General features: G+C 70.2%; 50 protein-coding genes and 1 pseudogene. 17 read left to right on the top strand and 34 right to left on the bottom strand.

Features of this window, described 5'->3' with window-relative positions:
• Window positions 1–154: 154 nt before the first annotated feature.
• The 6 genes from ITI46_RS07725 to ITI46_RS07700 form a co-directional block, all read right to left on the bottom strand.
• On the bottom strand, window positions 155–631 hold the full coding sequence (locus tag ITI46_RS07725; protein ID WP_209238680.1) for a substrate-binding domain-containing protein: 477 nt from the start codon (window positions 629–631) through the stop codon (window positions 155–157).
• 4 nt (window positions 632–635) lie between these two features.
• Window positions 636–1,451: a nucleotidyltransferase domain-containing protein gene (locus ITI46_RS07720; protein ID WP_209238678.1), complete on the bottom strand. Its 816-nt coding sequence runs from the start codon at window positions 1,449–1,451 to the stop codon at window positions 636–638.
• Between the two features lie 139 nt (window positions 1,452–1,590).
• The gene (locus tag ITI46_RS07715) at window positions 1,591–2,898 is read right to left on the bottom strand and encodes a lanthionine synthetase C family protein (protein WP_209238677.1); all 1,308 of its coding nucleotides are present in this window, start codon (window positions 2,896–2,898) and stop codon (window positions 1,591–1,593) included.
• Window positions 2,895–5,987 carry a lantibiotic dehydratase gene (locus ITI46_RS07710; protein ID WP_209238676.1) on the bottom strand — a complete coding sequence of 1,031 codons (3,093 nt, stop codon included), beginning with the start codon at window positions 5,985–5,987 and terminating at the stop codon, window positions 2,895–2,897. The genes ITI46_RS07715 and ITI46_RS07710 overlap by 4 nt, the downstream gene beginning before the upstream one ends.
• 85 nt (window positions 5,988–6,072) lie before the next feature.
• The gene (locus tag ITI46_RS07705) at window positions 6,073–6,231 is read right to left on the bottom strand and encodes a hypothetical protein (RefSeq protein WP_209238675.1); all 159 of its coding nucleotides are present in this window, start codon (window positions 6,229–6,231) and stop codon (window positions 6,073–6,075) included.
• Window positions 6,232–6,531: 300 nt separating this feature from the next.
• On the bottom strand, window positions 6,532–7,506 hold the full coding sequence (locus ITI46_RS07700) for a DMT family transporter (RefSeq protein ID WP_209238674.1): 975 nt from the start codon (window positions 7,504–7,506) through the stop codon (window positions 6,532–6,534).
• Between the two features lie 66 nt (window positions 7,507–7,572).
• Between ITI46_RS07700 and ITI46_RS07695 the strand changes: the two genes are divergently transcribed.
• A complete protein-coding gene (locus tag ITI46_RS07695) occupies window positions 7,573–8,406 on the top strand; it encodes an AraC family transcriptional regulator (RefSeq protein ID WP_209238673.1) in 834 nt (277 codons plus the stop codon).
• Between the two features lie 42 nt (window positions 8,407–8,448).
• Here ITI46_RS07695 and ITI46_RS07690 read toward each other — a convergent pair whose 3' ends face one another.
• Both ITI46_RS07690 and ITI46_RS07685 read right to left on the bottom strand, forming a co-directional pair.
• The gene (locus tag ITI46_RS07690) at window positions 8,449–9,663 is read right to left on the bottom strand and encodes a glycosyltransferase (protein WP_209238672.1); all 1,215 of its coding nucleotides are present in this window, start codon (window positions 9,661–9,663) and stop codon (window positions 8,449–8,451) included.
• Window positions 9,660–10,460: a MerR family transcriptional regulator gene (locus ITI46_RS07685; protein ID WP_209238671.1), complete on the bottom strand. Its 801-nt coding sequence runs from the start codon at window positions 10,458–10,460 to the stop codon at window positions 9,660–9,662. Before ITI46_RS07685 ends, ITI46_RS07690 begins: the two co-directional genes overlap by 4 nt.
• 311 nt (window positions 10,461–10,771) lie before the next feature.
• Between ITI46_RS07685 and ITI46_RS07680 the strand changes: the two genes are divergently transcribed.
• The 4 genes from ITI46_RS07680 (at window position 10,772) to ITI46_RS07665 (ending at window position 14,391) form a co-directional block, all read left to right on the top strand.
• On the top strand, window positions 10,772–11,461 hold the full coding sequence (locus tag ITI46_RS07680) for a DUF4232 domain-containing protein (protein ID WP_209238670.1): 690 nt from the start codon (window positions 10,772–10,774) through the stop codon (window positions 11,459–11,461).
• 103 nt (window positions 11,462–11,564) lie between these two features.
• Window positions 11,565–12,818, top strand: a complete 1,254-nt coding sequence (locus ITI46_RS07675) for a glycosyltransferase family 4 protein (protein ID WP_209238669.1) — start codon at window positions 11,565–11,567, stop codon at window positions 12,816–12,818.
• Window positions 12,815–13,801 carry a hypothetical protein gene (locus ITI46_RS07670; protein WP_209238668.1) on the top strand — a complete coding sequence of 329 codons (987 nt, stop codon included), beginning with the start codon at window positions 12,815–12,817 and terminating at the stop codon, window positions 13,799–13,801. Before ITI46_RS07675 ends, ITI46_RS07670 begins: the two co-directional genes overlap by 4 nt.
• 65 nt (window positions 13,802–13,866) lie before the next feature.
• Window positions 13,867–14,391: a GNAT family N-acetyltransferase gene (locus ITI46_RS07665; protein ID WP_209238667.1), complete on the top strand. Its 525-nt coding sequence runs from the start codon at window positions 13,867–13,869 to the stop codon at window positions 14,389–14,391.
• Window positions 14,392–14,455: 64 nt separating this feature from the next.
• On the opposite strand, the gene ITI46_RS07660 is transcribed toward ITI46_RS07665, so the two are convergent.
• Entirely contained in the window at window positions 14,456–14,839 is a 384-nt protein-coding gene (locus ITI46_RS07660) for a winged helix-turn-helix transcriptional regulator (protein ID WP_209238666.1), read from the bottom strand.
• Between the two features lie 102 nt (window positions 14,840–14,941).
• Between ITI46_RS07660 and ITI46_RS07655 the strand changes: the two genes are divergently transcribed.
• Window positions 14,942–15,343: a RidA family protein gene (locus tag ITI46_RS07655; protein WP_209238665.1), complete on the top strand. Its 402-nt coding sequence runs from the start codon at window positions 14,942–14,944 to the stop codon at window positions 15,341–15,343.
• A 53-nt stretch (window positions 15,344–15,396) separates the two neighbouring features.
• On the opposite strand, the gene ITI46_RS07650 is transcribed toward ITI46_RS07655, so the two are convergent.
• Window positions 15,397–15,711 (bottom strand): hypothetical protein, encoded by a 315-nt coding sequence (locus ITI46_RS07650; protein WP_209238664.1) that lies wholly within the window; start codon window positions 15,709–15,711, stop codon window positions 15,397–15,399.
• A gap of 321 nt (window positions 15,712–16,032) precedes the next feature.
• Here ITI46_RS07650 and ITI46_RS07645 point away from each other — a divergent pair, with 321 nt between their 5' ends.
• The gene (locus ITI46_RS07645; protein WP_247745626.1) at window positions 16,033–16,986 is read left to right on the top strand and encodes a sugar-binding transcriptional regulator; all 954 of its coding nucleotides are present in this window, start codon (window positions 16,033–16,035) and stop codon (window positions 16,984–16,986) included.
• 119 nt (window positions 16,987–17,105) lie between these two features.
• Here the strand turns inward: ITI46_RS07645 and ITI46_RS07640 are convergent, their stop codons facing one another.
• The 10 genes from ITI46_RS07640 to srlA form a co-directional block, all read right to left on the bottom strand.
• On the bottom strand, window positions 17,106–17,255 hold the full coding sequence (locus ITI46_RS07640) for a hypothetical protein (protein ID WP_209238663.1): 150 nt from the start codon (window positions 17,253–17,255) through the stop codon (window positions 17,106–17,108).
• Window positions 17,246–18,439 (bottom strand): 2-oxo acid dehydrogenase subunit E2, encoded by a 1,194-nt coding sequence (locus ITI46_RS07635; RefSeq protein ID WP_209238662.1) that lies wholly within the window; start codon window positions 18,437–18,439, stop codon window positions 17,246–17,248. Before ITI46_RS07635 ends, ITI46_RS07640 begins: the two co-directional genes overlap by 10 nt.
• Window positions 18,439–19,488 carry an alpha-ketoacid dehydrogenase subunit beta gene (locus tag ITI46_RS07630; RefSeq protein ID WP_209238661.1) on the bottom strand — a complete coding sequence of 350 codons (1,050 nt, stop codon included), beginning with the start codon at window positions 19,486–19,488 and terminating at the stop codon, window positions 18,439–18,441. Before ITI46_RS07630 ends, ITI46_RS07635 begins: the two co-directional genes overlap by 1 nt.
• A 155-nt stretch (window positions 19,489–19,643) precedes the next feature.
• Complete coding sequence (locus ITI46_RS07625) at window positions 19,644–20,612, bottom strand: thiamine pyrophosphate-dependent dehydrogenase E1 component subunit alpha (RefSeq protein ID WP_209238660.1); 969 nt, start codon at window positions 20,610–20,612, stop codon at window positions 19,644–19,646.
• Window positions 20,613–20,625: 13 nt separating this feature from the next.
• Window positions 20,626–21,957 carry an NAD(P)H-dependent oxidoreductase gene (locus ITI46_RS07620; RefSeq protein ID WP_209238659.1) on the bottom strand — a complete coding sequence of 444 codons (1,332 nt, stop codon included), beginning with the start codon at window positions 21,955–21,957 and terminating at the stop codon, window positions 20,626–20,628.
• A gap of 302 nt (window positions 21,958–22,259) precedes the next feature.
• Complete coding sequence (locus tag ITI46_RS07615; RefSeq protein ID WP_209238658.1) at window positions 22,260–22,682, bottom strand: transcriptional regulator GutM; 423 nt, start codon at window positions 22,680–22,682, stop codon at window positions 22,260–22,262.
• A gap of 42 nt (window positions 22,683–22,724) precedes the next feature.
• Entirely contained in the window at window positions 22,725–23,045 is a 321-nt protein-coding gene (locus ITI46_RS07610; RefSeq protein WP_209238657.1) for a hypothetical protein, read from the bottom strand.
• A 46-nt stretch (window positions 23,046–23,091) separates the two neighbouring features.
• Window positions 23,092–23,463 (bottom strand): PTS glucitol/sorbitol transporter subunit IIA, encoded by a 372-nt coding sequence (locus ITI46_RS07605; RefSeq protein WP_209238656.1) that lies wholly within the window; start codon window positions 23,461–23,463, stop codon window positions 23,092–23,094.
• Window positions 23,463–24,524 (bottom strand): PTS glucitol/sorbitol transporter subunit IIB, encoded by a 1,062-nt coding sequence (gene srlE / locus ITI46_RS07600; RefSeq protein WP_209238655.1) that lies wholly within the window; start codon window positions 24,522–24,524, stop codon window positions 23,463–23,465. Before srlE ends, ITI46_RS07605 begins: the two co-directional genes overlap by 1 nt.
• Entirely contained in the window at window positions 24,521–25,189 is a 669-nt protein-coding gene (srlA, locus tag ITI46_RS07595) for a PTS glucitol/sorbitol transporter subunit IIC (protein ID WP_209238654.1), read from the bottom strand. Before srlA ends, srlE begins: the two co-directional genes overlap by 4 nt.
• Window positions 25,190–25,559: 370 nt before the next feature.
• On the opposite strand from srlA, the gene ITI46_RS07590 reads away from it, so the two are divergent.
• The 3 genes from ITI46_RS07590 (at window position 25,560) to ITI46_RS07580 (ending at window position 27,856) form a co-directional block, all read left to right on the top strand.
• A complete protein-coding gene (locus tag ITI46_RS07590; protein ID WP_209238653.1) occupies window positions 25,560–26,030 on the top strand; it encodes an NUDIX domain-containing protein in 471 nt (156 codons plus the stop codon).
• A gap of 132 nt (window positions 26,031–26,162) precedes the next feature.
• Window positions 26,163–26,912: a GntR family transcriptional regulator gene (locus ITI46_RS07585; protein ID WP_209238652.1), complete on the top strand. Its 750-nt coding sequence runs from the start codon at window positions 26,163–26,165 to the stop codon at window positions 26,910–26,912.
• 77 nt (window positions 26,913–26,989) lie between these two features.
• Window positions 26,990–27,856: an SCO6745 family protein gene (locus ITI46_RS07580; RefSeq protein ID WP_209238651.1), complete on the top strand. Its 867-nt coding sequence runs from the start codon at window positions 26,990–26,992 to the stop codon at window positions 27,854–27,856.
• Between the two features lie 98 nt (window positions 27,857–27,954).
• On the opposite strand, the gene ITI46_RS07575 is transcribed toward ITI46_RS07580, so the two are convergent.
• From ITI46_RS07575 to ITI46_RS07565, 3 genes are all read right to left on the bottom strand, one after another.
• Complete coding sequence (locus tag ITI46_RS07575; RefSeq protein ID WP_209238650.1) at window positions 27,955–28,311, bottom strand: hypothetical protein; 357 nt, start codon at window positions 28,309–28,311, stop codon at window positions 27,955–27,957.
• Between the two features lie 77 nt (window positions 28,312–28,388).
• Window positions 28,389–28,790: a hypothetical protein gene (locus ITI46_RS07570; RefSeq protein WP_209238649.1), complete on the bottom strand. Its 402-nt coding sequence runs from the start codon at window positions 28,788–28,790 to the stop codon at window positions 28,389–28,391.
• 116 nt (window positions 28,791–28,906) lie between these two features.
• Window positions 28,907–29,719: an ArsR/SmtB family transcription factor gene (locus ITI46_RS07565; protein ID WP_209238648.1), complete on the bottom strand. Its 813-nt coding sequence runs from the start codon at window positions 29,717–29,719 to the stop codon at window positions 28,907–28,909.
• A gap of 221 nt (window positions 29,720–29,940) precedes the next feature.
• Here ITI46_RS07565 and ITI46_RS07560 point away from each other — a divergent pair, with 221 nt between their 5' ends.
• A complete protein-coding gene (locus ITI46_RS07560; RefSeq protein ID WP_209238647.1) occupies window positions 29,941–30,558 on the top strand; it encodes a hypothetical protein in 618 nt (205 codons plus the stop codon).
• 600 nt (window positions 30,559–31,158) lie between these two features.
• Window positions 31,159–32,850, top strand: coding sequence for an APC family permease (locus tag ITI46_RS07555; RefSeq protein WP_209238646.1), 1,692 nt, complete (start codon window positions 31,159–31,161; stop codon window positions 32,848–32,850).
• A gap of 133 nt (window positions 32,851–32,983) precedes the next feature.
• On the opposite strand, the gene ITI46_RS07550 is transcribed toward ITI46_RS07555, so the two are convergent.
• From ITI46_RS07550 to ITI46_RS07530, 5 genes are all read right to left on the bottom strand, one after another.
• On the bottom strand, window positions 32,984–33,493 hold the full coding sequence (locus ITI46_RS07550) for a DinB family protein (protein ID WP_209238645.1): 510 nt from the start codon (window positions 33,491–33,493) through the stop codon (window positions 32,984–32,986).
• A gap of 79 nt (window positions 33,494–33,572) precedes the next feature.
• On the bottom strand, window positions 33,573–34,391 hold the full coding sequence (locus ITI46_RS07545; RefSeq protein WP_209238644.1) for a maleate cis-trans isomerase family protein: 819 nt from the start codon (window positions 34,389–34,391) through the stop codon (window positions 33,573–33,575).
• 162 nt (window positions 34,392–34,553) lie between these two features.
• The gene (locus ITI46_RS07540; RefSeq protein ID WP_209238643.1) at window positions 34,554–35,378 is read right to left on the bottom strand and encodes an isocitrate lyase/PEP mutase family protein; all 825 of its coding nucleotides are present in this window, start codon (window positions 35,376–35,378) and stop codon (window positions 34,554–34,556) included.
• Between the two features lie 582 nt (window positions 35,379–35,960).
• On the bottom strand, window positions 35,961–38,378 hold the full coding sequence (locus ITI46_RS07535; RefSeq protein WP_209238642.1) for a SpoIIE family protein phosphatase: 2,418 nt from the start codon (window positions 38,376–38,378) through the stop codon (window positions 35,961–35,963).
• A 291-nt stretch (window positions 38,379–38,669) separates the two neighbouring features.
• Window positions 38,670–39,152: a MarR family winged helix-turn-helix transcriptional regulator gene (locus ITI46_RS07530; RefSeq protein ID WP_209238641.1), complete on the bottom strand. Its 483-nt coding sequence runs from the start codon at window positions 39,150–39,152 to the stop codon at window positions 38,670–38,672.
• A 108-nt stretch (window positions 39,153–39,260) separates the two neighbouring features.
• On the opposite strand from ITI46_RS07530, the gene ITI46_RS07525 reads away from it, so the two are divergent.
• Window positions 39,261–40,010, top strand: coding sequence for a dienelactone hydrolase family protein (locus ITI46_RS07525; protein ID WP_209238640.1), 750 nt, complete (start codon window positions 39,261–39,263; stop codon window positions 40,008–40,010).
• 49 nt (window positions 40,011–40,059) lie between these two features.
• On the opposite strand, the gene ITI46_RS07520 is transcribed toward ITI46_RS07525, so the two are convergent.
• Entirely contained in the window at window positions 40,060–41,778 is a 1,719-nt protein-coding gene (locus tag ITI46_RS07520; RefSeq protein ID WP_209238639.1) for a hypothetical protein, read from the bottom strand.
• A 140-nt stretch (window positions 41,779–41,918) separates the two neighbouring features.
• Entirely contained in the window at window positions 41,919–42,953 is a 1,035-nt protein-coding gene (locus tag ITI46_RS07515) for a zinc-dependent alcohol dehydrogenase (RefSeq protein ID WP_209238638.1), read from the bottom strand.
• A 231-nt stretch (window positions 42,954–43,184) separates the two neighbouring features.
• Here ITI46_RS07515 and ITI46_RS07510 point away from each other — a divergent pair, with 231 nt between their 5' ends.
• Together ITI46_RS07510 and ITI46_RS07505 are read left to right on the top strand one after the other, a co-directional pair.
• The gene (locus ITI46_RS07510) at window positions 43,185–43,631 is read left to right on the top strand and encodes a TIGR03618 family F420-dependent PPOX class oxidoreductase (protein ID WP_209238637.1); all 447 of its coding nucleotides are present in this window, start codon (window positions 43,185–43,187) and stop codon (window positions 43,629–43,631) included.
• Window positions 43,632–43,761: 130 nt separating this feature from the next.
• Window positions 43,762–45,315: a phytoene desaturase family protein gene (locus ITI46_RS07505; protein ID WP_209238636.1), complete on the top strand. Its 1,554-nt coding sequence runs from the start codon at window positions 43,762–43,764 to the stop codon at window positions 45,313–45,315.
• Between the two features lie 36 nt (window positions 45,316–45,351).
• Here the strand turns inward: ITI46_RS07505 and ITI46_RS07500 are convergent, their stop codons facing one another.
• A complete protein-coding gene (locus tag ITI46_RS07500) occupies window positions 45,352–46,089 on the bottom strand; it encodes an SDR family oxidoreductase (RefSeq protein ID WP_247745624.1) in 738 nt (245 codons plus the stop codon).
• Between the two features lie 113 nt (window positions 46,090–46,202).
• Here ITI46_RS07500 and ITI46_RS07495 point away from each other — a divergent pair, with 113 nt between their 5' ends.
• The gene (locus tag ITI46_RS07495) at window positions 46,203–46,844 is read left to right on the top strand and encodes a TetR/AcrR family transcriptional regulator (protein WP_209238634.1); all 642 of its coding nucleotides are present in this window, start codon (window positions 46,203–46,205) and stop codon (window positions 46,842–46,844) included.
• Between the two features lie 48 nt (window positions 46,845–46,892).
• Here ITI46_RS07495 and ITI46_RS07490 read toward each other — a convergent pair whose 3' ends face one another.
• On the bottom strand, window positions 46,893–47,141 hold the full coding sequence (locus tag ITI46_RS07490; RefSeq protein WP_209238633.1) for a hypothetical protein: 249 nt from the start codon (window positions 47,139–47,141) through the stop codon (window positions 46,893–46,895).
• A gap of 71 nt (window positions 47,142–47,212) precedes the next feature.
• Here ITI46_RS07490 and ITI46_RS07485 point away from each other — a divergent pair, with 71 nt between their 5' ends.
• The gene (locus ITI46_RS07485) at window positions 47,213–50,329 is read left to right on the top strand and encodes an ATP-binding protein (RefSeq protein WP_209238632.1); all 3,117 of its coding nucleotides are present in this window, start codon (window positions 47,213–47,215) and stop codon (window positions 50,327–50,329) included.
• On the opposite strand, the gene ITI46_RS07480 is transcribed toward ITI46_RS07485, so the two are convergent.
• Window positions 50,310–51,101 (bottom strand): ABC transporter permease, encoded by a 792-nt coding sequence (locus tag ITI46_RS07480; RefSeq protein WP_209238631.1) that lies wholly within the window; start codon window positions 51,099–51,101, stop codon window positions 50,310–50,312. The genes ITI46_RS07485 and ITI46_RS07480 overlap by 20 nt on opposite strands.
• A pseudogene (locus tag ITI46_RS34640) lies at window positions 51,098–51,217 on the bottom strand (ABC transporter); the annotation flags it as partial. The pseudogene ITI46_RS34640 and the gene ITI46_RS07480, both read right to left, overlap by 4 nt.

Below are 51,217 nucleotides of genomic sequence, written 5' to 3'. Positions count from 1 at the left end.
CCCCGGCCCCCTGCGCCAGGGTGTTCCTTCCCCCATGCATACCAGAACGCCCGCCCGCAGGTGCCCGATGAAGCAGTGCTGGAACCGGACTACCGCTCAGCCGGCGAGGGCTTCCAGGTGGCAGCTGAGATGCCGACGTGGGCCTGTTCCCGGCTCACTGATGACGCGTCGCGCCTGCGGGGCCGGGGACTGTCGCCCGGCCAGTGGTGGTGCGGGCGACGAGGTGCGGGGGGAGGACGATCTCGCGGGGTTCCGTCCGCCCTTGGCCGAGGCGTTCGACCGCGGCGGCGATCGCGCGCCTGGCCTGTTCCTCGGCGCCCTGACTGACCGTGGTGAGATCGAAGCAACTCAGCCGGGACAGGGTGTCGTCGTCGTAACCGGCCACGGACACGTCGTCCGGAACGGCGACGCCGGCGCGGGCCAGGGCGGCGAGGACGCCGATCGCGCACCGGTCGTTGAAGGCGACGACGGCGGTGGGCAGCTCGCCGCTGTCGAGGAAGTGGTGAGCGGCACGTTCGCCGGCGGTCTCGGTCCGGTCTCCGCGCAGAATCCGAGTGTGTGCGTCCAGGCCGTTCCGACACAAACTACTGCTTGACCCGTGCCGAGCGGGCGCGGCGGCGGGCTTCGGCAGTCATTCACCGGACGAGTTCACGGCATACCTCGGTGACCAGCCTGTCGGCGTCATCAAGCGTGGCAGTGAGCGTGTCGGGAGTGGTGCCGAGGGCGGAGAACAATGCGTGTGCGCGTTCGGCGAAGTCCGCCGAGGAGTTGGGGAGTTCTCCCGCGGACGCCACCGCGCCCTTTTCGTTGAGCACCCAGCACCTGGCGTGAGCGTGGAGTGCGTGCACGAGAAGTCCGACGGCGCGGAAGAGGCAGCCCCCGACATAGAAGGCGTCACCGCGGGCCGCGCCCTTGCGTGCCGCCGTCAGGATGAACGGTGCCTCCCACTGCGCGTTGCCGACGAGGGCTTCGCGCAACGGCTCCGGATAGAGACGCGTCTGCTCCTGCAGGGTTCGCAGCTCACCGCCGGGGTCGGCGAGGATGCGTCCCACGGCCACCTCACCGGCATAGGCGTGGGAGTACACGCCCAGGGGGTGGCCGGGTTGGGCGCCGATCTCGAACTGCCCAGCCCGGCACTGCTGCCAGACGCGGTGCACCCGATCCATATCGCGGTAGATCCAGTCGACGCGATGGCCGTCGATGGTCAGCCAGCCGCCACCGTCCACCCATGGCCCCCAGCCGCCCGGCTCGGTGACCTCCACCGGCCCACCGGTCAGCTCGGCTGCCAGCACACGCAGAGCAGCGGTATCCAGCGGTGGCCGGTAGTAAAGGCCCAGGTCGTAGTCGGAATCGGGGCTGTGCGTACCCCTCGCCCTGCTGCCTCCCAGACACACACCGACGACGCCGCCGACCTCGGCCAGCCGATTCGCGATCTCCGTCAAGCGCTCCATGGGCACAGTGTGCAGAGGCAGTACACCGGCCGCGAATAATTTGTCCGGCACCCGCGCCAGAGCGTTCAGCCCTGGCCGGTGAAGTGCGGAGCGCCCGGAAGGCCGCGTGCTCTTCACATGCCGGACATCCGTGGTGCCTTCAGGCCACCAGCAAGGCCATGTCCCAGTCGGTCGTGGTGCGGCCGTGGGCGTAGGCGTCGAGGGCGAGGGCCGTGCCGGCGGCGCCCTCGAGGAAGGCGGGGATGTCGCCCTGCGGGGCGTTGGTGAGGGTGGCGCGGAATCCGAAGCGGTAGTGGGGATGGAACTGGGCGAGCGTGCGGGCCGCCATGTCGTCGGCGAGGTCGGTCAGCCGCTTGTCTGCGATGGACTCGTTGAGGACGGCGAGCAGATGCATCATGCCGCTCCACCCGTGGCACAAGTTGGAGTTGTCGATGCTCCAGCTGTCCGGATCGGTGGTCAGGAACGGCAGCAGGGACCGGTGGGCCAGGTCGAGCCACTCGGCGTTGCCGAGCGCGAACCCCGCGAGCTGCACGGCGCGGGAGATGCCGGGAGCGCCGTAGCACCAGGACGGGCGCTGGCGCGGCGGCGCGGACTCCGGCCCGCCCTGCCAGTCCTCGAGGGTCAGGTGCTGAGGCCACAGGGGTCCGGCCGGGCTGTCGTACGCCCACTGCTCAAGGAGGCCGACCAGTTGCTCGATGGCCTCGCGCTGTCCGTCGACGACCGCGCCCTGCTGCCAGGCCAGCGAGAGCAGGGCGAGCGGCCCCGCCACGCCGTGCGAGAGTCCGAGGTTCAAGTGCCCGTCGGGCATCTCGGCTTCCTGCCCCAGCTTGGGCGCCGCCCACGTCCACCAGCGGGGCACCCGGTGGCCGCGGTGGGTGATGTCGCCGTGCGCCATCTGCGTCAGATAGGTGAGGACGAGCCGCAGTTCCTCCTCGCACTGCTCCCGGCGTGCCAGCAGGTAGCGGCCGATGCCGCTCATGCCGCGGACGACTTCGAACTCGCCGTTGGTCGTCGCCGGAGTGTCCCGGACTTCGGGGAGGGCACGGCGGACCAGACGGCGCTGGTGGTCGTCGAGCCGGCCGAGAGCGGAGCGGTAACCGCCGGTGGCGCGGTGGGCGAGCAGGACGGCGAAGGCGACGGCGCCCGGGCCGGTGTAGATGCCTCCCGGGGCGTGTGCGGTGGCGGCGGTGGCCCGCATCGCCCGGACGAGGTAGGCGTGTGCTCGGGCGGCGTCGTCAGGGCCCGGGGTGGTGCGGCCGGTGAAGGCCAGGGACACTCCCGGACAGCCGCTGGAGAGGGACAGGTCCTCCCAGAGGGGGTCGCGCAGGCTGATGTGCGGGGCGGCCGGTATGCCGGTGTCGGCGGCGGTGGCTTCCGGGTCGGCGAGCCGGTCGAAGACCTGCGCGGCGATGTCCCGGGCCTCGTCCGCGTGGCGCGGCGCTGTCATCCGGTCTCCTTCCCGTTGCGGGAGTGGGCCAGGCGGCCCTGGTGGTCACGGGCGACGCCGCGGAGCACGGCGTAGCCGGTGTCCTCGCCGGTTCTGTCGATGCCGAGGAGGCGGTTGTGCTGCATGTGCAGCAGCGACATGACGGCTTCGGCGTGCTGCGCGGTGCCGGGCGTCCGTCCTGCGTCGGACAGCAGCAGCGCTCCGTACTTCCCGGTCTCCGGCGTGGTGCTCCACAGGGCCGCGAGGGGGGCGCCCAGTACGGGGGCCGCGCTCTGTGCGGTGCGTCCGGGCACGATCAGTGATGCCGCCTGCTTCTGGTATTTCCGGTAGGCCGCGTGGGCGGGCCCCTTGGGCAGCGCGCGGCTGATCCAGGCCGACCAGTCCCAGTCGCCGAGCGATTCCAGCAGCAGTGCGTGGTTGACGGCGGCGAGCACGGGGGCGGGCAGCGTCAGGGCGCCTCGCGCCCGCATCCCGAGCTGGGCCAGTGCCGACTGGCTGTCCACGCAGAACATCCGCTCCGCGTGCGGGAGCGCGACGGGCCCGCCGTAGCGGTCGGTTTCGGGCCGGTAGGTGTCGAGGACCATGCCCTTGATCAGCCCGGTCTCCTGCCAGTTGCGGCTCACCGCGGCGAGCCGGGGCAATGCCGTGGTCCGCAGGTCTTCGGGCTCGCCGTGCAGGCGGAGGCGGATGTGGGGCTCGGGGTCGCGGTACCGGATGTAGTGCCAGCTGTGCAGGGTGTCTCCCACCGCGCGCACGAGTGCGGGCAGTGCGGCGTGCAGCAACTCGTCGTGGGTGTCCTCGGCCGCGTAGAACTTGGCGTAGAGCCAGTCCTCACCCGGCAGGTGCGCGACGGAGTGGTCCGTGGGCCGGTACGCGGGCACCGTGCGGCGCGGCCGACGGGGGGTCTGAGGGTGCTGCTCCGGCACGGTGGGCCGGGTGAGGGCGAGCGGAATGACGACTTCGGCACCATGTCCGCCGGACCAGCCCAGCGCGCGTCCGCCGTCCGTGAGGTCCTCCGTGATCGCCAGGGAACCGCCGGTGCGGACTTCCTGGCGGAACACCTCCCGCAGCCAGGGGTCGGTCAGGTCCACCCGGTACGTGCGGTCCCATCTGGCGAGGTTCACCTCGTCGGGTACGCGGTAGCGCTCCCGCCATGCCGCAACCGACTCCTCCCACCCGGTTGCGGCGTCCGCCGCCTCGCGCAGGTGCCGGTCGGGCACCCAGCGCCGGGGGAAGACCGTGACGCGGCCGTAGGTGACGCGGGGCAGGCAGGGCAGTGGCTCCAGCCCGCACCAGTTCCAGCCCGTCCACGTCCTGGCCGTACCTGAGACGAGCTCCACCAGCAGCCGGGCCACTGGCGGCGCCTCCCGGTCGAGAGCCAGCATGTGCGGGACGACGGGCAGGACCTCCCGCCCGTCGTCCGGCAGTATCAGCCGCAGCCCGTAAGGCCCCGGTGTGACGAGGAGTTGCCGCCAGTCGAGGGTGCCGGGGGCGGTCCGGTCGGCGTACACACCCACCGGTATCCGGTGCGGGAGCAGGCGCGGGACCTGCGCCATGTTGAGCCCCCGCACCGTGTGCGGCCGGTACACCACCTGCGCCGGGACCGTCCCGGCGTCGCCGAGGCCGTCCAGCAGCGCTGCCAGTTCGCCCTCCATCCCGACGAGTTCGGCGAACCGTCCGACGGTCGCCCCGGCGAGCCAGGAGCCCGGGTACGCCGGGGAGAGCAGCCGGAAGTCGCCGCGGTCGATGGCCTGTTCGTTCTCGGCCAGCAGGTGGAAGCACAGCTCCAGCGATCGCGGCGGCGGGGGCGGTTCGGCCGTCCGGCCGGCGGCCAGCCGGTCGACCAGGCCGGGGGTCAGCCGCACCTCGTCGTCCCCGCTCAGCAGTGCTTCCTGTACCAGGTCGTGGGTCAGCAGACGGCGTTCCTTGGGAAGCTCATCCGGTTCCTGGCGCGCTGTGGAGGGACCGCCGTCGCGCTCGCCGTAGCCCGGCGGAAAGCCGATGCCCCGGTGCCGGTCGACGAGTTCGCCGAGGGGAACCACGCCGCCGGTGCCGTACGCCTCCAGGAACCGGTCCCGGTAGGTGCGCATATGGGCGTGGGTCTGCCAGTCGGCGGACAGCTCCCACATGGCGGAGGCGTAGCGGGCCGCTTCGTCGGTCACCGCCCGCGAGATGCGCAGGTCCGCGTCCATGCGCAGGTCGACGTGGACGGGCGGCCTCGGGGCGCTGCCCTGGGGGTCGGTCAGCCGCATCAGTCTGCGCCACGCGGCGCGGCCCTCGCCGGGCGGCGTCGCGGCGTAGGCGTTGAGCGCCGCGCGTACGGAGTCGAGTTCCGCCGCCGCCTCCGGTACGGGCGCGAGCGCCGCCGCGATGCGCTGGTACAGCTCCTCGTCCAGGTCCTGCGGAGTGATGGAGGTCAGCAGGAAGCCGTGGCACACGAGTTGGAGGAGCGTGGTGTCCACCTGGGCGGGGGTGAGGCGGGGGAAGGATGCGGCTGCCTGGTCCAGGAGCGCGGAGTAGCCGACGGGCTGGGTCGTCCGCCGGCACACCCAGGCCACCAGGGCGGTGTTTCGGACGGAGGTCTCGTTGCCGTTGCCGGGGACGACGAGCCGCTCGCCGCGTGTGCGGCACAGGTCGTTCAGTACGACGTCGACGCCGTGCCGTACCTCGGGCAGTTCGAGCCATTGGGTGACGCGCTGCGTCAGCCAGGCGGCGTCCAGCCGTACCGTCTTTCTGCCCGGGCCCGACAGTCTCACCTGCGTGGTGTCCGCCGCCCGCGCGGGCGCGACACCGGCGAAGAGCCCGAAGGGCGTCGGCCTGGTCCGAGCCCGCAGCGCGTAGCGGGAGAGGGCGAGCGCGGTACGGCGCAGCCGCTTGGCCCCGAGGTCGGCTCCCGCGTCGAGCCGGTCGAGGGAGTCGGCGAGGCTGCCGCTGGCGATGTGCACCGCTTCTCGGAAGAGCGGGTCGGCAGCGGCCTCGCGCACCTGCTCGGCCGAGTCGCCGAGCGGACGGCCTCCCGGTCCGGTACGGGGAAACGCCGCGATACGTACGAACAGGCAGTCCTGCGGAGTGTAGTGGTCGTCCCGCACGTGTTCCGGCTCTCCCCTCGTCCCGGGACCTGGTACGGCCCGGGTGGGGCGGTGTCGGTCCCGCCCCGCCCGGGCACTGGGACGCTTACGCGCAGCAGAGGTTGCAGGGCGACCCGTACGTGCTCGGCGAGGTGAAGCCCCCGGATGCGAACGCGGGGCCCTCGCCCTCGGTCTCCGAGATCTGGATGTCGAGGTCCAGTTCGGTGAGGTCGGTGGTGTCTTCCAGCAGCAGGTTGGTGCTCATGGTGGTCCTCCCGTTCGTCAGCTCACCGTCGTCGGCCGGACGCCGGTGAAACACGTGGTCGTGCTCGAACCGGACGGGAGCATATGCCCAGCAAATGCCCAACTCTACTGGCCGGGGCGGAAGTTGACCGGAACTGATGTTCCCTCCCAGTGAGACGAGGACACTTCGTGCGACGCCACTCCCTGTGTGATGACTGGGCGCTCCGGCGTGAAGCACGTGCTTCGTGAGCCGTTGTCAGACGGTGATTTCACGCCATGATCGCAGGACACGCGGAGGCGCCGTATCGCTCTCGGTACGGGCTCAACGGGACGCGGTTCCCAGCGGTGCGCTGCGGGCCCCGTCGTCCCGCCCGGGCAACCCGCGCCTGGGCAGCCGCCCCTGTGTGACGGCCAGTACGGCACCCGCGACCAGCACGAGCGCGCCCGCCCCCTGCACCACGCCGAAGGACTCACCCAGGAAAAGGGTGGAGCACAACGTGTTGATGACCGGGACGGTGAACATCATGAGGGAGGCCCGCGCGGGACCCACTGCCCCGATCCCCCGGTAGTAGAAGAGGTTCGCAACCGCAGCAGCCCCCAGGGCCAAGTACGCCACGTTCAGCCAGACGCCGGCCGGCAGATCGCTCCAGCGCACCTCCGGCACGTCCGGTGCGGCGATCACACCGAGCAGAACGGCCCCCGCACAGGTTGCATAGGTGGTGGCCCGTAGCGGTTCGATACCGGACAGCACCCGCGGGCCGACCAGCGTATAGGCGGCCCAGCACACCGCACTGAGCAGGAACAGCGCATCGCCCGCGAGTCGCGTCGAGCCTCCCTGCGAACTGCCGCCCGCCCCGAGGAAGAAGACCACGGCACCGGCAAGGCCGAGGCCCAGACCGGCTATTCGCGCCCAAGAGGCGCGCTCCCGGCGCGTCACGAGCAGAAAGGCGCTGGTGAGCACCGGGCTCATGACGGGAATGAGGATCCCGGCGTCCAGGGAGGGTGCCAGCGACAGCCCCCAGAAGAACGCACCGTTGTAGGCGAAGACGCCCAGCACTCCAGCCGTCGCCGCGCGCCACCCGTCGCGCGCCGTCACGGTCGTCTCCCGGCTCCCGGACAGCCACACGGCTGCCAGCAGCGCAACGGCGCCACCCCCGAAGCGCAGCAGCGCGGCAACGGTGTGCGGTACCTCCCCCACCACCGACTTGGAGCTGGAGAAGGCGCTTCCCCACAGCACCATAGTGATCATCAATAGCAGATACGGACTGCTCGAGCCCCTCTTCGTTCGCGTGCGCATATGCCGACAGTGGCGTCCCGGCCCCCGGTCCGTCTTGAACGCTGGTGCGCACGCCACAATGAGGTCATGGGAACGGGGCAGAGCTGGGTGCGGTACTGGCGGGACGGAACGCGCCCGCTGGAGGCCATGCACGCGCACTTCCTCGATCATGTGTATCCGCCACACAGCCACGACACCTACTCCTTCGGCATCACCGACGCCGGCGCCCAGCGCTTCCGCTGCCGAGGCGCGGCCCACACCAGCGGCAGCGGGATGGTGATGGCGTTCAACCCGGACGAGGTGCACGACGGGCGGGCCGCGGCAGAACTGGGCTATCAGTACCGCATCGTGCACATCGGGCCCGCGGTGGTACGCGAGGTCCTCGCCGACGCAGCCGACGGGCGCCCGGCGGCCATGCCACTCTTCGTCGAGCCCGTGATGACCGACCCGGTGCTCGCCCGTGCTCTGGCACGCCTGCATGGTGCTCTGGTCACCAACGAGAGCCCGCTCCGACGGGACGAATGGCTGACCGCGGCCGTCACCGCGATGGCACACCGCGGCGCCACACGGACCCCCCACATGCGGACGCTCGCCCAGAGTGCGCAGCGGCAGGCCGCGCGACGGGCCCGCGCGCTGCTCAACGATGCCTGCCTCGAACCGATCAGGGCCGACCTGCTGGCCCGGGCCGTCGGATGCAGCCGATTCGCCCTCTACCGCGCGTTCCGTACCGAGTACGGCATGGCTCCCAGCGACTACCAGCGCCAACTCCGCCTACGCCGCGCCCGCCACCTGCTGGCCACCGGCACCACATCCGCCGACGCGGCAGCCGCCACCGGCTTCGCGGACCAGGCCCACTTCAGCCGCTGGTTCCACCGCACCTACGGCATCACACCGAGCACCTTCCAACGGGCGCACACGTGACGTTTCACGGGCGGTCCCAGGCGCCGGCCAGCCGCGCAGGGCTCATCGGCCGGTCAGCTGCTGGATGACCTTGCGGGCCTGGCCTGCTCCGTCCTCGGTCGACATGTGTCGTGCCGCTTCCTCGGCGGCACGTGCGTATGACTGCTGCTGCACTATCCGGCCGAGTGAGTCGCCGAGCCGTTCAGCCGTGAGGGACCGGAAGGGGATCGGGTCGGTCGCGGCGCCGAGGGCGGCGAGTCGTGCTGCCCAGAACGGCTGGTCGGCGCTCACCGGCACGGTGACAGCGGGCACTCCGGCGCGCAACGCGGCAGCTGAGGTGCCGGCCCCTGCGTGGTGGACCACCGCGGCCAGCCGTGGGAACAGCAGCGCGTGCGGTACATCCCCGATGGTGAGGATGTCGTCGCCGTCGGCGGCGAGCCCGGCGCTGCCGGATTGGAGGATGCCGCGCAGCCCGGCGCGGCGCAGGGCTCGTACAGCGATCTCGCTCAGCCGCTCCCCCTCACCGGCCGCCATGCTCCCGAAGCCGATGAGGACGGGCCGGGGCCCGGCGTGCAGGAAGTCCTCCACATCTGTGGGCAGCCGCTCGCCCACAGCGTGGTACGGCCACCAATTGCCCACCACTTGCAGACCGGAGCGCCAGTCGGCTGGGCGGGGCACCAGCGCCGTGCTGAAGCCATGCAGGATGGGCCAGTTGGCCTGTTCCTGCCGTCGGCGCACCGCGGAAGCGGAGGCCGGGGGCAGCTGGAGGCGGTGGCGCAGCTTTGCGACCGCCTGCTCGTAGACGCGATCCGTCATACGAAGAGCGAAGCGTCCCGCCGTGCGGTTGGCGAGGCGGCCCAGGGAGCGGGAGCCTGTCACGACGGGTGGGAAGTCACCGGTCGGTGCGGTGGGTTGGAGGTATACGCCGACGCTCGGTGTGCCCGTGGCCTCGGCGAGGTGCCAGCCGAGCGGGGCCGTGGTGGCCGACAGCAACAGCAGATCCGTGTCGTCGTCCAGCACCTCGGCGCATCCCTGGCCCAGTTCGGTGATGAACGCGGCAGCCGTACGCATCAGTTGCCGCTTGCCCGTGACACCCCCGGGCGCCCGCGGGTCGGCGGGGAGAGCGCGGAATTCCAGCCCGGCTGCGTGCACGAGGGGCGCGAACGTCTCCGTGGTGGCGAGGGCGACGCCGAAACCGGCCCGGCGCAACTCGGCGCCCAGGCCCGTGTAGGGCGCGACGTCGCCGCGCGACCCGGCCACAGCGATCAGAATCCTCATTGGCACTCCTCGGAATCGGTACGGCCGCCCTCGTGGCGTGCCGCGTTGGCGTGGACCGCCTTGCAGGTGTAGGCGGCCAGTCCAGGGCGTTGCTGCGACGGCGGTACGACCAGGGCGAAGGCCCGCGGGTCGGTGACGAAGTCGTCGGCGATGCGCCGGTGCCTGTCCGGCGGGCACGAGGTGAACCAGCGCGAGATGTGCAAGCGGTGCTCCTCGGCGAGGTCCATGGCCCGCTCGCCGGCACTCGGCTCCCCCTCGTCGAAGGCCGCCAGCAGCTCCGCGCGCCAAGCGGCGGCCTCGCCCATGAGCTGCCGCCAGTCCTCCTTGGTATGGGCAGCCGCACGCGCCATCGCCTCGCGCTGTCCCTCCGAGTGCGCCCACTTCAGCTCTGCCTCGGTGGCATAGCTCAGGTCGAAGGTGATCTCACCGAACACCTCGAAGCGTTCCTGCGGGGTCAGCGTCACTCCGGTCTGCTGGACCTCTATCGCCCGTTCCGCCGCCTCGGCCAGCCGCTGCAGCCTGGCGATCTCCTCCTGCAACCGACGCTGCCGGGAGCGCAGTTGCTCCAGGGCGTTCGCCTGCGGATCCTTGAAGATCTCGGCTATCTCGTCGAGAGGGAAGCCGAGCTCGCGGTAGAAGAGGATCTGCTGGAGACGGATCAGGTCGGCGTCGCTGTAGAGCCGGTAGCCGGCGCGGCTGCGGCCGCTGGGCGAGAGCAGGCCCGCCTTGTCGTAGTGATGCAGCGTACGCACCGTCACCCCGGCGAAGGCCGAAACCTGCCCCACTGAATAGCTCATCCACCTGCCCCTTCGTCGGCGTACACCCTGAAGCCTGACGTAAGGGGAGGGTCAAACACTGCTCTGCGGCATGGCTTCCCCACTGCGCCTGTGCCGGTGAAGAACCGCTCCTCGGGCTGACACCCGGGCGCCTGACGCTGATCCGAGCTGCGCAGCGCCCGCTGCGAATGGTGATGTGGATCACAAGGAGTTCCGTGAACAACCCGCGGTCCGACGCCATCACAGTGACCGTAACCACCAACGGCCCCTGCCGGGGGAACCGCGCGGAAGCGGGCGGCGGGGCTGTACCGGATATCCACTGGGGGGATCTCATGAAGACCGCTGGCCGCACCATCCGCACCACCGGCCTTGCCGCTGTCGCTGCCGCCGCGGCGTTCTCGCTGACGGCCTGCCAGGGCGACGGCGGCAAGGACGACGACGCCGGCTCCGCGTCCTCCGCCGAGGTGTCGAAGGGCACCGGGGCGAAGGACTCCGCCTCGGCCGGTTCCGATTCCGGCTCCACCACGAGCGACGGCGGTACGCAGAACAACAAGGCGAGCAGCGGCGGTTCGGGCAAGCCGGCAGAGGGTGGAGCTTCGGGCGCGAAGGGTTCCGTGTGCACCGTCGGCACGGTCTCCGTCAGCCTCCAGGAGACCGGGGGCTCCGCGCCGGTCATCCTGCTCAAGGCGACCAACAACGGCAGCACCCGCTGCGACCTGTACGGGCACCCGTTCGTGGGCTACCCGGACGCCCAGTCCTCCATCCCGGCCGGCGGCGGCAAGCCGCAGTCTGTGGTCTCCCTGGAGCCGGGCACATCGGCCTACGCCGCGCTCGGCCTGGAGAAGGGCGACGGCGGCAACATGCACCGCGAGAAGCAGCTCACCGTCCAGCTGGCCGACCGCAGCCTGCACGGCACCGGCGCCACCGCCGAGGTCACCGCCCCCGGCGAAGCCGGCCTCGCCCTCAGCGACAACTCCACCGTCACCTACTGGAACGACACCACCGAACAGGTACTCCAGTAGACCCGCACCACCTCACAAGGCGGGTGCCTGCCGGAACGGCGATCAACTGCTGCCGCGACTCGTGAGAAAGCGCGGCCCTAAAAATCAGCATATAGGGGGAACAATGCACATCTCGTTTCTGATCTTCAGCGCGTATGGGATGGGTGGCACGGTCCGTACCACCTTCAATCTGGCGCAGGCGCTCGCCGAGCAGCACGAGGTGGAGGTCGTATCCGTCTTCCGGTACCGGGACAAGCCGTTCTTCGAGCCGGGCCCGGGTGTGCGGCTCAGGTCGCTGGTGGACATGCGCCGGAACAGTCCGACCTATGACGGGGCGAACCCCGAACGCGCCCGCCCCGCCCGGGTCTTCCCCGCTGCCGATGGCCAGTTCTCCCGGCACAGCGCGCTGACGGACCGCCGGATCGGTGAGCATCTGGCCGGCACCGAGGCCGACGTGGTCATCGGCACCCGCCCCGGCCTCAATGTGCACGTGGCCAGGCAGACGCGCCGTGGCCCGGTGCGCCTGGGGCAGGAGCATCTGACTCTGGCCACGCATTCGGCGCGGATGAAGCTTCTGCTCAGCCGTGTCTATCCGCGGCTGGACGCGGTCACCACGGTGACCGAGGCGGACGCCCGGGACTACCGCAGGACGCTCTGGCTGCCGGGTGTACGTGTCGAGGGGCTGCCCAACAGCGTGCCCGAGCCGCAGGTCACGCCCTCCGACGGCAGCCGCAAGTGGGTCGTGGCCGCGGGCCGGCTCGCCCCGGCCAAGCGCTACGACGTGCTCATCCGCGCCTTCGCCCAGGTCGTTCGCGAGCGCCCGGACTGGGGGCTGCGCATCTACGGGCACGGCCGCGAGCGGGACAAGCTGAGAAATCTCATCGATGAACTCGGCCTCTACAACCACGTCTTCCTGATGGGCTCGGCGCATCCCATCGAGGCCGAATGGGTCAAGGGGTCCATCTGCGCCGTCACTTCGAGCCTGGAGTCGTTCGGGATGACGATTGTCGAGGCGATGCGGTGCGGTCTTCCCGTGGTGGCCACCGACTGCCCGCACGGGCCAGGCGAGATCATCCGCAACGGCCAGGACGGACTCCTGGCCCCCACCGGCGATGTGAGCGCCATATCGGGTGCACTGCTGCGCCTGATCAACGACGACCAGCTGCGTGTGGAGATGGGCAGGGCCGCACTGACCGCGTCGGCACGGTTCGACCCCTCGCGTGTGGCCGCCCGATACGAGGACCTGCTGACCTCGCTGGTCAACCGACCGGCCGGCGCCCTTCACCGAGCACGCGGCACTCTGCTGGGCGGAGCCTACGCGGCCCGCGAGACCGTACGCCGGGGAGTGGGGCACGCCCTGGAAGGAGCACGGGCATGAGCGGGCCTTCTCTCGACGCACCAGTACGCACCACAGCGGCGGCACCCCCGCCAAACGCCAGTTCGCCCCACGGCCGCACGCCCCACCGCCTGCGCGCCGACTGCACAACCCACGGCGACGGGAGTCTGACGTTCGATGTGCGGCTCTCCGACGAAACCGGCAAGAAAGCCGCAGCTCCCGAGGCGGACGAGCACGCCGCCGTCCTCCTGCGCCTGCGCCACCATCACGGCCCCGATGCCTCGCTGAGCCTGCCGCTCACCCCTGCGGCAACGGATGGCGGGCTGCGCGCCACACTGCCCGCCACCACATGGCTGCGCGAGGGACGCTGGGACGCCTACCTCGCCCAGGGCGACGAAGAGCCGCAGCGGCTGCTGCCCGGAGTGCACGACCTGCGCTCCCTCCTCGGCGGCGCGCACGTCGACGCACGCGCCTGGCTCGGCGTACGGATCCCCTACACCACCAAACACGGCAACCTCACCATCCGTACCTGGGTGCGGCGGCCGCATGCCGAGGCCGGCACATTGCGCATCGACGACGCCACCATCGCGCTGCACGGCACGCTCTACGGCGCGCAGCTCTCCGCCACCGCCTGCCTGGAAGCACGCCCCCGCGACTCGGCGGCGCCGCCAGTGCGCATACCGGTGCGCCCGGCTCAGGAGGAACACTCCGGCAGGGAAACCGCACCGCAGCACACCCCCGGCCCGCACCACCCCCAGCACGGGTTCGCCGCCGAACTCCCCTTCACCGCCCTGCTGCCGGGTCACCGGATCTGGGACCTGTGGCTGCGCCCTTCCGCGGATGAGGAGCCGGTCCGCGTGGCACGGATCCTGGACGACATCCCTGACAAGAAGCACGTCTTCAGCTACCCGTCGCGGCATGTGGCGAGCCCCGACGGCACCGCCCACGCGGTGCGCCCGTACTACACGGTCAACAACAACCTCTCGGTACGGGTGAGTTACGAGGCCGCGAAGCAGGAGGGCTGACAGGCAGTACGCGGCGCAGGGAAAATTCGGGCGGCCTCAGCGCACCGCCTGGGTAGAGTTGGCCGGTGCCCGAGCTGAAGCGGCTGCATGCCGGCCATGCCCCGGCGGTCCTGGCCTTCGAGCTGGCGAACCGCGCCTACTTCGCTGCCTCGGTCCCCGACCGCGGCGATGCGTTCTTCGCCCAGTTCACCGACAGGTACGACGCCTTGCTGGCCGAGCAGGAGGCCGGTATCTGCGCCTTCCACGTGCTCGTCGCCGAGGACGGCTCGGTGCTTGGCAGGTTCAATCTGCTCGACATCGCGGACCACACCGCGGAACTCGGCTACCGGGTCGCACAGCACGTCGCCGGCCGCGGTGTGGCGACCGCAACCGTCCGGGAGCTGTGCCTGCTGGCGGCGGCCCAGCACGGGCTGCGCACCCTGCGCGCGGCCGCCGCCTGCCGGAACGCCGCGTCCCAGAAGGTTCTGACCAAAGCCGGGTTCATGCCTGTCGGCCCGGCCGACCCCGCCCACCTCGGCGGTAAGCCAGGCACGTGGTATCAGCGCGATCTGCCTGGAGGACCGCCGCAGGAAGGCCGACGCCACCGCTGATCACCGGTATGTGAAGAACAACGATCTCGCGGCGCCCGAACGGGAACGGGGTACTGCGTGCCTGTCAGGCGTCGAAACGGCTCCGCGCGCTCTCGATGTGACCGAGGTGCTGGTGGGTCCAGCCACAGATTGCGTCGACTGCGGCGCGCAGGCCCCGGCCCGGCTCGGTGAGGGTGTACTCGACCCGCGGCGGCACGGTGGGGTGCACCTTCCGGTCGACCAGGCCGTTGCGCTCCAGCATCCGCAGGTTCTGGGTGAGCATCTTGTGGCTGACGCCCTCCACCTCGTTCCGCAGCTCACTGAAGCGCAGGGTGCGCTCGCCGAGCGCCTCGATGATCAGGAGCGCCCACTTGTTGGCGACGTCCGAGAAGATCTCCCGCGCCAGAGAGTCCGCGCGCCTCAGGTCCGCGTCCTCGGGCAGGCCCTTGAGCAGCTGCTTGGTCACCATCAGGTTCCCCAGTCACCGAAAAGTGCGTTCTTCCAGGTCAGCCTTCACTCTCTTACAGTTTTCGAGTTACCACAAGGGACCACATCAGAAGGGCGAGCACCGTTGGCCACCATCGATGTCTTCAACCACAACGTGCCGGCCGAAAGCGACTTCGGCTACTCACAGGCGATCAAGTCCGGTGATTTGATCCACGTCTCCGGACAGCTCTCGCTCGACGAGGCGGGCGAGTTCCGCTACGCGGACGACTTCTCCACCCAGCTCGAGCAGACCTACGCCAACATGGACAAGGTCCTGGACCACTACGGAGTCACCCGGAACCAGGTCGTCTCGCAGACCCTGTACGTGGTGGACCTGCGGAAAAACGCCGCGCCGACGGCAGAGGGCAATTTGGCGTACTTCGGCGGCCACCGCCCGGCCAGCACGGTCCTGGGCACGACTGAACTGACCTTCCCCGGGCAGGTCATCGAAATCAGCTTCATCGTCGACACGAGGCTGCCCGCTTGAGCTCGACCGCGGCAGGCGGCAGCACTCCGGGGGCAGACGGCTGGTCGGTCGGGTCAGGTCCGGGATATCAGCTTGATTTCGTGGATGACTTGGCCGACCTTGCCGATCGCCTTGACCGGAAGGCTGACGACGAAGTGCACGGGACGTTCACGGGCGTCGGACCGAAGCTTTGCCGGCAGCCGGCCGAGGCGGTCGCGGAAGTCCCGGGTGTACTGCCCCAGCACCAGCTCCCGGGGCATCGCGGTGATTCGGCCGCAGTTGTCACAGACGATCGTCAGCAGGCAGCGGTGGACATAGGTGAGCCGGTGAAGCCGCTCTCCACCACAGGTGCACTCCAGATAGGCGGTCTCCGTCTCGGTCTCGACCATTGTCGGCTCCTCGGCTTTCTCCGTACGCCACCGCGCTGCCGCAAAGCGTGCGCAGTCTGCGACAACCACTGAGATCGCGATGGCGCCCGGCACGGCTGTTCTCCACGTACCGAGTGACAGGGGCTGTCGACTGAGAGTGGCCGAACCATCCCACTCGGTTTGCACATTTGTGATTACAAAAATCACTTACGTGAGAAGAATTGCACAGCCTGCGCTTCCCTGTCCAGATCCGCGCACGCTGCACCCCGAGGGGGATACACCCCTGGTCGGGTGTGCAAGAATCTGGGCAGATGTGACGAAGCTGCAGGCGGAGGGATAGGCATGCCGGCGTCCCGCGAACACGACTTGCTGGTGAAGGCCGCACGGCTCTACTACCAGGACAATCTCTCCCAGCAGCAGGTCGCCAGCGCCCTGGGAGTCAGCCGCTCCAACGTCTCACGCATCCTGGCCGCCGCACGTGCCCAGGGGATAGTGGAGATAAGGATCCACGACCCGGCCGGGCGCGCGCTGGACCTGGAGGAGCGGCTGCAAGCCGCCTTCGGGCTGTCGGCGTGCCGGGTGGCTTCGGTCAGCGACGACGAGTCGGCGCTGACAAAGGTCGGGGAACTGGCGGCAAGCTGGATACTGAGCGCGGAGCAGCCCAGCGCCGGGATCTCGCTGTCCTGGGGGCGCACGCTGCAGGCCATGGTGCGCGCCGTCCCGCCCGAGCAGAAACTTCCGGTCGAAGTGCTCCCCCTGGTCGGTGGACTCTCCTCCGTGGCCTCCGAGATCACCGGCGAGGAGCTGGTGCGGGAGCTGGCCGACCGCCTCGGCACCGGCTACCAGCGACTGCACGCGCCCGCCCTGCTGGTGACCAAGGCTTCCCGGGACACCCTGATGAACGAGCCGTCCATCATCTCCGTGCTGGAGGCGAGCCGGAGATCATCCGTGGCCTGCGTCGGTATCGGAGCGGCGGGGGTGGGGTCGTCGGCGGCGGTCATCGATGCGCTCCAGCTGAGCGACCGCGAGCGCGCGGCCTTCGAAGCGGCGAAGCCGGTGGGCGATGTGTGCGCCCGGTTCTTCGACCAAGACGGCAACCCGGTGGGCGGAGCGGTGGAGGACCGGGTACTGGCCGTCTCGCTCGAAGACCTCCGTCGCATCCCGACCGTGCTGGGCCTGGCTGCGGGAGTCGAGAAGGCCTGCGGTGTACTCGGCGCGCTGCGCGGCCAGTACGTGAACGTCCTCGTCTGCGACACACCTCTCGCCGAAGCGCTGCTTGCCGAAGCCGCTCGCTGATCCGCCCGGCGATCTACCGGTTGTTGCTCCCGCCCGCGGACTTGGCTCCGGGCCGGGCAGCACGCTGCCGCCGCGTCCACCGGCAGGCAGGGCAGGAAATGTGGGCGGCGGCAGCGCGTTCAGGGGCCTCCGATCGTGGTGGCGACGAGGTCGGGAACGGGAGCCCGCTGTTGGGCGCCCAGCCGTGCGCGCCGCGTACGCGGAACCGCCGCGTACTGGCTCACGGGGCCGTACGCCCTGTGCGGGGCGCCCTGCGTGGTCAGTGCCATCCGAACCAACTCGGGTCGTCCAGACGCCGCTGCACCGCGTTGAGCAGGTGCGCGGCGTCCAGGCAGTCGCCCGCCCGGTGGTCGATGGTCAGGCCGACCCGGCAGCGGGTGCGTATCTCCACGCCCGCGGCGCCGGGGACGACCTGCGAAGCCACCGCTCCCATCGCAAGGGCGGTCGCCTGGGGCGGAGTGAGCAGTTCCTGGAAGGCGTCGACGCCCATGTCGCCGAGGTCGTACACCGTGGTCGTCGCGGCGGCCAGGTGCTGAAGGGGCACCTTCCCGGCGCGCGCCTGGTCGGCCAGGCGCCGAAGGCTCTTGTCCAGTTCGCCGATGGGCAGCTGGTCCGGATCGGCGAGCACGGGGGCGAGCGGGCCACGGCCGGTGTGTACCGTCACGGCCACCGGGACATGGGACCACACCTCGCTGCCCTCCCCCGTCCAGCGGGAGTTGAGCGGGCTGTCGCGCAGGGCGGCGGCGTACGCCCTGATCACCACGGGCGCCCAGCGGTATGTGCTCCGGTGTGTCACGAGGGCCTGGAGGTCGAGGTCGCGGTAGACGACGGCGTGTGGGACGGCGGCGCCGGCGTCGGCCCGGTGAGCCACCACGGTCCGGGGCCTGCGCCGCGCTGGCGCGGTGTCGGTGTCGGTCGGCCGGCTGTGCGGTGCCGGGGTCGGAATCGGAGTCGGAATGGCCTGTGCTGTCGGCCGGGTAGCCGCCTCCACGTCCGGGACCCTGATGGTCCCGCCTGGTCCGGTGCCGGTGAGCGTCGCGAGGTCGACGCCGAGTTCCGTCGCCCGGCGTCTGGCGAGCGGCACCGCCGCCACACGTGTCGGGTCGGGGGGCGCCGCCACGAGGGCGGAGGTGGCCTGCTCGGAGGCGGGCGCGGGGCGGTCCGGCTGGGGTCCGGGCGGCTCCGAGAGGAGGTCGCCCAGCAGGTCGTCCGCGGAGGTGGTGAGGTAGGCGATCGGCTCGCCGACGGCCACCGTCTGCTCCGGCTGGGCCACCACCCGGAGCAGGGTGCCGTCGACGGGGGACTCCACCTCCATGTCGACCTTGTCGGTCATGACTTCGCAGACCACGTCGCCGGAGCAGATCTCGTCACCTTCGGCCTTGTGCCAGACCAGGAGGACGCCGTCCTCCATCGTCATGGACATCTTGGGCATGACCAGCGGGATCTCGGCCATCACCACGACCTGACCAGGCGGGTGGCCTCGGCCACGATGTCGGGAACCTGCGGTACGGCAGCGCGCTCCAGCTGCGGAGCGTACGGCACCGGCACATCCAGCCCGCTGAGCCGTCGGACCGGGGCCCGGAGGCAGCCGAACGCCTCGGAGTCGGCGATCCGCGCGGCGATCTCCGCCATGTAACCGCAGTTCTGCGGAGCTTCCTGGACCAGCAGGGCTCGCCCGGTGGCGGCCACTGCCGAGATGATCGTTGCCTCGTCCAGCGGAACGAGAGTGCGGGGGTCGATGACCGTTGACGTGATGCCGTCTTCGGCGAGCTGCTGGGCCGCTTCCATGGCCCGGGACACCATGACGCCGGTGGCCACGATGGCCAGGTCCTGGCCCTGACGGCGAACTGCCGCCTGTCCGAGGGGAACGCGGCCCGCGCCGGCGGGGACCGGGCCGCTCTGCTTGTACAGCAGCTTGTGCTCGAGGACGATCACCGGGTTGGGGTCGTCGACGGCGGCGAGGAGAAGTCCCTTGGCGTCGGCGGCCGTTGCCGGCATGACCACCTTCAACCCGGGGATGTGCGCGAACCAGGTCTCCAGGCTCTGGGAATGCTGCGCCGCGGCGCCGGTGCCGGAGCCGCTGGGGGCGCGCAGCACCAGGGGAACGCTGGCCGCTCCGCCCAGCATGAAGTGAATCTTGGCGGCCTGGTTGGCGATCTGGTCCATGGCCTGAGCCGTGAAGTCCGAGAACTGGATCTCCACGATCGGCCGCATGCCGGCCAGGGCCGCACCGACCGCCGCGCCGACGATGCCCAGCTCACTGATCGGTGTGTCGCGTACCCGGTCCTCGCCGAAGCGGTGCACCAGGTCGCCGGTGACGCCGAATGCGCCGCCGTAGACGCCGATGTCCTCGCCGAGGAGGAAGACACGGGAGTCGGCCTGCATGGCTTCGGCGAGGGCTTCGCGGACCGCTTCGGCGTAGGTGATGCTGCGCTCGGCCGGATCGGCGGGCAATGGCTGGGTGGCCGCCGCCGGCCCGGCGGTTGGGAGTGTGGTCGTCATCGGTGGTTCTCCGAGGGTCGGCCGGGCCGGCGAGGCGGTCGGCTCAGTGAGGGGCTGCGGGTCGCGTCGGAGGTGCGGTCCGTCGTGGGTGCGAGCGTGTCGGCACTGCGGGCCGCGTCGGGGTCTGCGAGGCGCGGGTCGCGCCGGGTCGCGGGTCAGTCGGCGTACACGGCGGAGGTGAGTTCCGCGGCGGCGGCGTCGGGGGCGGCGTTCGCCGTGCGCACCGCCTCGCGTACGGCCTCCCGTGCGTCGGCCTGGCACTGCTCGGTCTCCGTCGCGGAGAGCGTGCCGGCCTCCAGCAGAGTGGCCGTGTACCGGGCGATCGGATCCTGCTCGCGCCAGCGTTCGATCTCCTCGCGGGTGCGGTAGAGGTTCTTGTCGCTCTTGGAGTGGCCCTTCCATCGGTAGGTGACGGCTTCCACGAACGTGGGGCCACCGCCGGCCCGGGCCCGTTCGACGGCGGCGTGAACCGTCTCCTGCACCGCGGGCACGTCGTTGCCGTCCACGGTGACGCCGGGGATGCCGTAGCCGGCGGCGCGCTCGGCCAGATGCTCCACGCGGAATGCGCGCTGTACGGACATCGACATGCCGTAGTTGTTGTTCTCGCAGATGAACACCACGGGCAGATCCCAGACGGCGGCGAGGTTGACCCCCTCGTGCCAGGCCCCCTCGTTGACCGCGCCGTCCCCGAAGAAGCTCAGGGCGACCCGCTGTTCGCCGCGCAGCTTGCCCGCGAGTGCGGCGCCCGCCGCGATGGGGACGCCGCCGGCGACGATGCCGTTCGCGCCGAGGTTGCCCGTCGCCACGTCGGCGATGTGCATGGATCCCCCGCGGCCACGGCAGTAGCCGGTTTCCTTGGCGAGGAGTTCGGCCATCATGCGGTCCAGCCGGGCTCCGCGGGCGATGCAGTGCCCGTGCCCGCGGTGGGTGGAGGTGATGTAGTCGCCCTCGCTCAGTGCGGCGCAGGCACCTACCGGTACGGCCTCCTGACCGATCGACAGATGCATGGTGCCGTGCATCATGCCGCGGGCGAACAGGTCGTCGACGGCTTCTTCGAACCGTCGGATGGTCCACATCGTGGTGAGTGCCGAGCGTGCGGCCTCGGCGTCCTTGATCAGATCCATGGCCGGTTCGTCCTCATGCGGCCAGGGACTCGGCCGGACCCACTGCCGGCAGGTCGAGCCGCTGTCCGGCGAGCAGCCGGTCCTGGAGCCGCCGCAGCGTCGCGATCATGGTGCTCTGGTCGATCCGCAGATCCTGAGCGGTCAGGACGGTCCCCGCCGGGACGTCGCGCAGTACCTCCGCACCACTGGCCAGTCCGAGGGGAACCAGGTCCTGTTCGGCGGCCGTCCTGGCGCTTTCCGCGAGGCCGTACACGGTGGATCCACCGATGCCGTCGACGCGTTCGCCCGCAAGCAGATCGCGCTTGGCGACCGCGACCACCTCGGCGTTCCACACCTTCGGGGCAAGGCTCGCGGTGCGCTCCAGGACCGCCTCGGCGACGGAGAGCGGGGCTTCGACGCTGGCCAGGTGGAAGGGCCGGTAGAAGGCGTAGTACGGCCCCTCCCCCATCGTCAGATACTTCATTTCGGCGGTGACGACGGGATCGGTGCAGTGGCCGATGACGAACACACCGGGCGCGACGGGCCCGGTGCAGTAGTCGACCACTCCGGCGGCTGGAAGTACGCCTCCGTCTTCCTCGGGGCGGAACGCCCAGGCCAGGTCCTCGACCGTTACGCGGGGACCTGTCATGCCCCGGCGGCTGAGCTGCAGGTCGGTCGCGTTGGCCAGCGCCACCATCTCGATCATCGTCTTGGAGCCGTCGACAAAGCTGGCCAGCATCTTGGGGTTCATGTGCTTGGCCTCGGCCTGATCGGCCAGCGCCTCCGGGGTCGCCGTCGGGTCGAGGGGGTTGTTCTTGCCCTTGCCCGCGCAGACCACGCTGAAGCCGATGTCCCGTACGTAGTCCACCAGACGCTTGCACTCCACCGGTTCGTCGCCGCGGCAGACGGTGTAGACCCGGCCCATCTGCTGCGCGACCGCGGAGAGCAGCAAGCCGATCGTCACGTCGCATTCCACGTTGAGCAGCGCGATGTCCTTGCCCGCCAGCAGTCCGGAGAAGGCGACGGCCGCGCCGACGTCCGGCACGCCGCTGGCATCGACGATGATGTCGACCGGCAGCGTGACGAGGTCGAGCGCGTCGGTGACCACCACCGGCCGGCCCCGCAGCACCGCAGCGGCCAGTTCGGCGGGCGTACCGCCGCTCACGGCCGGGCCGCGCTGGGACCGCTGAAACGCCTCGTGGCCGCGTTCGGGAGCGATGTCGGCTATCGCGGAGATCTCCATGCCCGGTATGCGCGTCACTTGGGCGACGAACCCGAGGCCCATCTGTCCGGCGCCGACCAGACCCACTCGGACCGGCCGGCCGAGCTCCAGCTCTCGTTGCCGCAACTGATCGATGTAGCTCATGCTCCGGTCCTTCCTGTGCCCTGCCGGCATCCACCGGCGGGTCTCACTGTTTTGCACATTCGTGCAAACCGTATGCACTTAAGTGATTTCTTTGGTAGCACGCATGCCGCTCCTGGGACAAGGGCTCGCCTCGCGCTCGTCCTGTACGGGAGCGCAGCGCGCGCCGCATCCCTCCCCGGGCAGGCCACGAGGGCGCACGGGACCACGGAAACCGGCTGAGTGGGTAAGGGAGTTGGGGCGGTGCGGCCACAGCTCGCACCTGGCACGCACGCCTCACATACGGCGTGCCATGCGTACGCTGCTCAGCGTGCCGTCTTCATCCCGCCCACGGCGCCGTGAACCGTCCCGCCGTTGGACCGCATCCGCCGGTAGCGGTCGCGAGCGTCCTCGACCGCACGAGCGGCGGCGGGCGAGGCAGCGCGGGAGGATGCCGTACGCAGCCGGCCGCACAGCTCGGGCCGTTCCCGGAAGCGGGCCAGGACCGAACCGCCTTGCATCACCAGGGCCCGTTCGACGACCTGGTCGCTCTGCCGTACGAGCAACAGCACCACGGCTCCGCGGAGCCGCCCGGTGGCACGCCCGGAGACGAGAGTGACGCCCACACGGTGTTCCTCGGCAGTGAGCCGGTTCACGGTGCGCATGTAATAGCGGTGCTGCCACAGGCTCGACGCCATCGACACCACGAAGGCGCCGAGCAGCAGCAGTGCCAAGGGAAGTTGCTCCATCAGTCCTCTTCTCAGCGGCTTCTCAGCGTTCTCAGCGGCTTCTCAGCGGCTTTCGGTCTCGGGCCCTCGCGCTTCAGTGGAGTCCGCAACGCGCGGGAGGCGGAGGGATTGGCGGCGCGCCTTCCTGGCCGCCGTCGCGTTCCGGATGCGCTCGGGGTGCCTGCCGCGCAGCCGGACGGTCCCGCAGCCCGAGCACATGAAGGCCATCACTTCGGTGGTGACTTCGGTGGTGCCCAGCCGGCAGGCGAAGCGCGGGGAGCCGAGCAGCGGCAGTGCCATGGAGCCCGCGACGAGAGTGCCGCCACAGTCGCAGCGTGCCTCCGACTCGGGGGCGCCGGCGTCGTTCACCGGGCTGCTCGTCATGGGCTGCTCTCCTTCCTGGTGCCCGCCTCTTTCACGCGCAGCTCTTTCACGCGCGCGCGAGCCGCAGTTCGGCTCCCGGGGACGGGACGTCGAGTTGGCCCTTCGCGTGCACCGCTCCGGGCAGCAGGCCGGCGGCGGGGTCGGGGTCGACGTAGATGACCAGGTGGCCGAGGGTGGCCAGGTTCTGGTGCGCGAGGTCCCCCACCGCGGTCAGCGTCAGCCGCGCTGCGCCGAGCTGCACTTGGTCGCCCGGCTGCATTTCGAGGACCGGCTTGTCCGCGGGGCGGTGAACCACGCTCAGCCCTTCCAGGTCCCTGGGCAACGGCTCGCCGAAAAGGATGAGGACGCCGCCCTGTATGAGGTCTGCCGCCTCGTCACCGACGCGCAGGATCGTGCTGCTGTAATAGGAATCGTTCATCAGTACATCCAGAAGCTGACGAGCCAGGCGATGACGACCGCCAGGGGTGCGGTGATCTGACGGCTGAGCAGTACGGCCGGCGTGCCGACCGCCACTGTCTCGGGTTTGGCCTCACCGAGGGCGAGGCCGACCGGGATGAAGTCGCAGCCCACCTGGCCGTTGATGGCGAACAGGGTGGGCAGCGCGTACTCCACGGGAACTGCTCCGGAGGCGATCTGCGTTCCCATCAGGACGCCGACGACCTGGGCGATCGCGGCTCCCGGCCCCAGAATCGGGGACAGGAACGGAAGCGCCGCCACAGCTCCGAGGACGATGAGCCCGATGGGGTTGCCGGCCAGTGGCTTGAGCCCCTCCCCCATCGCCTCGGCGATGCCTGTGTAGGTGACGAATCCGAGCAGCAGGCTCACATACGCCATGAACGGCAGGATCGTGCTGATCGTCAGCGTGATCGACTGGCGCCCGGAGGCCAGCATCGTGTTCACGGCGTAGCCGATGCCCGAGCTGAACTTGATGAAGGTGTTCGATATTCGGGAGAAACGGCCGCCACCGCTCTCTTCCACCGCTTGTGCCGTGGCTTGGCCGGAAGAGGCCGGTGCGTCGTCATCGGCACGGGCGGTCGCCGAGTCCGATGCGGCATCCGCCGGCGCGCTTTCCTCCTGGCCGTCACCGTCCTGCGCCACCACCTCGTCCAGTCCCACGTCGGAGACGAAGATGTCCTCGGTGATGAACTGCGCGAGCGGGCCGCCGGGGGCGCCGGGGTAGACGTCGACGGTCGGGATGCGCTTGCGCGGGTAGACGCCGATCCGCGCGGTGCCGCCGCAGTTGATCACTGCGCAGATGACTTCCTCATCGGGCACGTTGACGCGGAACCCGTCGATCGCCTCCGCCCCGGTCAGCTCCGCGATCCGCTGGGCTACCGGGTGAATGCCTCCTCCGGTCACGGAGAGCACCTTGTTGCGGGTTTCGGTACGGCGCAGCGTGAGCCCTCTCCCCCAGCCGCCGGTGCCCTTGCGGACGAACACCGAGGGATACGTGCGCGGGCTCTGGTCGGTCGTTGTCATCGCGTTCCTCCGGGCACCGTGAGCCCGGCGCTGGAGCCGCCGGTGGTGAATTCCTCGTCGAACTTGCGGAAGATCTCGGTCCGGCCGGTTCTCTTGATCAGGATGCGCGTGATCCACTCGGTGACCACACCTCTGATGAAGATCACCACGACGCCGGTGGCGAGGTAGGACAGCGCCAGCGGCACAGTCGACAGACCCAGTTTCTGCACCCCGTTGGCGATCCCCAGCCAGACGAACAGCTCACCGGCGTTGGCGTAGGGGAAGAACGAGGTCACGGGGTGGACGAAGGAGACCGCCGAGTCGTAGAAGGCCGGCTTGTACCGCTCGGGCAGAAACCGGGCGAACGAATAGCACATGGGGTTGGTGAGCATCAGCACGGCGAGGACCGGCATCAGGCTGTACCGAGTGATCCACCAGCGGGACGACCACTGGACGGCACGGGTGACGCGCTTCTCGCCGATGAACGTCACCAGGGCGTACATCGCGGTGAGCAGAACGATCAGTGTGGGAAGGATGCCGGTCACCAGACCGGTGAACTGCTTTCCGGCCTCGTTGAACAGGCCGATGAAATGGGAGCCGATCCAGACCGCGCCTTGGATGACGGGATTGTCGCTCTCATCCTTGGGTGTCGATGCGGCCAGGCCGGCGGCAGCGAAGGCAATCACCTCGGCCCTCCTCTCGTTCATGAGCGGGGATAGGGCGTCTTGATGCTTCTCTGAGCGGGATGGGGAAAGCCCGCCCGAACCGTGGCTCGGGCGACGGAGACTCGGGGCCGGTCCCTGGAGGGTTGGAGAGCCGACTCGGGATGTAACGGGAGGAACCAGACGATCCTGAGGTGTGGTTTGCACGCCTGCTCAAGGTTCCTCACCTCTGTTCAATTAGGTGTTTAGCACTGCGCGGTGAGACACGACAAGATGTCGACCGCGACTACCTTGTGTGACGCATGTGAACAGAGCCGCTCCCTCCGCTTTCCGCGAGGCGTGAACGACACCTGCGGCGCCGGGAGACCGCGACGCCGGTACGAGAAGGGCGACCATGGCACGGACCGAGTACTACGACGACCCGACGGCACCTGAGCCGAACAGCTTGGTGGTTGCCGCGTCCGCCGTGGTCGTCGATGACGAGGGCCGCATCCTCCTTCAGCGCCGTCGGGACAACGGCCTGTGGGCGCTGCCCGGTGGCGGTATGGAGCTGACCGACTCCCTTCCCGGAGCAGCTGTCCGGGAGGTGAAGGAGGAGACGGGCCTGGACGTGCAGATCACCGGCCTCGTCGGCACCTACACCGACCCACGCCATGTCATCGCGTATACGGATGGCGAGGTGCGCCGGCAGTTCAACGTCTGCTTCACCGCCCGCGTCATCGGCGGACGTCTCGCGATCTCGGAGGAGTCGACGGAGCTGCGGTTCGCTCGGCCGGGGGAGGTTGATCAACTGCCCATGCACCACACGCAGCGGCTCAGGATCGGTCACTACCTTGAGCACCGCGAGCAGCCTTATCTGGGCTGACGTTTTTGGCGCTCGCACATGCGGCGGGCTCCGTGACGCGGATGAGCAGGGACAGGAGCAGGGGGTAGACCGACGGGGGCTGATAATCGATTATCCACTGGATCATTCAACTCTCTCGGCTATGCTGCGGGCATGACGCATACGGCGCCCACCCCGCGCTCGAGCTCTCCCCCGACGTCGAGTTCGGCTGACAGCACCCCGGACAAGCCGGACAAGCAGCTGCGCTCCGAGCGGATCCACGCGTATCTGCGGGACGCGATCATGCGGGGGGACTACGGCCCCGGTGACCCCCTCAAGCCGCAGGACCTCGCCAAGGAACAGGGCGTGAGCCTGGCAGTCGTACGCGAAGCACTCGTACGTGTGGTCGGCGAGGGCCTCGCCGACCGGCTGCCCAATCGCGGCTTCGCCGTCCCGGCCTTCTCCGACCGCCGCTGGCAGGAGATCGCAGAGGCGCGCCGGACCGTCGAACCGGTGGTGCTGCGGGTGTCCGTCGAGCGCGGCGACCTCGACTGGGAGGCCCGCGTCCGGGCCGCCCACCACCGTCTGGCACGCACCCCGGCGTATGTCCCGGAGGAGGGCGAGTACTACAGCAGCGCCTGGTCCGAGGCCCACCGCCTCTTCCACCGCACTCTGCTGGAGGGCTGCGGCAATCCCGTACTGCTGGAGACCTTCGACCGGATGTGGACGGCGAGCGAGCTGGCCCGCCGCTGGTCGGCGCACCGCAACCCGGGGCGGGACGGCGCGCGTGAGCACCGTCGGCTCGAGGAAGCCGCGCTGGCCCGCGACGCCGCCGCCGCCGCCGAAGTACTCGTACAGCACCTCACCCTGACCGCGGCCGGACTGACCGGCAGCGCGCCGGACAGCCCCGCGCCGGAGGCCTGATGCGCTGCACCGGCCGGAGCGAAGGAGCGCACCCGTCGCGAACGGGCACACGCGTACACCCACATCGGAGCGACAGCATGACGTCATCCCCGGCGGCGCGGGCGGGCCGCCACTGCCACAACGCCGTCTCTCCCCTGCACGCGTGCGTGTACTTCGCGCCGGAGATGGAGGACGAACTCGCGCTCCTCGGCCTGGAGCGAGGGTCCATGGCCTACTTCGCCGGCCGCGCGGCCCCGCTCGGGGCGGTCGGTGCGGGTACGGTCACCGCGGCGTTCTACAACTTCAGCCATGAGCACGTGGAGCGGTACATCCCCGCCGCGTGGGCCGTCACCTCGCCGCAGGCAGTGCTCACGGCACGGCTGCGCGGCGCCGACCGGACACTGCGGCGCCTGCTCGGGAAAGAAGCCCTCCTCTCCGAGGAGATGGCCGAGACCGCTGAACTGGCGCTGCGTGCCACCGAGGCGTGCCGCCGGGAGGGGCGGCCGCTGTACGCCGCGAACGCCGGTCTCCCGGTGCCCGAGGAACCGCACCTGGCCGTGTGGCACGCCGCGACACTACTGCGGGAGCACCGCGGCGACGGCCATCTCGCCGCCCTGGCGAGCGCCGGTCTGTCCGGGATCGAAGCGCTGGTCCTGCACAACGCCACTGGCCAGGCACCGACATCGGCACTGTTCATGCGGACGCGCGGGTGGTCCGCGCAGCAGTGGACCGCCGCCCGGGACCGGTTGCGCACCCGGGGCCTGCTGGATGAGGCCGGGGACCTCACGGAGGCGGGCCGCGACCTGCGCGAAGAAGCCGAGTTGCTCACCGACCGCCTCGACGCCGCTCCGTACGACCACCTCGGCCCGGCCGCCACCGCCCGCCTCACCCAACTCGCCAGTGGCTTCACCACAACCCTCAGGGCAGCGGGCGCCTTCCCCACACACCACTTCGGCAAAGGCTGAAGCCAGGTAAAAAAGCCTGGGCCAGGCCATGGCCGGCGGCCACGAGCGCCCGCGTTGCCCTGGCTTCAGGCCATGACCTGTTGCTCTCTTTCAGGCTTTCAGGCCATGGCCTTGGGCGCCCATGGCAGTGCCTCGCGCCAACCGTGGCGGCCTTGCGCCCAGTCGCTCATCGTCTTGGCGAGGTGACCGGGGCCGATGATCTCGGGCTGCGGCGGGAAATACGCCTCGTAGTGCTGGTCCGCGCTGCCTTCGCGGTACTCGACCTGGAAGCTCCCGTCGTCGTTCCGGTACGCCTGGATGTAGTGCTGGCCGACGGGCTCCAGGTCGCACCGTTCGACGATCACGAACCGGTGGCGCAGGTTCAGGTCGGCCAGCAGGTCGTGTATGGCCTCCTCGGAGGGGTCGTCCACGACCCGTCCACCGGCCTCGGTCGCTCGCACGCGCGGGTACACCATGAGCGCGACTGTAACGGCACCTGCCCGCACGCCGTATCGGCGCCCTTCACCCGCGTCCCGCGCGCTGAACTCGCGGGCTACTCCTGGGTGTCAGAGGCGAAGCGGACGAAGCCGGCGATGCGAGGGGAGAACGTGGGCGGGCACAGTTCGCCGAGCGCTGAGCGCAGGCCGTCGGCCACGTCGGCGTCCGGCTCGCCGAACACCTCGAAACGCTCAACCCGGCAGTGCTCCATGACTTCCTGGATGTACGGGTCTGCCAGTTTCCAGTGCAGGCGCACCGCGTCGGAGTCCTGGTAGACCTGAAAGCTGTGCGCGAGCATCTGCTCTTCGTCCACGAAGGTCTCCACCATCAGCTGCGGGCCATGTTGCTGCACGAAGTCCACGGCCCGGGCAATGGCTTCACGAAAGCCCTCCAGGTGGCCGTCCGTGATGCGCATTGTGTTGCGGAAGAGAAGGATTCCGTCGTCGTGTGTCGTCATGGCGAGATTCTGAAACCTGAACTGCACTTCAAGTCAACAGTCCCCGGCCCCGGTCCGCATCGCGTACGCCCGCAACCGGGTCGCCGGCCAGATGGCGCTGGTCGGGTGGCGACCTGTCAGTCGCCGCTCCTGCGGGCGGACTGCGGATCCGGGAGTTCGTCGCCGGTCTCCAGCAGCGTCTTGAGGCCGGAGACGAGGGCGGGCCAGCCGTGCTGGATCATCTCGCGGACAATGCTGCCGGGTTGGAAGCCGTCGTGGACGACGGTCAGCTTGACCGTCTCACCGAGGGGCTCGATGTCGAAGGTGACTTTCGACCGGGGTTCGGCGGCGACCTTGGCGAGGGTCTCGTCGTCCACGCCGGCGGACTCCGCCCATTCCCGCGTGAAGGTGTGCCAGGTGTAGGACAGTCGTCGGTAGGGCTCGGATTCGAGGACGACCTGTTCGGGGTCGGCGGTCTGCGCGCCGTGCTCCTCCCAGGTCATGGCCGATCCGGTCTTCCAGTCGGTGGCGAATTGCACACCCCAGTAGCGGCGGGTGAAAGCGGGGTCGGTCAGCGCCTGCCAGAGCTTTTCCGGCGTGGTTTTGATGTAGGTCGTGTAGACGAACGCGGTGCTGTCCATGGCGGTGTTCTCCAGTGCGTGCTTGAGGTCGGCGAGTGCGTGTACCCGCTCGCGGTCGTAGCGGCTGATCCAGCGTTCGGCGATGGCGTTGATCGGCTCGGCGTTGAGGTAGTGCAGCTTCTCCCTGCCCCGCCGGACGGTGGTGACCAGGCTGGCCGCCTCCAGCTGGGCCAGATGCTTGCTGACCGACTGCCGGGCCAGGTCCAGCTCGGAACACAGCTCGCGCAGGCTCTGGCCGTTGCGGGCGTTCAGGCTGTCCAGCAGCCGACGACGGCCGGCATCGGCCAGCGCCTTGAAGACCTCGTCCATCTCCGCCCCTCCAATACGCAGCCGATTGGCTGCCTAAAACGATAGGCAGCCAATTAGCTGCATGTCAATGCAGGCCGAGCCGCCTTCCCCAGCTCACAGCTTGCGCAGGGCCGACTCCGCCGCACCGACACTCCCGTCCCAGCGCCCATCGCAGGTCGGACCAGTGCCCTCTCCGCTCTCATGCGGGCCGACCGGTGAATGGTGACCGGTACTCTCCCCGCATGGGGCTGGACATCACGGTGCTGGTCGCGGACTGGTCGTGGCTGGGTGAGGTTCCGCCACGGGAGAGGCTGTCGCGGTTGCGTGCTGCCTGGTACGCCGACGAGACAGGGCTGTGGGACCACGAGGCGCCAGTGGTCGAGGGCGGCTGGGAGTGGCCGCAGGGGGCCGGCAGTACCTGCTTCGCCGTCTACGAGTTCCGGGGCACCCTCGGTTCGTACAAACCGCACTTCTGGGCCGGAGAGCGGTGGGAGTCCGTACGCGACCACGCCGATCCGCTGGTGCAGGCCGGACTGGACGCCCTGCTGCGCGGGTTGTTCTGGGGAGGGCTGGACGGTGAGGCGGAACACGTGGACCCGGGCTTCTTCTGCGACGACCCAGCCATCTTCTACGGCGTACTGCTCGCCCGGTCGCCGGACAGTGTGCGGAAATTGGCTACGGCGTGGGAGCGGGTGCGGCCCCGGCTCGGTGGACTGCGCGGGGCTTTCCACCAATACGCCGCCACTCCGCAGGGATGGGTCGCCGACTTCGACGAGTTCGCCGCTCTGCTGGAGGATTGGGGCCGCGTCCTTTCCGAAGCCGCCCAACGGGGCTGGGGCGTCGTGGGGCTCAGCGAGTAGGGCGAGAGCCTCCCCGAGGAATGCGAACTCGGGTGATTTCACCTGCCACGTTCCCGGCGGCGCCCCTGGCTCGGTGAATTCGTGTTCGGCTGTTTCTCGTGAATGACCCGTCCAAGCGCTCGCGCTCCCGGCTCACTCCTCAGCGGCCTGAGAGTGACAGAGCCGTCCGCCGGCATCGAACGCAGCAGGTCAACGCGCCAGGCCCGGGGACCCTTTGTTGACGTACCGACCGGTCGGCATGCCGTGACCCTCCTCCTGCCCCGCGCTCCCCGACGGTTCACCGCTGCACCAGCCGCACCACGACCGCCGCCCCGGCCTACGGCCTCCATTGAACTTCCGCGGCAATCAAGGGCAGTTCGACGGGCCGACTTCCCGCATATGCGGCCCGGCGCCTCAAGACTACGCGCCCCCCGGCAGAAGATGGTCTTAATTTCAAGTTTCTTTGCTGACTGTTGAATCGCTTCCGAACCATCCATCGCTTGTACTGGAGCGGACCCAGGAGGCGCACACACTGCCGGCGCCATGCCTGGATCGACATTCAGAAAAACCGCCCTGATCCCCCAAATCGTGACATCTGTCCAATAGAAGGAGGTTCCCTGGATGGCCGTGGATAGTCAGGCTCCGAATACTTCGGTGCAAGCGGGAGATGACAGCCGTCTCAAACGTGATTTCGGCACGGTCGGCCTTCTCTTCACGGCAGTCGGCTCGATCATCGGTTCCGGGTGGCTCTTCGGCGCCCTGGATGCCGCTCAGATGGCGGGGCCGGCGGCCATATTGTCCTGGGCCATAGGCGCCGTCATGTTCATATTCATCGGCATGACCTATTCCGAACTGGGCACCATGTTCCCGCACTCCGGCGGCGTGGCCCGGTATCCGCACTACTCGTTCGGGTCGTTCACCAGCTTCTCGATGGGCTGGGTCACCTGGATCGCCGCGGCCGCTGTGGCACCGGTGGAGGTGCTTGCCGTCGTGCAGTACTCCACGAACTGGCTGTCGTGGCTGCAGCGACTGGACGAGAACAAGGAGGCCGTCCTCACCCCCGCGGGCACGGGTGTCTCGGTGTTGCTGATGGCGGTATTCGTGACCGTCAATTTCTTCGGCGTCCGCTGGTTCGCGCGGATAAACAATGTACTGGTGTGGTGGAAGCTCGCGATCATCGTGCTGGTGATCGTCGTCTTCTTCTCGCTGGGCTTCAACACCGACCACTTCAACATGGGCGGCGGCATCGGCGGCTTCGCACCCTACGGCGCCCAAGGCGTGTTCTCCGCGGTGGCCAGCGCCGGCATCGCGTTCTCCTTCTTCGGGTTCCGCCAGGGTGTGGAGCTCGCGGGCGAGACCGACAATCCGAAGCGGAACGTCCCGCTGACGATGATCGGCTCCGTCATACTGTGCGGAATCATCTACGTCCTGCTGCAGATCGCATTCGTCGGTGCCGTGCCCACCAGCGCGATCAAGGCCGAGGGCTGGCAGGCGGTCGGCGCCCACTTCAGCTCGCACGGCGACGTCCTGGCCACCTTCGGTCCGCTCGCCGCCATCGCGGGGATCCTCGGCGCGGTGTGGCTGGCCGGTCTGCTGTACGCCGACGCCATCATCTCCCCCGGAGACACCGGTCTGATCTACGCCGGCGTCACTGCCCGCATCTCCTACGCCATGGGCCGCAACGGCAACGCACCCGCCGGGCTGTCGAAGGTCAACAAAACGGGCGTGCCGTGGGTCAGCCTCATACTGGCGTTCGCCGTGGGCTGCTTCTTTTTCCTGCCGTTCCCGGGCTGGAGCCAGTTGGTGGAGTTCGTCACCAACAGCACCGTGCTCTCGTTCGGCTGCGGCCCTCTGGTGCTCCTGGCGATGCGCAAGCAACTGCCCGAGCAGGCACGGCCGTTCACCCTCGGGAAGCTCGGCCCTGCGGTGGCGTTCATCGCCATGTGGTCAACCAACCTGATCGTCTACTGGACGGGCTGGGACACCAACTGGAAGCTTTTCCTCGCCATCGTGCTCGGCTACGTGCTGATGGCCGTGCACCACGCCACGTCCCAGCGGGAGACGCCCGCGCTGGACTTCAAGCACGGCTGGTGGGTGCTGGTCTGGTTCGCCGGGCTCGCGCTCGTCAGCTATCTCGGTGACTACCCGAAGAAGGAGGAGGACGCCGGCAATCTCGGCGTACTGGGTCTCGGGCTCGGGGCTGTGGCCACGTTCCTCCTCAGCGCCCTGGTGATCTGGCTGGCACTGCGCTCGACGCTGCCGACGGCACGGGTCCGTGAGATCCTCGCGGAGCAGAGCTCACAGGACGGCTGAGGGCCAGGACTCGACGGCCTCGCGGCCGGGCGGGCGGCCGGGCCGGTGACGATCGATGCCTCCCTGCAGTGTCACCGGCCCGCTCCGCCGGCCAGCTGATCGAATCGAACGCGATGCCACAGCGACTGATCGTTCAGGCTCCTACGACCCCGTCGACGCCCTCGCGCAGAAAATCCGCGTGCCCGTTGTGGCGGGCGTACTCCAGGAGTACGTGTATCAGCACCATGCGGAGCGAGACCGCCTCGCCCCACCGAGGCTGGTACCCGGCCAGGTCGAGGGACGCGGCCTCCCGCTCGATGCGGCGTGAGAACTCGACCTCGGCCTCCCACGCCGCGAAAGCCTCGGCTCCGGTCGATGTGCGGGCATCGTAGGCGGCCTGGAAATCGACCTGTTCGGACCAGAGCATCGGGGCGGCGTTGTCGTCGAACACCCGGCGGAACCAGGCACGTTCCACCTCGGCCAGGTGCCGCACCAGACCCAGCAGCGAAGGACTCGAGGGCGGCATCGACCGCTGCCGCAGCTCCTCGTCGGTGAGCCCCTCACACTTCATGGCGAGCGTCGCTCTGTGGTAGTCGAGAAACGCCCGCAGCGTCTCGCGTTCGCCGCCGAACTTGGGCGGTCCTTCACGGCTGTCGGTCGGCATGGTGTCGCCCTTCGCAGAATGGAGGCCTCAGCAGACCGCGTTCATGTCCGCTGTCGCGCGTCGCGCACCCCCGCAATCGTCACACCCGGCCGCCGGGACCGGGCGAGGAAGCCGGGAAGGGTGCGGGCCCGGCCAGGGCGAACAGTCTCCCGTATCCGGCGACATCGTCGGTGGACGTACCGGCTGCACGCAGCATCGCCCACAGCAGCACCTGGTTCGGCGTCAGCACCGGCCGCCCCAGACGTGCCTCCAGCCGCTCGACGACGCCGACCGCGCGGAAGCCGTTGCCGCCCAGCACCACCGCGTCGGCGCTGTCCGGAACATGTGCGCTCACCCAGTCGTACAGCTCGTCAGGCCGGACCAGTGTTTGTCCGCTGGGCAGCGGACAGGGAACCGAGAACGGCACCGCGAAGCCCGCGGTCTCGTAGTAGCGCCGCCCCAGCGCGTTCAACTCCGCGTCGAACCACGGTGGATCGACCAAAGACAGCCGCGAGGCCCCCACGGTGCGCAGCGCGTCCACCATCGCCGTGCAGGTGGCGACCACGGGAATGCCTCCGGCCCGGGTGTACAGGCGCTCCAGCATCGCCTCCTCGCCCGAGGCACCGATGACGTATGCCGAACTGGTGAAGGCGAAACCGATCGCGGCCAGCGGTGCGGCGGCCAGCCGCTCGGTGGCCTCGTCCACGTACGGCGGCTCGGCGAAGGCCCGAATCGGCGCGAGGGGGATCGTCTTGTCCATCTCGCCGCCCGGTCGCATCGCGCCGAACGGCACCCGGGCGGCGTGGATGCCGACATCGGCGGGAGCCATCGCGCGGAGTTCGGATTCCGGTCCCACATCCGCGTGCGGGGTGAGCACTCCGAGTCTGACCCGCACGTTCCAGCCGTCGTTCTGCCACATCCTGTACCGCTCCTTTGCGGGCCCGCCAACAGTGGATTCCCTGCATGAGGGGAGTGTGAGAGTGAGTGTGAGCATGACGGCGTGCGGACGCGGAAGGACACGCCGCCGACACCATCGACGTGCCTCGGCTGCTCGCGCGTCCCGTCGGGGCGCGGCCGAGGGTCAGCGGGGCTCCGCGAGCAACGCGTTCAGTTCCGGGAAGGCGATGCCGCCTGTGAGGGAGCCGTAGGCGCCGGTGGTGGTGAGCTCCTGTGCCGCGCGACGGGCGGCAGCGTACGCAGCCTGCGCAACGCCCGAGCCGAGGCTGACCCGGGCCACGCCCAGAGCGCCCAGCTCGGCGACTGTCGGAGCACCAGGGCGGGCCATGACGTTCAGCGGAACGGCGATGTCTCCTGCCAGCGCCTTGATGGTGGCGCTGTCGGTGACACCTGGCACGAAGACACCGTCAGCGCCCGCGTCCACGTACGTACGCGCCCTGTCCAGGGTGTCCTGAAGCCGAACGTCCGGATCAGGATCGCCGAGTGCGCGCAGATACGTGTCGATCCGCGCGTTGAGGAAGAAGTCCACGCCCGCGCGGTCAGCAGTCTGCCGAGCAGCCGCCAGCCGCCTCGCGAGCTCTTCCGATGGCCGGGTGCCGTCCTCGATGTTGACGCCGACGGCCCCTGCCGCGAGCACCCCGTTGACGGTCTCGGCCACGTCGGCCGCGCCCTGTCCGTACCCGCCCTCGATGTCGGCGGTGACCGGAACCGCGACGGCAGCGGCGATGCGGGAAATCAGGTCGAGTGCACGTTCACGCGCGAGGGCATCCCCGTCCGGAGATCCCAGCGACCAGGCGACGCCGGCGCTGGTGGTGGCGATCGCGGGGGCACCCGCGGCCTCGATGACGCGGGCGCTCGCGACGTCCCAGGCGTTGGCGAGCGCGAGAGGTTCGCCGGGTGTGTGCAGGGAGCGGAAGAGATGGGCCTTGTCGGACTGTGTGGCGGTCATATGCGCAGTCAAGCACCGTCCGAGGGGCGCCCTCTGGCGAGAATGCGACCTCAACGCCGGTGGGCGGACGGGGACGCGGGTCCGTCCGGCCCAGCGCGCAGTTCACCGCACCGCTGCTCCGGCCGCCCCACCCCTCCCCCGCCTTCCCGCTCCTGCGTGCAGGGCTGACCGAGTGCCAGACGCGAATTGCGGGGGCTCGTAGGGAGGAACCTCTCGGCGTGGTGGCGCAGGATCGGCCGCTGCCGCGCATAAGGCTTTCTCACGGGCCCGTGAAGGGGCCCGGGTCCGTGAAGGGCCCCGCATCGTTGAATGCTTCGGAGGTCGGGATGATGTTCGGAAAGGGCCTGTTCTGTGCCGCTGTCGTCGTGGCGGCGTCCGCCGGCTCGGCCCTTGCGGCCCAGTCGGCGCCCTCGCAAAGGGTCCCGTGCACCCCACGGACGGGGTTCGCCGACTGTCAGCAAACGGTGACCAAAGGCGCCGTGAACTTCCGGGCCGCCTTCGGGGGCGGCGGCGGGGCTCTATGACGTACACAAGCGGGGAAGGGCCCGGACGTTGAGCCGGGACCTCGAGCACGGCTGACTGTCAGAGGGCGTCGGGCGATGTCTCGGCGGGCAGCGGCTGTTCGGCCCAGATGATCTTGCCGGTGGGAGTCTGACGGCTGCCCCATCGCTCGGAGACCTGGGCGACGAGCAGCAGGCCGCGCCCGCCCTCGTCGAAGACCCGGGCCCGGCGCAGATGTGGCGCGGTGCTGCTGCCGTCGGACACCTCGCAGATGAGGCTTGTGTCGTGGATCAGCCGCAGCGTGATGGGCTCCGCACCGTACCGGAGGGCGTTGGTGACCAACTCGCTGACGATCAGCTCGGTGGCGAACACCGCCTCCGCCAGCCCCCATTCGGCCATCTGCTCGCTCGCCACCTTGCGGGCCTGAGCCACGGCCGAAGGGTGCTGGGGCAGCGGCCAGGCACGCACCTTGCCCGGGTCGAACGCGGAGGTCCGAGCCAGCATCAGCACGATGTCGTCGGGGGGACGGCCCGTCAGCACGGTGCTCAGCACCTGGTCACAGGTCTCCTCCAGGGTGTCGGCCGGGTTGCTCAACGCCTGGCGCAGCAGGGTGAGCCCGGCCTCGATGTCGTGGTCGGCGGCCGTGACCAGACCGTCGGTGTAGAGGGCGAGCACGCTGTTCTCCTCCAGCTCCACCTCGACGGTCTCGAACGGCAGCCCGCCGAGGCCGAGCGGCGGCCCGCTCGGCAGATCCACGAACCGTACGCTGCCGTCGGGTGCGACCAGTGCGGGCGGCGGATGCCCGGCGCGGGCCATGGTGCAGCGGCGGGAGACCGGGTCGTACACGGCGTACACGCAGGTGGCGCCCACCTCCCCGGATGCCTCCTCCGCCCGGCTGCGCACCTCGGGGCCCTCCTCCCGGTCGAGCCTGATGACGAGGTCGTCCAGCTGGGTGAGCAGCTCGTCGGGGGCCAGGTCGACATCAGCGAGAGTCCGTACGGCGGTCCGCAGGCGGCCCATCGTGGCCGTGGCGTGAATGCCGTGGCCCACCACATCGCCCACGACCAGGGCGACCCGGGCACCGGACAGCGGGATCACATCGAACCAGTCCCCGCCGATGTCCGCCCCGGAACTGGTCGGCAGATAGCGGTACGCGACCTCCGTCGCAGGCAGACTCGGCGACCGCTCGGGCAGGAGGCTGCGCTGGAGCGCGAGCGCCGTGCGGCGTTCACGGGTGTAACGGCGGGCGTTGTCCACGCTCACCGCGGCTCTGGCGACGATCTCCTCCGCGAGCAGCAGATCGTCCTCGCTGAAGGACTCCATCGTCCGGTGCCGGACGAAGTGCACCAGACCCAGGGTCACTCCCCGGGCTCGCAGCGGCACCATCATCACCGAGTGGACCATGAACCTGGCCACGTTCGCGGCGCGGGCCGGTGAAGATCTGATCCACTCCCGCAGCCCCGGATCTTCCGGCTTGCGCCGGGTGCCCCGGCCGGCGGCCAGGGCCCGGATCTGCGGTGCCCCCACCGGGTAGAACGTCGTGTCGCCGGAAGCGACCGCCGATTCCGGGCAGCCCTCCAGCACGGACCGTTGCGCCGTGCGGCGCACGGTGACCGGCTCATCCAGCGGCACCGGCTCCGGCTCGTCACCCAGTGCGACGGACTCCAGCAGGTCCACGGTGACAAAGTCCGCGAACCCGGTCACGGCCACCTCGGCCAGCTCCTCGGCCGTCCGGGTCACGTCAAGGGTGCTGCCGATACGCGTACTGGCGTCGTTGAGCACCGCCAGGCGGCGGCGGGCCCAGTACTGCTCGGTGGTGTCGATCGCCAAAGCCGACACCCCCTGCACCGCGCCGCTCCCGTCCCGCAACGGGGAGAGGAACAGCGACCTGGCACGTGCGCGGGTCTCACCGGGGGCCTGCGCGGCGTACTCGCGGAAGAGCGTTTCCCCGGTGTGCAGGACCTGCCGGTGGAGGCGTTCGATCTCGTCGAATGGCGGGTGGGGCTCGATCTCCCACAGGGTGAGCCCTCTCATCTCCTCCTGGGTCTTGCCCAGTGCCCGGATCATCAACTCGTTGGCCGCCACGAACCGCGCTTCCCGGTCGTAGATCGCGACGGGCTGCGGGAGCTGCGCGAGCGCCCAGTCCCACAGCTCCGCCTCTCCCGGGGCGGTCGGCGCGGCAAGGGGCGTGGCCGTCACACCGGTGACGATCCAGAGAGCCTTGCCGTCCGCGTTGACCAGCGGCGTTCCTTGGAGCTGCGCGACGACCCGATGTTCGCCCCGGTGCCATAGCGACACCTCGCCCACGCACTGCCTTCCAGCGGCCATACTGCGCTGTACGGAGACAGGAAGTTCCGCGGCGAGCAGCTCGGCGGCCGGCCGGCCCACGATCTCGGCGGGTTCGTATCCGAGCAGCTGCCGGGCTCCGGCGCTCCACGCCGTGATCGTCCCAGCGGCGTCGATGACGACCGCCAGGTCCCCCGGTACGCGTCTCTCCACTCCGCCTCCAGATATGACGCGCTGCTCATGGTCTGCTACCGCGCTCCCGCTTCACCCCGGCCGGTCCGGGCGGGGCGGCTGCGGCCACTCATGTCCGAGTACCCCCTCCAGCGTCCCGCCGCACTGTCCACCGTGCCCACCGAGGCTCCCGTAGGACGGGATCCCGAAAGCTCCGCCCCGCGCGTCAGCTCCCTCTCTTGCACATCGCGCTTCGTAACCGTGCGTGATGCCTGCCCCCTGGCGGGGCCCGAAAGGGTGACGGCGAGCGGGGTCCCGTGGGGAGGCCGGGGTTCAGGGGGTCCGGGTGTGGTGGTCCAGCAGGCGGGTGAGCAGCTGCACGAGCTGGTCGCGTTCGGCGGGATTCAGCGGGGCGAGCAGTTCGTCGTGCAGGTCGTCGAGGACCCTGTCCAGGCGGCGGAGTTGCCGGCGGCCCGGCGCGGAGATGGTGACGATGTTGCGGCGCTGGTCGGCGGGGTCCGGCGTCCGCTCGACGAGGTCGCGCTCGGCGAGTTCGTTGAGGACGCCGACCATGTCGCTGCGGTAGATGCCAGTGCGGCGGCTCAGCGCCGCCTGGCTGCCCGGCCCGTATTCGTGCAGTGAGGCGAGCACGGCGTAGTGCCACTTGCGGGCGTCGACCCGGGCCAGTCCCTCGTTGATCAACCGGTCCGACCGCGCGGTCAGCTGCGACAGCAGACGACTCGCCCGTCGGCGCAGCCTGCCAGGCGTCCTCGGCTCGCCGTCGTCCGGCTGGTCCCCGGCTTCGGCTGTGGTCATGGCGCCACCTCTGTCATTGCGTTAGTCAGACTAACGATGTACGTTCGCTCGCGCCGAGAACGTTAGTGCAATGAACGTTGACCGAGTGAAGCCCCAGGAAGGACGAACTTGCCCACCAGGACACTGCGGATTCCCACCACGGACGGCCAGGCCGACGCCTTCGCCGCCTTCCCCGACGGCGGCGGGCGGCACCCGGGGGTGCTGCTGTACTCGGACGCCTTCGGCGTACGGCCCGAGCTGGAGAACAGGGCCCGCGAACTGGCCGGGCACGGGTACTACGTGCTCGTCCCCAACCTCTACTACCGGCACGGCCCGGCACCGGTGACCGAACTCCCCGCGCACATCGGAGAAGAGATCCGGCCCTCCGTCATCGACCGGCTGATGCCCTTCATCGAGGCGCTCACCACCGAACGGATCCTGCGCGACGCCGACGCCTACCTCGGGTTCCTCACCACACAGCCCGAGGTCACCGCCGGGCCGGTTGCCGCGCTCGGCTACTGCATGGGCCCCGCCTTGGCCCTGCGCACCGCAGCCGCCCACCCCGACCAGGTGGCGGCTGTCGCCGGATTCCACCCCGGCTTCCTGGTCACCGAGGCTCCCGACAGCCCGCACCGCCTCATCCCCGCGATCAAGGCCGAAATCCACCTCGGTCTCTCCGAGAACGACATGTCCGCCGAAGCCGTGACCGAACTCAACCGGGCCCTGGATGCCGCGGGTGCCGACTACACCTGCGAGGTCCACCCCGGCACCGTCCATGGCTTCACCATGTCCGACACGGACGCCTTCAACCCGTCCGCGACGCAGCACCACTGGGACCGCCTGCTGCCCCTCCTGCGCCGCACGCTGGGCAACAGCTGATGCTCCGGGCTCCCGGAAACCAAAACCGAAACAACCGGAGCAACGGCGCTCAGTTGAGGGGTACGAAGTTGCGTTTGCCGGTGACGGGGTCGGGGGCGCCGAGGTATTGCTGGTCGACAACGCGGTCGCTCTTCCCCCCAGCCGTGGCCTCGAAGCCGAAGGGGATGCCCTCGACCGTGAACCTTGCGCCCAGCTTCAGCTCGGATGCCTTGCCCTTGTAGGAGACGGCGCTGACCTGCCCACGGTTGTGTGCCAGCCTGGCGAACAGATCCGCGTCGGGAGCGGGAGCCCTGGAGGGCACGACAGGGCTGGCCAGAGCGGCAGGGGGCGGCGCGTTGAGCCACTTTCGCGCCGCCGCCTGTTCCTCGGGGTTCGCACCGATCGGCACATTCACCGTGACCACGTGGGTGTTGGTGCGCCCTTCTTTGTACGTGCCGGAGGCGCCTGCCTTCTCGCCGCCGAGTTCGCCGCCGAACGCTCCGCCGAGCTTTCCTTCCACGGTCTGGATGAGCCGGACCGTGGTGATGTTGGTGTTGGGGTCGGGGTTGTTCTTGTCCCGGACCACCTGGATCGTGCCGTTGACGACCGCGCCGAACTCGGCCTTCACGATTTTCCCTCTGACGAGCGAGGGTTCCACGGTGAAGTCCCTGCTCTGCGTCACCGAGGGCCGCTGGGGGTCCATCGTGCTGGTAATGGTGGAGAGGTTGCCTCCGAACTTGATCCCGGGGGTCAGATTTCCGGCACCGATCGATGCATTGACCTCGACACCCGCAGTGGTGACCTTGATCTTCGGCTGACCGATCCGTTCCAGCACCGTGGGGAGCCGCAGCTTGGCCCAGACGGCGCCGGCCAGGTTTCTGTTCTGCTCCGTGTGCAGCATGAACGCCTCGTCGAGGTCCTTTTGGAGCTGGTCGGCTTCCGACTTGCTCTTGAACACCCAGGTGTCGCCGACCTCCCACTTCACCGTGCCACCGATTGAGACCCCCTTCTTGTCCGTCTTGAGTCCCGCCTGATCGTTGGCGATCAAGGTGACGCGGTAGGTGCCGTCACTCATCTGCTCCTTGCGGAGGGCGAAGCCCTCGCCGATCTCGAAGATGCCGAGTGAGAGCTTGGTGCCGCCCGAACTCTCCTGGCTGGACGTCTTGTAGGGCACCACCTTGAAGTAGGCCAGCTGCGTGGCCCGCTGCAGCACGTCCGCGGGCAGCCCTTTGAGCGTCTCCAGCGACTCCGGTTTCAGATACAGATACTGCTCGCGCTGCGCGGGCGTCAGTCCGGCCCACCACTTGGCGATCGCCTGCTCACCGGCGTTCGGCTTCGGTACGGCGTTGAGGTCTACCGGTTCGACGGCCAGCAGGGCAGCCGCGTCCAGCGTGACGGAGGCAGGAGCTGCCTTCCGGACCTGCTCCAGCCGGTCGCAGCGGGCCCGGATGTCGGCCGCGGTCTGTCTGAGAAACGGGTCGACCGAGCCCGGCAGCGGCCCGCCCGCAAGTGCCTCGCCCTGCGTCCTGGGTCCCGGGAGGTAGCCCGTCGGAATGCCGTACACACTCGAGATCGGAATCCCGCCCGTGGCCACCGGCACCCCCGGGTTGTCCACCAGCGGCTGCAGCTCAGGGCTCGTACTCGCCTTCTGTGGCGCCATATCGGCCGCTGCGGACTCCAGAATCTGCGACAGCTGACGGTGCATCGGCACCATCGAGCCCGCCACCGAGTCCAGATGGCCTGCCAATTCCCGGACCCGCGCCGGGTCGAAGCCCTGGAAACCGCCCATCAGTCACCTCCCGTCGGAGCTGCGGCGACGCCCCCGCGCCCGCGCCTCCCCCGCCTCGTCGTCCCCATCTTTCCGGGAAACCCTGCCCGGCGCCTTAGCACAGAGCGCCAGGATGACGTTGCGCTGTCAGTTGTCGCCGGCTACGCGTCGGCCCCCGTGACCAGGACCTTCGCATGTGCCGGGTCCAGCGCGGAGGCGAAGGCCTGGCCCGCGTCCGCCAAGTCGTAGGTGGCGGTGACGATTTCGCCGGCGTCGACGGCGCCCGAGGAGATGAGCCTGATGGCGGTGCGGTAGTCCTCGGCGGTGTACATCAGGGTGCCTTCGATGCGGATCTCCCGGTCCTGGACCAGGTCCAGCCGGATCGGGGTCGTCCCGGCGGCTCCTACGCCCACGACGACGATGTGGCCCCCCTTGGCCACGAGGTCCACGGCCTGTGCCATGGACTGCTCACGGGCCACGCAGTCGAAGACGACGTCGGCGGGTCCGCCGAGTGCCGAGTGGACCTTCCCGGCCAAGTCGTGGGCGTCGGCGGGCAGGGCCGCTGTGGCGCCGAGGCGCAGTGCCCGGTCCCGTTTGGCCTCCAGCAGGTCGGTGACGGCAATCCGGGCGGCGCCGGCGTGCCGGGCGGCGACGAGGGTGAGCAGGCCGATGGGCCCGGCGCCGAGGACGGCGACCGTGCGGCCGGTCAGGTCCCCGGCCTTCGCCACGGCGTGTACCGGGGTGGCCAGCGGCTCGACCAGTGCCGCCTCGATGTCGCTCATGCTGTCGGGGACGCGGTGGACGCGGTCGGCGGCGATGGTGAACAGGTCCGCCATGGCGCCGGGCGTCTGGCAGCCGAAGACCTTCAGCTCCTGGCAGATGTTGTAGCGGCCGGAGCGGCACTGCGTACACGTACCGCAGTACAGGTTGGGTTCGACGATCACCCGGTCGCCGGGGGCGAACTCCTCGACCCCCTCCCCCGCCCCGGCCACGACGCCGACCGCTTCATGGCCGGGCCGGTAGGGCAGCTCGATGAACGGGTGGTGCCCGGCCGCTGCATGGGTGTCGGAGCCGCACACCCCGACGACCGCCGTACGGACCAGGAGCTCGCCGCTTCCGGGGACGGGGGCCGGCACCTGCTCGATGGTGATGTCGTCGAGGGAGCGGACGAGTACGCGGCGGATCTGCTGGGACATGGGAGCCTTCCGTTCGGCTGTGGGGACGTTGGTGTGGTGGCGAGGCCGGGCTGGGTCCGGGTCCCGGGTCCGGCGGCCGATGCCCGCCGGAAACGGACGATCGCCTCCGGAAATCCCATCAGGGAGACGATCGCTGGTGAAGACGCGGGGCGATGACGCCGGTCGCGTCGATGACCGGGGCCCAGCGGTAAGGCGGCTCCGCCGAACGATCATGGTTGGTAGCCTCGCCGGATGACTGCGACCTTCGACGAAACTGTCCGCGCCCGGCTCCGAGCCCCCAACGTCTGGTACGTCGGTACCGTGTTCGCCGATGGAGCGCCGCAGGTCAGCCCGATGTGGGTGGACTTGGAGGGAGAGGGTGAGCTCACCTTCAACACCTCGGTGGGCCGGGTGAAGGAGGAGAACCTGCGCCGCGACCCCCGCGTCTATCTCTCGCACGCGGACGCCACCGACCCCTTCGACCGGGTGCAGATCAGCGGCGAGGTCTCCCGTTTCGTGGAGGGCGAGGAAGCACACGACCGGATGGACCGGCTGGCCCGGAAGTACCTGGGCAGCGAGCGGTTCGAGTGGCTGATGCCCGGCGAACAGCGCGTCGCGGTGATCGTTCGTCCGGTCAAGGTGCGGCACATCGTCGGGGTGGAGCGGTTCCGGCCGGGCGGCCCCGTCCCCGCTCCCTGACCACCGCCCGCTGCCGGTCGTCAGCCCCGCACTCCCTGCCCGGAGAGCGACACGGGTCCGAAGGGCTGAACGGTCCGAGGGGACAGCCACGATCTGCCGCGTGCCGGTGCCCGCATGCTAGGAAGGACGCATGCCCGCGCACGAGCGATACGACGCCGTCGTCGTCGGCGGCGGCCACAACGGCCTGGTCGCCGCCGCCTATCTCGCCCGAGCGGGCCGCACCGTGCTGGTGCTGGAACGCCTGGGCACCACGGGCGGCGCCGCCGTCTCCACGCGCCCCTTCGCCGGGGTGGACGCGCGGCTGTCCCGCTACTCGTACCTCGTGAGCCTGCTCCCGCAGAAGATCGTCCGGGATCTGGGGCTCAACTTCACCCTCCGCAAACGCACGGTGTCCTCCTACACCCCGGCCCGCCGCGACGGCCGCCCGACGGGGCTGCTCGTCGGCGGCGGCCCCGACCGTACGAGGGAGTCGTTCGAACGGCTCACGGGCGGCACTGCCGAGTACACCGCGTGGGAGAGCTTCTACGGGATGACCCGGCGCGTGGCCGAGCGCGTCTTCCCGACCCTGACGGAGCCGCTGCCCACCCGGGAGGAGCTGCGCCGCCGCGTCGACGATCCCGCAGCCTGGCGCATGCTGTTCGAAGAACCCGTCGGCGACGCGATCGAGGCGTACTTCAGCGACGACCTGGTCCGCGGCGTGGTGCTCACGGACGCGCTCATCGGCACCTTCGCGGACGCCCACGACCCGTCCCTCAGACAGAACCGGTGCCTCCTCTACCACGTGATCGGCAACGGCACCGGCGACTGGGACGTGCCCGTCGGCGGTATGGGCGCCCTCACAGACGCGCTGGCCGCGGCCGCGCGGTCGGCGGGCGCCGAGCTGGTCACCGGTCACCAGGTGACCAGCGTCAGGACCGACGGGCGGCAGCACGCCGAGGTGACGTACCGGACGCCGGACGCCGAAGGCACCGTAACCGCCCGCCACGTCCTGGTGAACGCCTCGCCCCGGGAGCTCGCCGCGCTGCTGGACGAGGAGCCGCCCGCTCCCGCCGAGGGAGCCCAGCTCAAGGTCAACATGCTGCTGAAGCGGCTGCCGAAGCTCCGCGACCCGGCCGTCGATGCGCGAGAGGCGTTCGCGGGCACCTTCCACATCGCCGAGGGATACGACCAGTTGGCCGCCGCGTACGCCGACGCCGACGCGGGCCGGCTGCCCGCCGCCCCGCCCTCGGAGATCTACTGCCACTCGCTCACGGACCCCAGCATCCTCGGCCCTGAGCTCGCCGAACGGGGCTGCCACACCCTCACCCTCTTCGGCCTGCACACCCCGGCCCGCCTGTTCACCCGCGACAACGACGCCGTGCGGGACGCGTTGCTGGACTCGACCCTGGCCCAGCTCGACGCCCATCTCGCCGAGCCGCTTGCGGACTGTCTGGCCCTCGACGCCGACGGCAGACCGTGCATCGAGGCCAAGACCCCACTCGACCTGGACCGCGAACTCGGCCTTCCCGGCGGCAACATCTTCCACCGCGAGCTCGCCTTCCCGCACGCTCAGGACGGCACCGGTCGCTGGGGTGCGGAGACCCGGCACGCCAACGTCCTGCTCTGCGGCGCGGGCGCCGTACGCGGCGGAGGCGTCAGCGGCATCCCGGGCCACAACGCGGCCATGGCCGTACTGGGACGCTGACGAGCCGGCGCGGGGCCGGAACCACCCGCACTGGAACTACCACGGCACCGCTCCGTTGTCGTTGAAGAAGCCGCCGGTGGGCCCGTCGCCGGGCAGTGTGGCCAGGTCCACGATGATGCGGGCTCCCTCGGCCACCGTGCGGGTGCCGCGGTGTCCGGTCATGTCGGTGGCGGTGTAGCCCGGCGTGGCCGAATTGATCTTGATGTGTGACAGGGCGTCGTTCCCGCGGAACGCCATCGCGTACTGGACGGTGAGCATGTTCAGCGCCGCCTTCGAGGAGGAGTAGGCCATCCGCATGCCGGCGTCGCCGCCGAAGTAGGTGCCACCGCTGGTCAATGTCATCGACGCGGTGGTGCTGGAGACGTTCACGATGCGCGGTGCCCGGGACCTGCCGAGCAGCGGCAGCATGGTCTGGATCATGGTGACCGCACCGAAGACATTGACCTCGTAGGTGCGCCGCATCTCGATGGCGGTGGTGCGCTCCGCACTCCGGTCGACGACCGTTCCCGCGTTGTTGACCAGCACATCCAGCCGCCCGTACGCGCCCTCCAGCCGTTCGGCAACCTCCTGGACACTGCCGGTGTCGGCGACGTCGAGCCGCACCGGAAGCGGCCGGACTCCCCCTTCGGCCAGCTCGTCGGCGGCGGCCTGGCCCCGCTCGGCGTCGCGGCTTCCGAGAACAACGGTGAACCCGCGCGCGGCGAGCTGCCGAGCGGTCTCCTTTCCCAGCCCCTTGTTCGCCCCTGTCACCAGCGCCACTGGGTCTTCGGTCAACTCCGGGCACCTCCCTCGTCGTTCAGCTCGGAAGCGGTCGTCCGGGCCGAGCCAGACGGCCATCGATTGATGATACGAGCTGTATCACATGAAACAACCTGTATCATGAAGTCGTGGAACAGGACGAGCCGCCGGCAGGGCACGCGAGAGATGAAGGACTCCGCGCACTCGGGGTGCAGCGCACGAGGCAGCGCATCCTCACCGCCGCCCGGCACCACCTGATCGCCGTCGGCTACCGCAGTCTCAGCCTCGAACAGGTCGCCACGGACGCCGAGGTCACCCGCGTGACCATCTACCGGCAGTTCGGCTCGAAACTCGGTCTGCTCGACGCGGTGGCCGAGGACCTCGCCCAGCGCGCCGGAGTGGTGGCCGGCATGCACGCGGCAGCCGCTCTCGACGACCCGGTTGCCGCCTTCCGCGCCATGGTTTCCGAGACCTGCCGCTTCTGGAACACCGACCCGGACCTGTTCCGGCGTCTGGTCAGCCTCTCCGCGGTCGATCCGGAAGCACACCGGGTCATCAGCAGCCGGGAGCAGTGGCGCGTCGGCCAGGTGGCCGAGTTCGTCGCCCGGCTCGCCGAAGCCGACCGGCTGCGCAGCCCGTTCGGCCCGGACGACGCCGGCGTCACGGTCGCGGCCACCACCAGCTTCACCACCTGCGACGACATCGCCACCCGGCTCCTCATCGACCACGACCGGCTCGACAACCTCCTGCTGCCGATGCTGAACGGGGTCGTACGGCTCGGCCGGCACTGAGCGTTGTTTCCGCAGCCGGGAGTTGAAACGGCCCGGCCAGGGGCGGAGCTACTTCAGATCGGCGAGGAGGCCGTCGAGAGCCGCCTTCAGGGCTTCGGCGCTGGAGGGGATGGTCCGGACCAGCGGGGCGTCGGTGGCGAGCAGCTGCCGGAGGTCGTCGTTGCCGACGCCGGCCATCACGTTGACCACCACCTGGCAGAGGGGCTTGGCCGCGAGGTTCACATCGATCCCGGCGAGGTCGAGAACCGAGCCGCTCAGCGGCGCGGCCGGGAAGCTGACAACCACCTCAGCAGCCACAGCCGTTACGCAGCGGCGACGGCACTCCGCAACGGCCGAACCAGCGTTCCAGCCTTGGCTAACCTGCACGGGTGACCACCGTTCTCACCCTGCTGCCCCGCGTCGCCTACCGCGGACAGGAGATCACCGCGCCCCGGATCCGCGGTCTCCTCGCGCTGCTGGCGGGTGACTTGCGCACCGGCTGCAGCACCGAGCGGCTGGTGGCGGGGCTGTGGCCGGAGGCGTTGCCGGAGCGGCCGGGGAAGGCGGTGCAGGTCCTGGTGTCCAGGGTGCGGGCGCAGTTGGACGCCGACGTCGTCGTGAGCACGCCGACGGGATACCGGCTCGGGCTCGCCGAGGACCAGGTCGACAGCTCAGCGCTGCTGCTGCACGCCACCGCCGGCGCGGACCGGGCCAGGGCCGGGGACCACGCCGGAGCGCTGGCTGCGGCCGAGGCCGGGCTGGCGCTGTGGGAGGGCACCCCAGAGGGGGCAGGGAACACCGGCGACCCCGTGGCCGCGTTGCGCGCCGAACGCGCCCCCGTCCGCGCCAGGTTGGTCCGCACGCAGGCGCTCGCGCTGGCCCGCCTCGGGCGGCACGCGGAGGCCGCCGGGCTGCTGGCCGTGGCGGCCGCGGAGCATCCTCGCGACGAGGAAGTCCTCGCGGAACTGCTGCGCAGCGAGGCGGCGACGGCGGGCCCGTCCGCCGCGCTGATGCGGTACGAGACCTACCGCCGTGAGCTGCGCGACGAACTCGGCACGGACCCCGGCGCCGGGCTGCAGGCCGTACAGCGGGAGCTGCTGCACGGCGAGTCGCCCACCGTCAGGCACGGCGTGCCGCACGAGCCGAACCCGCTTCTGGGCCGGGAAGGGGACATCGCGGCGGTGGAACAGCTGTTGCGCGCCTCCCGCGCCGTCACCGTCGTCGGCACCGGCGGCCTCGGCAAGACCCGGCTCGCGCACGCCGTCAGCCGCCGGGCCGAGCAGCGCGTGGTGTATTCCGTACCGCTCGCCGGCGTCACGGCGGACGAGGACGTGGCCGCCGAGGTGGCCTCCGCGCTCGGTGCCGGCGAGGGGCGGCCCGGCGCGAGGGGCGGGCACCTCCCGGCCGACCCGGTGCCCGGCATCCTCGGAGTGCTCGGCTCGGGACCCGCGCTGCTGGTGCTGGACAACTGCGAGCAGGTCGTCCGGGGCGCCGCCGACCTGGTGCAGGCCCTGGTCTCGTCCGCGCAGGAGCTGCGGGTGCTGGCGACCAGCCGGGCCCCGCTCGGCCTGACGTCGGAGGCGGTGTACGCGCTGCCGGAGCTGGGCCTTGCCACCTCCGTCGAGCTGTTCACCCAGCGGGCCCGTGCCGCCCGGCCCGGCGTGCAGCTGCCGCCGGACGCGGTGGCCGGGCTGTGCCGCCAGCTCGACGGGCTGCCGCTCGCCGTCGAGCTGGCCGCGGCGCGGGTGCGGGTGCTTTCGGTGCCGGAGATCGCCCGCCGCCTCGGCGACCGGTTCGCGCTGCTGCGCGGCGGGGTGCGCGGCGTTCCTGAGCGCCATCGCACACTGCACGCGGTCGTGGAGTGGAGCTGGAACCTGCTCGCGGACGACGCCCGCGCCGCGCTGCGCACCCTGTCCGTCTTCCCCGGCGGCTTCCAGGCCGATGCGGCGGAGCACGTCCTCGGCGAGGACGCGCTGTTCCTCCTCGAGCAGTTGGCGGGTCAGTCGCTGCTCACCGTCGCCGACACCCCGGCCGGCGTGCGGTTCCGGATGCTGGAGACCGTACGGGAGTTCAGCGCGGCCCGGCGTGCGGAGGCGGGCGAGGACGAGGAGGCCGTCAGCCGGTTCCTCGCCTGGGCGCGGGACTTCGGGGTCGCGCACCACGACGTACTCCTCGGCTCGCACCCTTCGGCCTTCTGGGAGCTGATCAAGGCCGAGCAGGACAACCTCGTGGCGGCGTTGCGGTACGCGACAGCCCGCACGGACGGTCCCGCCACCGCCGCCGTCACCGCCGTCCTCGCCGCCCTGTGGTCCACCGACTCCAACTACCCCCGCCTCGCCGCGCTCGCCGCCGACACCGCGTCGCCGCTGTCCCACTACCGCCCCGAGCCCGCGTACGTCGAAGTCGCGCGCGCCGCCGCGGTGCTGTGCCTGGTGAGCCTCTTCATGGACTCCGGCCCACGCGTCGCACGCCACCTCGTCACCCTCCGCCGGCTGCCCCCGGCACCGCCGGACACGCTGGTGCGCGCGACCGCAGTGGTGCTGAGCGCGGGCCCCGAGATGCTGCCGCCCGGCTATGCCGTGCTGCGGGAGCTCTGCGACAGCGAGCAGCCGCTGGTCGCCGCCGTCGCCGAGGGCTTCGCCACCTATGTGTGGGAGCACGAGCACGACATCGACGGCGCACTCGCCGCCGCTCGCCGGATGGTCGCCGCACTGGCGCCGATCGACAACCCGGTCCTGCAGGTCTTGGGCTACTCCCGGCTGAGCGAGCTGTGCCTCAAGACAGGTCTGGGCGAGGCCGCGTACGGGTACCTCGAGGCAGCGCGTGAGGCGCTGCCCCGGCTCGGCGACGAGAGCGACTACATCGGGATCCGCCAAGGGCTGGCCCTCGCCTGCCTGCAGCGCGGGGACCCCGACGAGGCCGAGCACTGGCTGCGCCAGGCGGAGCGCGACGGCGCCGCGTGGATGGACGCCTTCTACAGCCCTGACCTCGGCGTGCGCGCCGAGATCGCGCTCGCCCGCGGGCTGACGGAGACCGGCCTCGATCTGTGGCGCCGCGCCATGGCACGGCTGCCCGTGACGGCCGCGCCGCACACCGGCGACCCGTGGCTCGACCCGTGGGCGCTGCAGATCCAGGCGGCGGCGGTGACGGCGCACGCGTACGCCGGCCGGCCCGGACTCGTCGCCGACGCGGTCGGCCGGCTGCGGGCACTGCTCTCCGATCCGCTCTGTACGTCCCTGGAGCTCCCCGTGCGGGGGACGGTGCTGCACGCGCTCGGCATGGCGGGGCTGACGGCCGGGGACAGCGCTGCCGTACGGATGATCGCGCTGGCCGAACGGCTGCGGGTGCTGCGCGAGTTCCAGCCGACCATGTCGGCGGCCCGCGCCCGGCAGGCGGCCGAGGTCGCCGACCGGACGGCGTACGCCGACGCGGTGTCGGAGTACGCCGCCCTGGACCCGGATGAGCTGCGGGATGCGGCCCGCGCACTCACTGCGGGTCGCGGTTGAACAGCGACTTCGACCAGGAGTAGCCGAGCCCGGTCAGCCCCAGGCACCAGACGATCGCGATCCACCCGCTGTTGCCGATCCCGGTGCCGAGCAGCAGCCCGCGCAGGGTCTCGATGGCCGGGGTGAAGGGCTGGTACTCGGCGATCGGCTGGAACCAGCCCGGCATCGCGTCGACCGGCACGAAGGCGCTCGAAATGAACGGCAGCACGATCAGGGGCATCGCATTGTTGCTGGCGGCCTCGGCGTTCGGACTGGCCAGGCCCATCCCGACGGCCATCGAGGTGAACGCCACGGCGACCAGCGCGAGCAGCCCGAATGCCGCCAGCCACTCCACAACCGTGGCGCCGGTGGCCCTGAAGCCGACGGCCACGCCGACGGCGCCGACGAGGACCACGCTGACGAGCGCTTGCAGCACGCTGCCGACGACGTGCCCGATGAGCACGGCCTCACGATGGATCGCCATCGTGCGGAAGCGGGCCATGATCCCCTCGGTCATGTCCATACAAACGGAGATCGCGGTCCCTGCCGGGATGGCGCCGATGGTCATCAGCAGAATCCCCGGCACGAGATAGGCGATGTACGCGGAGCGATCGGCGCCGCCGCCACGCATGCCCGCGCTCATCACGTCGCCGAAGACGTAGACAAAGAGCAACAGCAGGACGATCGGGGTGAGCAGGACGTTGAGGGTGAGGGAGGGGTAGCGCCGCGCGTGCAGCAGGTTGCGGCGCAGCATCGTGGACGAGTCGCGGACGGCGAGGGACAGGGCGCTCATCGGACGGTCTCCTTGGGCTGGTGGGGGAGGTTGGTGCCGCTGGTCAGGGCGAAGAACACGTCGTCGAGGTCGGGGGTGTGCACGGTCAGCTCGTCCGCCTCGATACCGGCCGAGTC

The organism is Streptomyces oryzae (genome assembly GCF_017676365.1).
Taxonomy (GTDB): Bacteria; Actinomycetota; Actinomycetes; order Streptomycetales; family Streptomycetaceae; genus Streptomyces; species Streptomyces oryzae.
This window is presented reverse-complemented; position numbering and strand designations above follow the sequence as displayed.

What these genes read in the sequence shown, in the direction of transcription:
- ITI46_RS07560 (WP_209238647.1), top strand. Translation starts at nt 29,941, where the DNA reads ATGGGGCTGGACATCACGGTGCTGGTCGCGGACTGGTCGTGGCTGGGT.
- ITI46_RS07570 (WP_209238649.1), bottom strand. Translation starts at nt 28,790, where the DNA reads ATGACGACACACGACGACGGAATCCTTCTCTTCCGCAACACAATGCGC.
- ITI46_RS07695 (WP_209238673.1), top strand. Translation starts at nt 7,573, where the DNA reads ATGGGAACGGGGCAGAGCTGGGTGCGGTACTGGCGGGACGGAACGCGC.
- ITI46_RS07640 (WP_209238663.1), bottom strand. Translation starts at nt 17,255, where the DNA reads ATGGCACTGACCACGCAGGGCGCCCCGCACAGGGCGTACGGCCCCGTG.
- ITI46_RS07605 (WP_209238656.1), bottom strand. Translation starts at nt 23,463, where the DNA reads ATGAACGATTCCTATTACAGCAGCACGATCCTGCGCGTCGGTGACGAG.
- ITI46_RS07520 (WP_209238639.1), bottom strand. Translation starts at nt 41,778, where the DNA reads ATGGGCGGTTTCCAGGGCTTCGACCCGGCGCGGGTCCGGGAATTGGCA.
- ITI46_RS07575 (WP_209238650.1), bottom strand. Translation starts at nt 28,311, where the DNA reads ATGGTGTACCCGCGCGTGCGAGCGACCGAGGCCGGTGGACGGGTCGTG.
- ITI46_RS07645 (WP_247745626.1), top strand. Translation starts at nt 16,033, where the DNA reads ATGCCGGCGTCCCGCGAACACGACTTGCTGGTGAAGGCCGCACGGCTC.
- ITI46_RS07635 (WP_209238662.1), bottom strand. Translation starts at nt 18,439, where the DNA reads ATGGCCGAGATCCCGCTGGTCATGCCCAAGATGTCCATGACGATGGAG.
- ITI46_RS07650 (WP_209238664.1), bottom strand. Translation starts at nt 15,711, where the DNA reads ATGGTCGAGACCGAGACGGAGACCGCCTATCTGGAGTGCACCTGTGGT.
- ITI46_RS07620 (WP_209238659.1), bottom strand. Translation starts at nt 21,957, where the DNA reads ATGAGCTACATCGATCAGTTGCGGCAACGAGAGCTGGAGCTCGGCCGG.
- ITI46_RS07540 (WP_209238643.1), bottom strand. Translation starts at nt 35,378, where the DNA reads ATGACCGCCACACAGTCCGACAAGGCCCATCTCTTCCGCTCCCTGCAC.
- ITI46_RS07660 (WP_209238666.1), bottom strand. Translation starts at nt 14,839, where the DNA reads ATGGTGACCAAGCAGCTGCTCAAGGGCCTGCCCGAGGACGCGGACCTG.
- ITI46_RS07555 (WP_209238646.1), top strand. Translation starts at nt 31,159, where the DNA reads ATGGCCGTGGATAGTCAGGCTCCGAATACTTCGGTGCAAGCGGGAGAT.
- ITI46_RS07705 (WP_209238675.1), bottom strand. Translation starts at nt 6,231, where the DNA reads ATGAGCACCAACCTGCTGCTGGAAGACACCACCGACCTCACCGAACTG.
- ITI46_RS07530 (WP_209238641.1), bottom strand. Translation starts at nt 39,152, where the DNA reads ATGACCACAGCCGAAGCCGGGGACCAGCCGGACGACGGCGAGCCGAGG.
- ITI46_RS07675 (WP_209238669.1), top strand. Translation starts at nt 11,565, where the DNA reads ATGCACATCTCGTTTCTGATCTTCAGCGCGTATGGGATGGGTGGCACG.
- ITI46_RS07585 (WP_209238652.1), top strand. Translation starts at nt 26,163, where the DNA reads ATGACGCATACGGCGCCCACCCCGCGCTCGAGCTCTCCCCCGACGTCG.
- ITI46_RS07550 (WP_209238645.1), bottom strand. Translation starts at nt 33,493, where the DNA reads ATGCCGACCGACAGCCGTGAAGGACCGCCCAAGTTCGGCGGCGAACGC.
- srlE (WP_209238655.1), bottom strand. Translation starts at nt 24,524, where the DNA reads ATGACAACGACCGACCAGAGCCCGCGCACGTATCCCTCGGTGTTCGTC.
- ITI46_RS07630 (WP_209238661.1), bottom strand. Translation starts at nt 19,488, where the DNA reads ATGACGACCACACTCCCAACCGCCGGGCCGGCGGCGGCCACCCAGCCA.
- ITI46_RS07565 (WP_209238648.1), bottom strand. Translation starts at nt 29,719, where the DNA reads ATGGACGAGGTCTTCAAGGCGCTGGCCGATGCCGGCCGTCGTCGGCTG.
- ITI46_RS07690 (WP_209238672.1), bottom strand. Translation starts at nt 9,663, where the DNA reads ATGAGGATTCTGATCGCTGTGGCCGGGTCGCGCGGCGACGTCGCGCCC.
- ITI46_RS07590 (WP_209238653.1), top strand. Translation starts at nt 25,560, where the DNA reads ATGGCACGGACCGAGTACTACGACGACCCGACGGCACCTGAGCCGAAC.
- ITI46_RS07680 (WP_209238670.1), top strand. Translation starts at nt 10,772, where the DNA reads ATGAAGACCGCTGGCCGCACCATCCGCACCACCGGCCTTGCCGCTGTC.
- ITI46_RS07670 (WP_209238668.1), top strand. Translation starts at nt 12,815, where the DNA reads ATGAGCGGGCCTTCTCTCGACGCACCAGTACGCACCACAGCGGCGGCA.
- ITI46_RS07625 (WP_209238660.1), bottom strand. Translation starts at nt 20,612, where the DNA reads ATGGATCTGATCAAGGACGCCGAGGCCGCACGCTCGGCACTCACCACG.
- ITI46_RS07510 (WP_209238637.1), top strand. Translation starts at nt 43,185, where the DNA reads ATGACTGCGACCTTCGACGAAACTGTCCGCGCCCGGCTCCGAGCCCCC.
- ITI46_RS07720 (WP_209238678.1), bottom strand. Translation starts at nt 1,451, where the DNA reads ATGGAGCGCTTGACGGAGATCGCGAATCGGCTGGCCGAGGTCGGCGGC.
- ITI46_RS07685 (WP_209238671.1), bottom strand. Translation starts at nt 10,460, where the DNA reads ATGAGCTATTCAGTGGGGCAGGTTTCGGCCTTCGCCGGGGTGACGGTG.
- ITI46_RS07545 (WP_209238644.1), bottom strand. Translation starts at nt 34,391, where the DNA reads ATGTGGCAGAACGACGGCTGGAACGTGCGGGTCAGACTCGGAGTGCTC.
- ITI46_RS07610 (WP_209238657.1), bottom strand. Translation starts at nt 23,045, where the DNA reads ATGACGAGCAGCCCGGTGAACGACGCCGGCGCCCCCGAGTCGGAGGCA.
- ITI46_RS07615 (WP_209238658.1), bottom strand. Translation starts at nt 22,682, where the DNA reads ATGGAGCAACTTCCCTTGGCACTGCTGCTGCTCGGCGCCTTCGTGGTG.
- ITI46_RS07580 (WP_209238651.1), top strand. Translation starts at nt 26,990, where the DNA reads ATGACGTCATCCCCGGCGGCGCGGGCGGGCCGCCACTGCCACAACGCC.
- ITI46_RS07505 (WP_209238636.1), top strand. Translation starts at nt 43,762, where the DNA reads ATGCCCGCGCACGAGCGATACGACGCCGTCGTCGTCGGCGGCGGCCAC.
- ITI46_RS07515 (WP_209238638.1), bottom strand. Translation starts at nt 42,953, where the DNA reads ATGTCCCAGCAGATCCGCCGCGTACTCGTCCGCTCCCTCGACGACATC.
- ITI46_RS07715 (WP_209238677.1), bottom strand. Translation starts at nt 2,898, where the DNA reads ATGACAGCGCCGCGCCACGCGGACGAGGCCCGGGACATCGCCGCGCAG.
- ITI46_RS07700 (WP_209238674.1), bottom strand. Translation starts at nt 7,506, where the DNA reads ATGCGCACGCGAACGAAGAGGGGCTCGAGCAGTCCGTATCTGCTATTG.
- ITI46_RS07480 (WP_209238631.1), bottom strand. Translation starts at nt 51,101, where the DNA reads ATGAGCGCCCTGTCCCTCGCCGTCCGCGACTCGTCCACGATGCTGCGC.